Raw genomic sequence first — 57,671 nt, 5'->3', positions numbered from 1 at the left:
ATCCGCTCGCCCTCGTCTGCACCAACGGCAAACGGGACCGCTGCTGCGCCCTCCTCGGCCGGCCCCTCGCGGCCGAACTCGCCACCTCCGGGGTCGGCGGCGTCTGGGAGGTCACCCATCTGGGTGGTCACCGCTTCTCCCCGACGGTGCTGGTACTGCCGTACGGATACGCGTACGGCCGGGCCGAGGCCCACACCCTCAAGGAAGTCCTGCACGGCGCACGGGAGGGGCGGATCGTCCTGGAGGGGTGCCGCGGGAGCTCGGCCTGGGAACGGCCCGGTCAGGCCGCCGAGCTCGCCGTACGCACCAGGACCGGCGAAGACGCCGCGGAGGCACTGAGCGTCGTACGGACGGCCGGCGCGGCCCCGCGCTGGGAGGTGACCGTCGCCCACAGCGACGGACGCCGCTGGCAGGTCGACGTGGCCCAGTCAGCGGGCCTGCCGTCCCGTCCGGAGAGCTGCGGGGCCTCGGTCCTGGGGTCGCCCGCGCGCATGGACGTGGTGGCGGTCCGCGAGGTCAGGGTGACCACGGCCCTCGCGAGCTGACCGGGCCGCCGGGCGCCCTCTCAAGCATTGATCAAGAGATCCACGCCACACCCGTTACGGCAGGTGGGCACGCCCACGTACCTTCTTGGGTATGAGCCCCACTCCCCCCGCACGCCGCCTGCGTCTCGGCCTGCCCCGGCGGGTGTTCTCGCAGGTGCTGCTGATGCAGGTGGCCATCGCCGCGGGAGTCGCGGTCCTCGCGACCGGGCTGTTCCTCGCCCCTCTCGGTGACCAGCTGGACGACCAGGCGATGCGCCGGGCGCTCGCGATCGCGCAGACGACCGCGCAGCAGCCCGAACTCGTGCGGGACCTGAGGGACACCCCGCCCTCCCCGGACGGTCCGGTGCAGCGGGAGGCCGAGCGGATCCGGAAGGCCACCCAGGCCGAGTACATCGTGGTGATGGACTGGCGGGGCGTGCGCTGGTCGCACCCCGACCGGAAGCAGATCGGCGGCATCGTCTCCACCGATCCCGGCCGGGCACTGGCCGGCAAGGAGATCATGGAGATCGACAGCGGCACCCTCGGCCGCTCCGCCCGCGGCAAGGTGCCCCTGCGCGACAGCGACGGCAAGGTCGTCGGCGCCGTCTCGGTGGGCATCGCCTACGACAACGTCCGGGCCCGGCTGATCCACGCGATCCCGGGACTGTTCGCGTACGCCGGAGGCGCGCTGGCCGTCGGCGCGCTGGCCGCGTGGGTCATCTCCCGGCGGGTCCACCGGCAGACCAGGGACCTGGCCTTCTCGGACATCGCTGCGCTGCTGTCGGAACGCGAGGCGATGCTGCACGGCATCCGGGAGGGCGTCGTCGCCCTGGACCGCACCGGCCGCATCCGCCTCCTCAACGACGAGGCGCAGCGCCTGCTGAGTATCGGGGACACGGCAGTGGGCCGTTCCCCCGACGAGGCGCTCGGCACGGGCCGCACGGCCGACGTGCTGGCCGGGCGGGTGACCGGTACGGACCTGCTCACCGTCCGCGGTCAGCGGGTGCTGGTCGCCAACCGCATGCCCACCGACGACGGCGGCGCCGTGGCCACGCTGCGCGACCGTACCGAGCTGGAGCAGCTGGGCCGCGAGCTCGACTCCACCCGCGGCCTGATCGACGCACTCCGCGCCCAGGACCACGAACACGCCAACCGGATGCATACGCTGCTGGGGCTGCTCGAGCTGGAGATGTACGACGACGCCGTCGAGTTCGTGGGCGAGGTCGTCGGTGACCACCGGGCCACCGCCGAACAGGTCACCGAACGCATCGAGGACCCGCTGCTCGCCGCCCTGCTGGTCGGCAAGGCGACCGTCGCGGCCGAGCGCGGTGTCGCGCTGTGGGTGTCGGACCGGACCCGGCTGCCCGACCGGCTGATCGATTCCAGGGGGCTCGTCACCGTCGTCGGCAACCTGGTGGACAATGCCCTCGACGCGGTCGCCGGCAAGCCGCACGCGCGCGTGGAGGTCGAACTGCGCGCCGAGGGGCGTACGGCGATCCTCAGGGTGCGCGACACGGGGCCGGGCATCCCGTCGGAACACCGGGAGTTGATCTTCACCGAGGGGTGGTCCACGAAAACGCCGCCGGCGCACCGTGAGCGGGGCATCGGGCTCTCCCTGGTGCGCAGGTTCGCCGAGCGGCAGGGGGGCAGCGCGACCGTCGGCGAGGCGCACGGCGGGGGCGCGGAGTTCACCGTCGTCCTGCCCGAGGCGCTGGCCGGCCCCGGCCAGGAGCCGGCGCCGGCAGCGTTGTCAGCGCCGCAGACCGCCAAGAAGGAGTCGTGATGATCGAGGTCCTGGTCGTGGATGACGACACCAGGGTCGCGCGGGTGAACGCCGCCTACGTCGAGAAGGTGCCGGGCTTCCATGTCGTCGGCGAGGCCCACAGCGCCGCGGAGGCGCTGCGCCGGCTGGAGACGCTGCCCCGGCTGGACCTGGTGCTCATGGACCACTACCTCCCCGACGAGACGGGGCTCGCGGTCGTCCAGGAGATGCGGCGGCGCGGCCACCAGGCCGACGTGATCATGGTGACGGCGGCCCGGGACGTGTCGACCGTGCAGGCGGCCATGCGACAGGGCGCGCTGCAGTACCTGGTCAAGCCGTTCGCCTTCGCCGGCCTGCGCGCCAAGCTGGAGGCCTACGCGGAGCTGCGCCGCACCCTCGACGGCGGCGGGGAGGCGGAGCAGGCTGAGGTGGACCGCATTTTCGGGGCTCTCTCGACACCGTCGGAACCCGACCTGCCCAAAGGCCACTCCCCCACCACCGCGGAACTCGTCCGCCAGGCCCTGATGCACGCCGACGGGCCTCTGTCCGCCCAGGAGATCGCCGAGCGGACCGGGGTGAGCCGCCAGACCGCCCAGCGCTACCTGAAGCTGCTGGAGCGCACGGGCCGGGCCAGGCTGACCCTCAAGTACGGCGACGCGGGCCGCCCGGAACACCGCTACGTGTGGGCGACCCGCGGCTAGGAGACGGGAGCCCTACGCCGCCCCCGCCCCGGTGAGCGACCGCACCTCGGTCTCCGCGTGCCTGGCCTCGTCCGGGACCTCCGCCGAGGTGACCGTGCCCAGCCAGCCGGCGAGGAAGCCCAGCGGGATCGAGACGATGCCCGGGTTCTGCAGCGGAAAGTACTGGAGGTCGACGCCCGGGAACAGCGACTCCGGGCTTCCCGAGACCACCGGGGAGAGCACCACGAGCACCACGGCCGGCACCAGACCGCCGTAGACGGCCCACACCGCGCCACGGGTGGTGAAGTTCCGCCAGAACAAGGAGTACAGCAGCACCGGCAGGTTCGCCGACGCGGCGACGGCGAAGGCGAGGCCCACCAAAAACGCCACGTTGAGATCCCGCGCCAGCAGACCGAGGGCGATCGCCACCACTCCGACCCCGACGGCCGCGACGCGGGCCACGGCCACCTCGCTGCGAGGCTTGCCGCCCCGGCGCCGCAGGGACGCGTACAGGTCGTGGGCGACGGAAGCCGAGGAGGCGAGCGTGATCCCGGCGACCACGGCGAGGATGGTGGCGAAGGCGACGGCGGCGACGATCGCGAAGAGAACCGTGCCCCCGGTGGAACCGGCACCGCCGCCCAGATCGAGCGCCAGCAGCGGAACCGCCGTGTTCCCGGCCGCGTTCGACCCGCGTACCGCCTCCGGGCCGAGGATGGCGGCCGCGCCGAATCCGAGCACGATCGTCATGAGGTAGAAACCGCCGATGAGTCCGACGGCCCAGACGACCGAGCGACGTGCGGCGCGGGCGGTGGGCACGGTGTAGAAGCGGGACAGGATGTGCGGCAGCCCGGCCGTGCCCAGCACCAGGGCCAGTCCCAGGCTGATGAAGTCGAAGCGGGCCGTCCAGTCCCCGCCGTACTTCAGCCCGGGCGCCAGGAAGGCCTCCCCGTGACCACTGCGCTCGGCCGCCGTGAGCAGGAGCCGGTCCAGATCGCCGTGGAAGCGCACCAGCACGAGCGCCGTCAGCACGACGGTGCCGCTGAGCAGCAGGAACGCCTTGACGATCTGGATCCATGTCGTCGCCCGCATCCCGCCCAGCGACACGTAGACCACCATGAGCGCGCCGACACCGATCACGGTCCAGTCCCGCGCCGCCTCGCTCGTGCCTCCGAGCAGCAGCGCCACCAGGCTGCCCGCGCCGACCATCTGCGCCACCAGGTACAGCACGGACACGGTGACCGATGAGGTCCCCGCCGCGATCCGTACCGGCCGCTCCCGCATCCGCGCCGCCACGACGTCCGCCATCGTGAACCGGCCGCAGTTGCGCACCAGTTCGGCCACCAGGAACAGCACCACCAGCCAGGCCACGAGAAAACCGACGACATACAGCAGTCCGTCGTAACCGAACAGCGCGATGAGCCCGGTGACTCCGAGGAAGGACGCGGCCGACATGTAGTCGCCCGCGATGGCAAAACCATTCTCCATGGGCGAGAAGAGCCGTCCGCCCGCGTAGAACTCCTCCGCCGATCCGCGTCGGTTGCTGCTCACCCAGGTCGTGATCCCCAGTGTGACCGCGACGAACGCGCTGAACAGCAGCAGCGCCAGCGCCTGGTGTTCGCCGGTCATGAGGCACCGCCGTTCACGCCGCGCGCCAGCTCCTGTGTGTCCCAGCGCAGTTCGAGCGCCGCCCGGTCCCTGCGCAACCGCGCGTGCCGCGCGTACGCCCAGGTGAGCAGGAACGTGGTCGCGAACTGCCCGAGCCCCGCCGCCATCCCCACGTTCACCGCTCCCGCCACGGGACGCGCCATCAGCCCCGGCGCGGTCGTGGCGGTCACGACGTAAACCACGTACCAGGCGAAGAAGGCCACGAAGGCCGGTACCACGAACCGCCGGTACCTCCGCCGCACCTCCTGAAAGGCCACGCTCCTCTGCACCTCGACATACGCATCGGCCGCCGCGCCCCCGCTCTCGGCCTCCCGGCGCGCCGCCGGAATAACCGCCGGTGCTGGCTCCCCGGCACCGGCCGACTCCCCCCAGCCGGAGGCGAGTGCGTCGTACCAGGGATCGTCGTACCTCAGGTGTCCGGCGTCCTCGGTCGGCTCCTGGGCATGACCGCCGAGTCGCTCGGCCGTACTCTCCTGACCGGCCCCGGCTGTGCGGGGACGGCCCTTGCTCTGCTGCATGCCCAAGGATGGACAGAACGGGACCATCCCCGACTCTTCTTCCCGCCGCTCTTCACCCCATCAGGTGACTCAACCCGCCGGCGGCCGCACCAGACCCTTTCCATAGGCGTAACGCACCGCCTGTGCACGGTCCTTGAGTCCTGTCTTGGTGAAGAGGTTGTTGATGTGGGTCTTCACGGTCGCGGTGGAGACGTGCAGTCTGCGGGCGATCTCCTTGTTGCTGAGCCCGTCGGCGATGAGCAGCAGCACCTCCGTCTCCCGCGCGGTGAGCCCGTCCGGCACCTCCGGGGGCGCCGCCGGTCTCGTCTCACCCTCCGTCAGTCGCTCGAGCAGCCGCCTCTGGATGCTCGGCGCGAGCCCCGCTTCTCCCGACAGCACGCTGTGCACGGCCCGCACGATCTCGTCCCCACCCGCGTCCTTCGTGAGGTAACCGCGCGCTCCAGCCGCCAGCGCCGGGAACAACGACTCGTCGTCGGCATACGTCGTGAGCACCACGACCTGGGTCCCGGGATGCTCTGCACGGATCCTCCGGGTCGCCTCCACTCCGTCGCAGCGGGGCATGCGCAGGTCCATCAGCACCACGTCCGGGGCGACTTCGGCGACCACTCGCACCGCCTCGTCCCCGTCTCCCGCGGCACCGACCACCTCGATACCTGGCAGCAGGCCGAGCAGCATCACGATGCCCTCCCGCACCACGGTCTGGTCGTCCGCGACCACCACCCGAGCGGGCTTCCGCTCGGACTCCTCCGTCATACCGGCACCTTCAACGTCACCACGAACCCTTCCACGCCCGGCCCCGCTTCGAGCGAACCGCCCAGCAACTCGGCCCGCTCCCGCATGCCCAGCAGACCGTACCCGGCTCCCGTGCCCGTCAGATCGCCCGGCGGACCGCCCGAGTCGCGCACGTCCAGGGTCACTTCATGCGGGCGGTAGTCGAGGCACAGGCGTACTTTGGCGCCGGGGGCATGCTTACGGGCATTCGTCAGGGCCTCCTGGGCGGCTCTGCGCACGGTCTGCGAAGCCTCGGCCGGCAACACCCTGCGTTCACCCGTGATGGTGATCTCGGCACCGTCGGCCGTACCCACCAGGTGGTTCAGGAAGTCCTCCAGCGGGGTCAGTTCGCCCCGCAGGGCGGAGAGCGCCTGCCGTGTCTCGGCAAGTCCGCTCCGCGCCATCTGCCGTGCCGCGACCACTCGTTCCAGAACCTGCTCCCGCTCCGCTTCGCGCTCGATCAGAAGCCGGGCCGCCTCCAGGTGCACGAGCTGGGCCGAGAGGCTGTGCGCCAGAACGTCGTGGATCTCCCGTGCTATGCGGGCCCGCTCCGCGAGCGCCGCCGTCTCCGCCTCGGCCACGCGCGCCGCCCGCTCCTGTGCGAGCAGCCGCTGGGCGCTGCCACGGGCTTCGGCGTCGAGGCGCAGCGTGTAACCCGCCAGGGCCAGACCGATGCCGGTGGCCACGGACGTCAGTACGTCCTCGTTGCTGACGGCCCCGAACGAACCGAGTGCCACGCCCGCGGCGGCGAGAGCCACTGCCGGGGGCAGCCGCTCCAGTGCCGAGACGGCGCAGCCGCACCACAGGACCGGGGCGGCCACCTCGAATCCCGACAACTGTGCCGTGAGGGCGACACCTTGAAGCAGCGCGAGGGCCGCCAGCGACGGCCACAGCCGGTGTTGGAGCGTCGACCGGAAGAACAACCAGGCGAGCAGCGCGGCGAGCAGCACTCCCCCGGCTCCGGCGGCCGCATTCCAGCCTCCCACCCTGCTGTCGGTGAAAGCACCCCACAGCAGCAGGCTCAGCACCAGGGCCCTCACCGTCCAGGCCAGCAGGCACCGGGCGCGTGAGAGCCCCGCGTGACTGAGGGCCTCCCGGGAGGGCCAGCGGGTCCAGGCGTTCTCCTTCACACGCGCTCCCTCGCCGCAGGCCGCATCGTGGTGTCACCGTACGCCGTACTCGCGCTCCCGGCCGGGCGCAGCAACTGACCGCGCCAGGCCAGGATTCCGGCCCTGACAAGCAGGGTGACGGCAAGCCCCAGCAGCAGTGCGGAGCTGTCCTGGTGGACGCCCGTCGCGGCGCCGAGCGCGAAGAGACCGGCGCGCAGACCGATACCGACGGCCCAGACGAGGAGGCTCACCGCGCTGCTCTTGCTCCACACGGTGCCGTCGGGCTCCGCCCATATCCGGGTGGTCCAGGCCCAGCCGGCCCCGGTGGCCAGACCGACCAGCAGCTCCGCGGCGAGCAGCAGCACTGATGCCGTGTGGTGACGGGGATCGAGTATGCCTGGCTCGCGCAGCGCGACGACGGCCAGGATCACGGGCAGGAGCCACCAGCGGCGCTCGCCGTCGATCCGGCTCGCCCGGAACTGCCGGGTGATCACCAAGACGGCAACGACCACGATCACCAACGCGTCGACGAGCCCGGACATCACAGCCTCCGTGAGCGGGAAGGGAGAGGCCGGCCGCGGGTGCCGCCGACGCCTTCGACACTACGGAAATCGCCAGGTCACGGGATCGGAGCCCGGGTGGATGGTGGGTGGATCCGCCCTCGGGCGGCTCTCCACCCAGGGGTGGAGAGCCGGGTCCGGTCATGGCCGGGACAGTAGGTACCTGCCGGTCCCGGCCCCGGTCCTCGGTCTCCGTCCCGGCCCAGGTCTCCGCCCAAGTCCTGCTCAGAACCGGGCTGCGACAGCTCCGGCCCACGGTCAGCTCCGGATGGCGCCGACAAGTGGGCCAGTACCCGTCCAGTCCCGCTCCGCCCGGCCGAAGCCGCACGCAGCGGCTACGCGTCGATCCGCGACCGGTCCAACGTAGCCGCCGAGTTGGAGATGAACTCCTTGCGCGGCGCCACGTCGTTGCCCATCAGCAGGTCGAAGACCTGCTCGGCGGCTTCGAGGTCGGAGAGGTTGATCCGGCGCAGGGTGCGGTGGCGCGGGTCCATGGTCGTCTCGGCCAGCTGGTCGGCGTCCATCTCACCGAGACCCTTGTACCGCTGGATCGAGTCCTTGTAGCGGATGCCCTTGCTCTGGAACTCCATCAGCTTGTCGCGCAGTTCGCGGTCCGAGTACGTGTAGACGTACTTGTCCTGGCCCTTCTTGGGCTGGACGATCTCGATGCGGTGCAGCGGCGGCACCGCCGCGAAGACCCGGCCGGCCTCGACCATGGGCCGCATGTAGCGGTGGAACAGGGTCAGGAGCAGCGTACGGATGTGCGAGCCGTCGACGTCGGCGTCGGTCATCATGATGATCTTGCCGTAGCGGGCCGTGTCGATGTCGAACGTCCGGCCCGACCCGGCTCCTATGACCTGGATGATCGCGCCGCACTCGGCGTTCTTGAGCATGTCCGTCACGGACGACTTCTGGACGTTGAGGATCTTGCCGCGGATCGGCAGCAGCGCCTGGAACTCGGAGTTCCGGGCGAGCTTCGCCGTACCGAGCGCGGAGTCGCCCTCGACGATGAACAGCTCGCTGCGGTCGACGTCGTCGCTGCGGCAGTCGGCGAGCTTCGCCGGCAGCGAGGAGGACTCCAGAGCCGTCTTGCGGCGCTGCGCGTCCTTGTGCTGGCGGGCGGCGATGCGCGTACGGGCCGCGGCGACCGCCTTCTCCAGCACGACACGGGCCTGCTGGGCGGCGTCCCGCTTCGTGGACGTCAGGAACGCCTTGAGTTCCTTGCTGATCACGTTGTTCACGATGCGACGGGCCGCCGAGGTCCCGAGGACCTCCTTGGTCTGGCCCTCGAACTGGGGCTCGGCGAGACGCACGGTGACGACCGCGGTCAGGCCCTCCAGGGCGTCGTCCTTGACGATGTCGTCCTCGGCGACGCGCAGCAGCTTCTTGGAGCGCAGCACCTCGTTCATCGTGTTGGCGACGGCCTGCTCGAAGCCCGCGACGTGGGTGCCGCCCTTGGGGGTGGCGATGATGTTCACGAACGACCTCAGCGTCGTGTCGTATCCCGTGCCCCAGCGCATCGCGACGTCGACATCGAGCTCACGGGTGACCTGGGTGGGGGTCATCTGGCCGTGCTCGTCCAGGACCGGGACGGTCTCCCTGAAGGTGCCCTGGCCGGAGAACCGGAGGACATCGCAGACCGGCTTGTCGCTCGCCAGGTACTCGCAGAACTCGCTGATGCCGCCGTCGAAGCGGAAGGACTCCTCACCCTTGCTGCCGCCCTCGCCCAGGCCGTACTCGTCGCGGACGACGATGGTCAGGCCGGGCACCAGGAACGCGGTCTGGCGGGCGCGCTGGTGCAACGTCTCCAGGGAGAGCTTGGCGTCCTTGAGGAAGATCTGGCGGTCGGCCCAGTACCGCACGCGCGTGCCGGTGCGGGTCTTGGGGATCTTCTTGGCCTTGCGCAGGCCGCCGGGCTCGAACTTGGCGTCCGGGCCGCTCGCGGAGAAGGCTCCGGGGACACCACGCCGGAAGCTGATCGCGTGCGTGTGACCACCGCGGTCCACCTCGACGTCCAGACGGGCGGACAGGGCGTTCACCACGGAGGCGCCGACACCGTGCAGGCCGCCGGAGGCGGCGTAGGAGCCGCCGCCGAACTTGCCGCCGGCGTGCAGCTTGGTCATGACGACCTCGACACCGGAGAGGCCGGTCTTGGGCTCGACGTCGACCGGGATACCGCGGCCGTTGTCCCGGACCTCGACGGAGCCGTCGTCCTGAAGGATGACCTCGATGTGGTCACAGTAGCCGCCGAGGGCCTCGTCGACGGAGTTGTCGATGATCTCCCAGAGGCAGTGCATCAGGCCTCGGCTGTCGGTCGAGCCGATGTACATGCCCGGACGCTTGCGCACGGCCTCGAGCCCCTCGAGGACGAGCAGGTGCCGCGCGGTGTAGTTGGAACCGTCCCGGTCTGCTCCTGCCAGCAGAGCTGTGGACGGCACGGACGTCTCGGCGGTCACGCGGTTCGCTCCTCGCTGAATTTCGAATGGGGCCCTCATGGGTAAGGGCGCGGCATCAGTCACCGGTGAGAGGGTACCGAGGCCTGGTAGAGCCGTTGTAACGCCACCCTCGTCGAGAACTCAGACTAGTCCACACTCGCATGCTTGTTCGATCCCTCGATGGAGTGAAGCACACATCACGTTCCCTTCCAGGCATGAACCATTTAGGCTCCGGGCACGTCCTCATGAACAACCGGCAACCCAGCCGGGAGGACTGACCACCGATACGCCGCGAAGCCCCGTAAGACACATAGACACGCAATACGGCACATTCGCCGCCAACCGGCAGCAGACAGCCACCTCGGAAAGATTTTTCGAGGAAAAGCCACGAGCGGGAACGTTTTGGGGCTGGTTGGATGTTGACCCTGGTACGACAGCTCGTCGAGCTAGAGAAGAGGCGACGTGACTACTGTTCTGACCCCCGCGAGCCCGTTGACGGCCGCCGATCGCTGCGACCGCTGCGGCGCCCAGGCATACCTGCGCGTCGTCCTGCTCAGCGGCGGAGAACTGCTCTTCTGCGCCCACCACGGCCGCAAGTTCGAGCCAGAACTCAAGAAGATCGCCGCTGAGATACAGGACGAGACGGAGCGGCTGACGTCCGCTCCCGCGACTGCCTCCGAAGAAGAGCGCTGACACCTCGCGTCCGACGACGAGCCAGCCCGGCACAGGCCGGTGAACGGGCGGCTGCCTCTCCTCCGAGAGGCAGCCGCCCGTCCTCGTCCCCCAGAAGCCTGCTCAGACTCCGCTGGACTGTCTCCGCTCTCATCCCCTCATCCAGCCGAGCGTGCGGATGATGTCGGACACCCGCACATAGACGCCCGGATTGCCGGCTCGCCCGCAGCCGATGCCCCAGGACACGAGTCCGATCAGCCGCCCCTGGGCCACCAGCGGGCCCCCGCTGTCGCCCTGGCAGGCGTCCCGGCCTCCGGCCACCTCCCCGGCGCACAGCATGCTCCCGGCGTCGTAGGTACCGTCGGCACCTCCCGGATACGCGTCCTCACAGAGAGCATCGGGCAGCACCCGGACGCGTGCCGCCCGCAAACTGTTCGAATACTCGCCGACGCCTGAGATGTCACCCCATCCGTACACCGTCGCACCCCCGCCCACCGTGTACGCCGGGTCACCGTCGGCCGCCATGGCGATGGCCGAGCCGGCTGGGAGCGGTGCGGCCAAGGTGATCACGGCGAAGTCGCCGACACTGCTGACCCCGTCATAAGCGGGGTTGACCCAGATCTCCCGCACGGCGGCCTCCACGCCGTCCCGGCCGGAGAGCAGGTTGGTGCGCCCGGCTATGACTCTGAGGTCGCGTACGCGCTCCGGCGGTCCGCCCAGGACCTCCTCGCTGAGGCAGTGGGCCGCGGTGAGCACGGTGCTGTGACCGACCGCCACGCCTCCGCAGAACTGCCCGGCCCGCGTACCCCCGAACCGGTCACGGCTGGACAGGGCCACCGTCCACGGGCTGTCCGACGCCTCGACGGGGAAACCTCCTATGACCACGCTGTCGGCGACCACAGGGGCGGTGAAGCCCGCTGACAGGGCGGTTACCGCAGCTGCCAGGACCAGCGGCCGGGCCAGGACCCGGACAAGGCGACGACGCATACGCACTCCTCACTCCGTGGTGTCGGCTTGACACCCAGAGTGATTCACCCCGCGACACCTCGCACCCGCGGGAAGGCAGGTACGACGAAGGCCCGGCCCCCTCGGGGACCGGGCCTTCCATGTCGTACGGCTCGACTAGTCGAGGTAGTCGCGCAGCACCTGCGAACGCGACGGGTGACGCAGCTTCGACATGGTCTTGGACTCGATCTGGCGGATCCGCTCACGCGTGACGCCGTACACCTTGCCGATCTCGTCGAGGGTCTTCGGCTGACCGTCGGTGAGACCGAACCGCATCGAGACCACGCCGGCCTCGCGCTCGGACAGCGTGTCCAGGACGGAGTGCAGCTGCTCCTGGAGGAGCGTGAAGCTGACCGCGTCGGCGGGGACGACCGCCTCGGAGTCCTCGATGAGGTCACCGAACTCGCTGTCGCCGTCCTCGCCCAGCGGGGTGTGCAGCGAGATGGGCTCACGACCGTACTTCTGGACCTCGATGACCTTCTCCGGGGTCATGTCGAGCTCCTTGGCCAGCTCCTCCGGGGTGGGCTCGCGGCCCAGGTCCTGGAGCATCTGGCGCTGCACGCGGGCGAGCTTGTTGATGACCTCGACCATGTGCACCGGGATACGGATGGTGCGGGCCTGGTCGGCCATGGCGCGGGTGATGGCCTGACGGATCCACCAGGTGGCGTACGTGGAGAACTTGTAGCCCTTGGTGTAGTCGAACTTCTCGACCGCGCGGATCAGACCGAGGTTGCCTTCCTGGATGAGGTCCAGGAAGAGCATGCCGCGGCCGGTGTAGCGCTTGGCCAGGGAGACCACCAGACGGAGGTTGGCCTCCAGGAGGTGGTTCTTGGCTCGGCGGCCGTCCTCGGCGATGATCTCCAGCTCACGCTTGAGCTTCGGCGCCAGCTTGTCGGAGTTGGCCAGCTTGTCCTCGGCGAACAGACCCGCCTCGATGCGCTTTGCGAGCTCGACCTCCTGCTCGGCGTTGAGCAGGGGGACCTTGCCGATCTGCTTGAGGTAGTCCTTGACCGGGTCTGCGGTGGCACCGGCCGCGGCGACCTGCTGGGCGGGCGCGTCGTCCTCGTCCTCGTCGGACAGCACGAACCCGGCGTTCTCGGTGCCCTCGGGCTCCTCGCCGGCCTTGCCGGGAGGCGCGGCCTCCTCGAGCACTTCCTCTTCGAGAAGCTCGACGTCGTCCTTCTTGGCGCTGGTCTTCTTGGCCGCGACCTTCTTGGCAGGCGCCTTCTTCACGGCCGCCTTCTTGGCGGTCGTCTTCTTGGCGGCTGCCTTCTTGGCGGGCGCCTCCTCCTCGACCGCGGACTCGGCGGCGGGGGCCGCCGGCGTGGCGGTCGCGGTGGGCTTCCTGGTGGTCACCGCCTTCGCCGCGACCGACTTCGTGGCGGTGCGCTTGGCGGGACTCTTCGCTGCGACGCTCTTTCGGGTGCGCTTGGGTTCTGCGGCACTGACCATCAGCGTCACACCCTCTTCCTCGAGGATCTGGTTGAGGCTGCGCAGTACGTTCTTCCACTGAGTGGCCGGAATCTGGTCAGCTTCGAAGGCCCGACGCACGTCATCGCCGGCGATCTGCCCCTCAGCCTTTCCCCGCTCAATGAGCGCCATGACAGAGACGGACTCGGCGATCTCCGGCGGGAGCGTACGGGATGTGCTGGCCGACACGAACAACCTCTCGGAACGTTGGAAAACGGCTTCCGGCCCCGTCCATAGTGGACAGGAGCCGACCGCCGGCTTGGGAATGGGCCGACGGCGCGGGCGGGGGCCGGGAAGATGCACAGCGCCGTGAACGGCGTCCGTATTCCCTCCGCGGCTGTCACCTCTTAGGTCATCGCGTTGACCCCACGAGCGTTACGCCCAATTCGCGTGGCCCGAGTCACACCCCGTAAGCGAATAAAGACGGTCAGATGCGGGCAGACGAGGTCACAGCGTGTTGTGACCTGATCGCTCCAGCAGAATCGGGGCCCTTCGCGCCGTCGGACCCTGCGGGATCGCGAGGATCCCGCAGGGTCCGACGGGAGGCGGTTCACCGACCGGGCACTGCCACAGGAGGGGGGTGGCACACCCGGCCGCGCCGCCCGTGGAACGCGGTCAGTGCTCGCGCGGGGCGGGCACTACGCGGTCCACCTCGGGGTGGAGTGTGAGGAGTTGCCGCATGGCCGCCTCGGCCGCGGCGCCGTCACTGGCGGCGAGGGCCTCGCAGATGCGGCCGTGATGCGCCAGCGACGTCTCGTTGGGCCGCTCACAGCCCGTGACGGGACCACCCGAGACCTGGAGGGCCGCCGACACGATGCCGGAGAGGTGCTCCAGCATGCGGTTGCCGGCGATCTGGATGAGCAGCGAGTGGAACTCGGAGTCCGCGCGGGAGAAGGTGAGCGCATCACCCTGGGCCATCGCGTGCCCCATGATCTCGACCATGTCCGTCAGGCGCTGCTGGACGTCCTCGCGCCCGTGCCCGGCGGCGAGGCGGGCGGCGAGGGGCTCGATCGTCCACCGCAGCTCGCTCAGCTCGCGGCGCTGATCGTCGCGCTGCGGCCCGAAGGCGCGCCACTCGATGATGTCCGGGTCGAGGAGGTTCCAGTCACTGACGGGGCGCACGCGCGTGCCGACGTTCGGGCGGGCGCTCACCAGGCCCTTGGCCTCCAGGACGCGGAGCGACTCGCGGACGACGGTGCGCGAGACCTCGAAGCGCTGGCCGATCTCCTCGGGCACCAGCGGACGGTCCGCACCCAGGTCGCCGGAGACGATCATCTGACCCAGCTGCTGTACGAGTTGGCCGTGCAGCCCGCGTCCGCGGCTGCCCGCGGCGCGCCGGCCCACACGGCCCAGCTCGGGATCCGCGCCGTCCCAGGCAGGGGCCCCGACGCGGTCGACGGCGGGCGCCTCGGCGTAGGGGTAGCGGTCGAGTTCGCCCGGGCTCGCGAGGCCGGAGTCAGCGGAGCGGGCGGCGGTCATCATGGTGTGCGCAAGGGTACTCACGCATCCTTTGTCGGCGCCGTCTCCAACTCCCTTGAGGTCTTTGGTGAAAAGCACACGAAAGGGTGATCGCTCACAGCGTCGCAATTGACGCCTTATCGGAAAGAAATGGGCGTTCTGCGGGGAGTTGTGGGCATGGCCGGACGAAGCGTTACGGACAGTTGTCACGGAAACCTGCTGTGTACGGTGGTGAGCAGGTACGCGCAGAGCAGAGCGGTCAGCGACAACGTCAGTGCGCCACCGACGGGTTGGGAGATCGCCCCGAGAGCGGCCTCCAGGTAGCGCTCTCCCCCGAAGGGCCACCGCAGCAGCAGGACCTCTCGCAGGCGCAGGGGAAGTCCCGCCGCCGTCCGCGCGGACGTCCCCGCCTGAAGCTTGTGCACCACGGGCACGACGAGGAGTGGCACGGCTGCCACCGCCGCGAGTCCGGCCGAGGTGGACCGGAAGACACCCGCGGCCAGGACACCCGCCCAGGCGCAGCCGACCACGAGCCCCACCCAACTCGTACTCAGCGAGGGCCAGTCGGCGGGAACCTGGACGAGCTCCCGTCCGTAGAGGAGATAGAGCACCTCGGCGTCGCAGCCGACCGTCAGGACGGCAAGCGCCAGCGCGGTGACCGAGGCGACGAGCAGTTTGGCGGCCAGCAGCCCCAGCCGGCGGGGCACGGTGCCGCGATCCGCCGCCAGGGCGGGGTGGCGGAACTCGTCGCCGAAGGCCAGAGCGCCGAGCAGCCCCGCACCGAGCGCCGCGGGCGGCAGGGGCAGCTCCCGGGGCCATGCGGCGAGCAGGCGCGGTTGCGGGGTGTGCCCGATGCGTGCGAACACGACGGCGGTCACGGCGGACACGAGCAGCACGACGGCCCCCGTGAGGAAACCGGTGCCGATTCCGGCCGCACGTCGGATCTCGTAGCGGAGAGGACGAAGGGGGCTGGGGGCGGGGCGGACGGAGATGGGGGGCGGCAGAGGGGGCAGCGCGTCCAGCCCGCGGGCCGGGCTCGCCGCGTGGCTGTTGGCCGGGGCCGAGTGGGCTGGCGCGGCCGAGGCCGCCTGAGGATCCACGTCGGCGCTGCCCGCCTGGCCGACTGCGGGGGCATCCGGGCCCCCGTGCGCCATGGCAGCGAGCTGCGCGTGGCCGCCAGAGGGCAATGGCGCTTCGGCCGGCGGCTCGGGTGCGTCCGCGGTGGAGGGCTGCTCTCCTACGGGGGGTGGCGCGTCCGCGGCGGGGGGCTGCCTCCCTACCGAGAGCTCGGACGCGTCATCGGCGGGGCGCGTCCTGTCGACGGAGAGCCCGGGCGCCTCAGCGGCTGGACGCGGCCCGTCGACGGACAGCTCGGGCGCGTGATCGGTGGGGTGCTGCTCGGCTGCGGCCGGCTCAGACGGGTCGGCAGGGAGCCGTAGCTCGTCAGGGGCCGGATCAGAGGTGACGGCAGTGAGCTGCAGCTTGACCGTCGGCCACGGCTCGGCGGTGGGCACCATGGCGGCCGGGGCCGCCTCATCGGAAGCGTCGAGGGGTGATGTCGGCGTGTCGTGGGAGCCAGGGCGTGTGGCGATTGGCCAGTGCGCGTCGACGGTGTGCGCCGGCTCGGCGTCGACACGGGGCTCACTGTCGGCGGACGTCCGCACGGCACCGGTCTCGTGCCAGGAGTCCGCAGCCCGGCCCGCATTCACACGACCCCGGTCACGACCGCCGTGCGGCCCGTCCTCCCGAACGGTGCCCGCGCCGGGGCCCATGTCTCCGATCTCGTCGGCGAGTCGGTGGACGACGATGCCGTGGCGGAACGCTGTTTCACCGACGTCCGCACAGCTGCTGCCGTACACGGAGAGGCGGTTGCCGTCCTCGTGTACGACCTCCACGGAGCGCTGCGTGGTGCGGGCCTGCTTGGCCAGGAGCGCCCCCAGGCGGGCCGCGTGCGGGCTGCGTACGGCGACCCTGGGACGCAGGCGGGTCCGCGAGAATTGCGCGGCCTCCTGGTCGGCCACGAGCCTGCCCCGCTCCAGCGTGATGACGCGGTCGGCCGCACGTGCGGCCTCCTTGGGGTCGGCCGTGGTGAACAGGACCGTGCCGCCCTGAGCGGCGTGTGAGCGCAGCATGCCGTGCAGCCAGTGGCTCTCACGGCTGGAGAGCCGGTCGGCGGGGGCGTCGAGGACCAGGGTGTGCGGGTCGGCCAGGAGCGCACAGGCCAGGCCGAGGCGGCGGTCCATGCCGCGCGACAGGGTGCCGAGCCGTTCGTCGCGCAGACTTCCGAGCCCGACCGCCTCGAGGACTTCGTCGGCACGCCGGCCCGAAACCCCCGCGGCGGCGCACAGCATGCGCAGATGACCTCGGACCGTGCGGGCCGGATGCCCCGGCACCTCGCCCAGCAGCACACCGACCTCGCGCGAGGGATGGGCCATGCGATGCAGGGGGCGGCCCCGGAAGTAGGTGACGCCACGGCCCTGTTGCAGTTCGAGCATGAGTCTGAGAACCGTCGTCTTGCCGGCGCCCGGTGCTCCGAGCAGCGCGGTGACGCGGCCCGCCCGCGCCTCGAAGGAGACGTCGTCGGCTGCGGGCGGCAGCTCCTTGCGGGGGTTGCTGGTCAATCCGAACGCCTGGATCACTCGCAGCAAGATAGCGCGTTATGTCCGTTTTTTCGGGCAGCGCAAGGCCTTCCGTGACTACAGCGACAGCCCGCGCCCCTCCACAGGGGGTCACCTCCGGGCCAAACCTCAGACCTCGGGACGCAGCATCGGCGGGTTGAGCAGAGTGGCACCCCCGGCCCGGAAGAGCTGGGCGGGGCGACCGCCCTGGCGGGTGGTCGTCCCACCGGTGGGCACGAGGAAGCCCGGGGTGCCCGTGACCTTGCGGTGGAAGTTGCGAGGGTCGAGCGCGACACCCCACACCGCCTCGTAGACACGGCGCAGCTCCCCGACGGTGAACTCGGGCGGGCAGAAAGCCGTGGCCAGCGACGAGTACTCGATCTTGGACCGAGCGCGTTCCACACCGTCCGACAGGATCTGCGCGTGGTCGAAGGCGAGCGGCGCGACCGGCTCGGCATCCCGCCCGTAGCCGCCCTGCTGCAGCAGCTCCTCGACCGGAGCCCAGCGCGCGTTGCTGGCGTCGCCGCCCGCTCTGGGCGCGGGCAGGTCGGGGGCGAGGGCGAGATGGGCGACACTGACGACCCGCATTCTGGGGTCGCGCTTGGGGTCGCCGTAGGTGGCGAGCTGTTCCAGATGAGCCCCGTTGTCCTGGGCGGGTACGGAGGGATCATGGACCCGCAGCCCGGTCTCCTCGGCCAGTTCGCGCGCCGCGGCCTGCGCCAGGTCCTCGTCGGCCCGCACGAAGCCACCGGGGAGCGCCCAGCGCCCCTGGAAGGGCGGTTCACCCCTGCGTACCGCCAGCGCGCACAGGGCATGGCGGCGCACGGTCAGCACGACCAGGTCCACGGTGACGGCAAAGGGCGGAAAGGCTGACGGGTCGTAGGGCATGCGGCGATCATAGTCGTCTGCCTGACGATAAACACTCCCTTCGCCCCGCGCATCGGCCACTGATCCACTTCGGTCCGGTATGGGCTCCCCCGACTGTTCCCGATGGCCGACAGCCGCACGTCGTTCCAGTTCACACCCCCAGTTGCAGGCCGTCGGCGGCCTCCTCGACCATGGCGAGGCCGAGTCGGCTGACCCGCACGGAGAACGGGGCTCCCGCCACCCGCAGCCCTGTCAGACCGATCTCACCCAGGGGCGCGCTGCGCACGGGGCGCAGGGTGACCGTCCCTGCCGGGGCGTCGGGGCGAATGCCCGCGAGTGTGGTCAGCAGCAGGACTCCGGCAGCCGCCGGTGCTGCCGCCGGGCGGCAGGCGGCCGGGTGCGGGAGGGGAGCACTCCCCTCCGTGCGCTGTTCACCGGCATACATCTCGGGCAGCCGGTAGGCGAAAGTTTCGGCCGCCCCGAGTACGCCGCGCAGCAGCGAGTTCGCTTCCTTCTCATAGCCGGCGACGGCCAGACCCGCGACGGCGACGGCCGTCTCCTGGACCCGTACGGCCCCGGCGCGGTGGCCGAACGGGTTGAATCCCGGTTCTTTCGCGCCCAGCCCGCGCAGGCCCCAGCCCGAGTCCATGACAGGGCTGCCGAGCAGCCGGGCGAGTTTCTCGGTCTGCACGTTGTCGAGCAGTCCGGGCGCCGGCGCTCCCTCGCCCAGCAGGCCGGTGTCGAGGAGGTGGACGGCGGCCGCGCCCAGGTGGGGCACGGGCCTGCCGTCCGGGGCCCGGCCCGCGGCGGGCCGGCCGCCCCCGCGGTCCTCGACCCAGAAGTCCTTCCGGAACGCGGTCCGTAAGGTCTGCGCCCACTGCCGCAGTGCCGTCCCTCCCGCGCGGCCACATGCGTCGAGCAGGTCGGCGCCGAGCAGCGCGGCTCGGTGGGCATGGGCCTGTATCTCGCACCGCACGGGAACGCCGGGGTACGGGTCACGCAGGTACGTGTCCTCGCCCACAGTGGTGCGCAGCCAGGTCAGGCAACGCTCGGCGGCGGGCAGCAGTTCCTCCGTCTCCTGCTCGGTCAGACCCCAGCGGCGAGCCTCGGCGAGCAGTGCCGGGAAGAGCAGCGTGGCTTCCGTGCCGGTGCACTGCGGCGGGAGGTGCGGCCCGGCGTCCCGTCTCGGGCCGGGGATCATCCCGCATTGCGGTCCCGGGCCGGTGAGTTGTGTCCGGGCGAGGGTCCGCAGGGTCCCTGCTGCCAGGCCCGTACCGAGCGGCAGTGCCATCCGGGCGGCCACGAGAGCGTCGACGGGTGCCAGGCCACAGCGCCAGGGCGCGCCCGCCGCGAGGTGGGTGTCGGCGGGGTTCGCGGAGTCACGCATCAGGAGTGCCTGGAGGTCCTCGATGCTCGTCCGCAGGAGTGCGGAGACTCTGAGGTCGTCGCCTTCCGCGTGTGCGGCGGCGAGTGGGCTGGTCGCCGCACGGCCGACGGCCCGGAGGGGACCGGCGCCGTCCGGGCGCGCCCGCAGTTCGACGCTTCTGCTGCCGCCGGGCGGCAGGTCGAACTCCCATCGCAGCAGACCGGACGAGGCCAAGGCGTCCGAGGGTGGCGGTTCGGCCGTCAAGGACGCGCTGCCGGCCGCACAGGACCAGCGCAGACCGGAGGCGTGGACGCTGGCGGGCAGTTCGGGTCCCGTGTTGCCCGAGGCGATTGATCCGAGGTCGGCCAGGTCCGTACCCAGGGACACTTCGACCGGCAGGCGCAGCGGGCGCGGCGCCGCGCTGTGCAGGGTGATCCGCTCCGTGCCGTCCGCGTACCGGTTGCGTTCGACGATCACATCCGGGTCCGGTCCTGCCTGCGGGGACGTGCGCAGCGTCCCCACGAACCTGGCTCGGTCGGACGCGGCCATCCGGGCCTGAACGGCGAGGGGTTCCCGTCCGGCCACGCGGAGCTCGCACCGGGAGAGCAGGCGTCGGCCCGCGCGGTAGAACCCCTCCAGGCCCCGGCCGGTCATCTGCCCAGCCTCCGTCGAGATGGCCAGTCCGGGCAGGGCGACGCAGATCATCACGGAGTGGGCGGGCGGCAGGTCGGCGGACCAGCGCAGTCCGGGGATCGTGGCACCCCTGGGAGGGGCGGGGGACGGAGGCGCCTGTCCGGTGGGGGGTGGGGTCCGGCCTTGAGCAGCCTGTCGGCCCTGAGTCGGAGCCGGGGTGGGCTGCGAGGGCGAGCCGTACTTCGACGTCGAACCGGGACTGCGTGATCGGTCCGTCCAGCGAGCGGACGAACGGCCTGTGCCTGGCGGCGACGGCTGGCACGAGTCCCGGCCCGGAGGTGCTCCGTCACGTGAGGCTCCGGAGGGGAATCCGGACCCGAGACCGTCGACACGCGCCGCCGGCCGTAGCGGCACGTCCTGGTCACCCGCCCCGGCTGGGCCTGCCTCGGACAGTTCGGGGTTCGCCCCGTCGGGCGGCGAAAGTGCACCCGAAGGGCGGCGGTCGTCAGCAGCGGCGACGGAGGGCGGAGTCGGCTGGTGCATGGAGAGGCTTCCTCTGCGCTCTGTGCGCCTCGATCGGGTTCGGCGCCGGGGCCCGAGGGCTCCGACGGAGCAGGGGCGGTGCGGCGCAACGACCCGTTCAGCCGTTCCGCCACTCAGGTGAACGGCGTCACCCTTCGCCGGGTCACGCCCCTGGCCCGCACGCACCTTGCGCGCCGAAGCCCCCGGGCAGACACTCACTCCTCCCCCTCCGGACTGTGACCGGGCTGCACGGCCTCCTGGCCTGCGTCGACGCACGGCATGTCCGCCTTCCGTGCCGTACGCGCCCGAGGCCCGGCTTCCGAGGCACCGGCAGGTCGCGCGGGGCCCGCGGGTCGCGCAGTTCCCAGCGGCGTACGCCGCCGGGGAGCCCGCACGCCCGGGGCACGGTCTCCCGCGGGCGTACGGCCAGGTGTCGCGCCGGTCGCACCGACGGAACGCGTGCGGCGTCGGCGACGGGAGGGCGCCGCCGCGGACGTGGGTGCGGTCGCCGGGGCGCCGTCCGTCAGTCCGACGGAGCCCTCCGCCTGCACGGCCGTTCCGTCCGACTTCTCCACCGGACCATCTGCCCGAGCTTCCAACCCACCGGCCTGACCTTCCAACTCACCGGCCTGAGCCTCCAAGCGTTCGGCGCGAGCTTCCGAGCCGTCGGTTCCGGCCCGCCCCCTCCTCTTGCGCTCCGCCCGCAGGCACCTGCGGATCGACTCCGGGTCGAGACCTTCGTTGCAGGCCTGGTGCAGGAGGCGGGCGAAGAGGTAGTCCGGATCCGCGCCCAGGGCCATGGCGAGCGCTTCCCGGGCCTCCAGTTCGTCACCCGTGGACCATGCGACCCAGCCGGCGAGCGTGAGCGGCGCGGCGGCATGCTCGGCGTAGGGTCCGACGCAGCGGCGGGCCAGCGATCGCCAGAGGCGCAGGGCGCGTCCGGCCTCCTCCCCCTCCATCCACTCGGCCGCGCGGTCACGGGTCCCACGGTCCTGGAGGCCGAGGATCAACCGGGCGGCCTCGTCATGTCCGAGCAGCTCGTCGTCGCGGAGATCCGCCAGAAGCACGCCGGAAACCGGCTGTGCCTCGGCGAAACGGTCCAGGACGTGCTCGGCCAGCTCCAGCGTCTCGTCGGCCACGCCGGCGCGGCCCGTGTCGTCCAGGATCCTCGGGACCAGCGCCATGCTGGCGGTGTCCAGGGCTGCCTCCTGCGCGAGGGCGGCGGCGTTCTCCCAGGGGAGCAGCCGGGCCCGGAGCTCCCGCAGGGTGCCACGCACCTGAATTCCCGCGTAGGTGGCCGCGGCGGCAAGCACCGAGGTGCCGGGCAGGCCCATGGGGGCTCCCTCGGACGGGCAGCACGCGGCGTTGTCACAGCAGTAGGACCAGTAGCGGCCGTCGGAGATGCACAGTGCCTCGACCACCGTCACGTCCAGGGAACCGCACTCCACGCGCAGCTTCTGGGCCAGCGGCTTCAGTCGCTCCATGACCTGCTGTCCTGTCTGGCCCTTCTCCGGTTCCTGACACAGGAAAGCAACCATCGACTCCGGCCGGGCCCCTCGGCGCTCGCTGCCTTTCACCAGTCCGGTGGCCAGCTGCCGGGCCGCGGACGGCCAGTCGTCCGGGTTGGCTGGGATGCCGAGCCGGGCCCGGCCGCCGAACCGCCCGCGTCCGTCCTTGTCGTGCAGCGCGACCAGGACGATGCTGTCCTCGGGCCGGTACCCGAGCAGATACGGCAGGGCGTCGGCCAGTTCGGCCGGGGTGCGCAGCGTGACCGAGTGGTCGCCCCCGTGACCGTCGTAGGCGGGGTCGGGGACATGCAGCCCGGCCGCGTCGCCGGCTTCGGGCTGCCGCTTCCCCAGCACACCGTCCTCTTGCGCACCGAGCGCCTCGGGCCCGGTGATGTCGCCGTTTTCAGAGGGTCCAGTCGTTTCGCTGTGGTTCGTCATGCGAAGACGATCTCGCGGAATCTGAGGCTCCGCTTGACCCTGTGGATAAGTCCGAGCAGGGACACGTCACACGAGAAAAGTGAGCGGTGCGCCGCTCGCGCTGTCAGTGCCGTCCTGTTGTATGGAACGCATGGAGCACACGAGCAACGCGGATCTCCGGACGGCCGCCGACGCGGTCCTCGCCCGTCTCGTCGGGGACGTCTCGGGCACGGCCCGGCTGCGCGAGGACCAGTGGCGGGCGATCGAGGCACTGGTGGCCGACAGACGCCGTGCCCTGGTCGTCCAGCGCACGGGCTGGGGCAAGTCCGCGGTCTACTTCGTGGCGACCTCGCTGCTGCGGGCGCGCGGCAGCGGTCCGACTGTGATCGTCTCGCCCTTGCTCGCGCTCATGCGGAACCAGGTCGAGGCAGCGGCCCGGGCCGGCATCCACGCCCGGACCATCAACTCCTCGAACACCGAGGAGTGGGACGCCGTCCAGGACGAGATCGCCGCGGGCACGGTCGACGTCCTGCTCGTGAGCCCCGAGCGGCTCAACAACCCGGACTTCCGGGACCAGGTGCTGCCCCGGCTCGCTGCCGCCACCGGCCTGCTGGTGGTGGACGAGGCCCACTGCATCTCCGACTGGGGTCATGACTTCCGGCCGGACTACCGACGGTTGCGCACCATGCTCGCCGACCTTCCACCCGGTGTGCCGGTGCTCGCCACCACCGCCACCGCCAACGCGCGCGTGACGGCCGACGTCGCGGAGCAGCTCGGCACCGGGGGCGGCTCGGACGCCCTCGTGCTGCGTGGCCCGCTGGACCGGGACAGTCTGAGCCTGAGCGTGCTACGGCTGCCGGACGCCGCGCACCGGATGGCCTGGCTCGCCCAGCACCTGGACGAACTACCGGGTTCGGGGATCATCTACACGCTCACCGTGGCCACCGCCGAGGAGGTCACCGCCTTCCTGCGGCAGCGCGGGCACACGGTCGCCTCGTACACGGGCAAGACGGAGAACGCCGATCGCCAGCAGGCCGAGGAGGACCTGCTCGGCAACAAGGTGAAGGCACTGGTCGCCACGTCGGCGCTCGGGATGGGCTTCGACAAACCCGACCTGGGCTTCGTGGTGCACCTCGGCTCGCCCTCCTCCCCCATCGCCTACTACCAGCAGGTGGGTCGCGCGGGACGCGGTGTGGAGCACGCCGAGGTGCTCCTGCTTCCCGGGAAGGAGGACGAGGCGATCTGGGAGTACTTCGCGTCGCTCGCCTTCCCCTCGGAAGACCTGGTGCGCCGTACCCTCGACGTCCTCGCGCACGCGGAGAAGCCCCTGTCGCTCCCCGCGCTGGAGCCCTTGGTGGAGCTGCGCCGCTCCCGCCTGGAGACCATGCTCAAGGTCCTCGACGTCGACGGGGCGGTCAAGCGGGTCAAGGGCGGCTGGATCGCGACCGGGCAGCCGTGGGCCTACGACGCCGAGCGGTACGCGTGGGTGGCGCGTCAGCGCAAGGCCGAGCAGCAGGCGATGCGCGAGTACGCGTCGACGGCGGACTGCCGGATGGAGTTCCTGCAGCGCCAGCTGGACGACGAGGCCGCGAAGCCGTGCGGCCGCTGCGACAACTGCGCGGGACCGCGCTTCGCCGCGGACACCTCCGAGGAGGCCCTCGACGCCGCGCGCGTGGACCTGGGACGGGCGGGCGTCGAGGTGGAGCCTCGACGGATGTGGCCGACGGGGTTGCCGGCGATCGGAGTGGATCTCAAGGGACGTATCCCCGCCGGCGAACAGGCTTCTGCAGGACGCGCGTTGGGGCGTCTGTCGGATATCGGCTGGGGCAACCGGCTGCGCCCGATGCTCGCGCCGCACGCGCCCGACGGAGCCGTTCCGGACGATGTGGCGAAGGCGGTGGTGGGTGTGCTGGCCGACTGGGCCAAGGGGCCCGGCGGCTGGGCCTCGGGTTCTCCGGACGCCCAGCCGCGCCCGGTCGGGGTCGTCACCGTCGCCTCGCGCACCCGTCCCGAGTTGATCCGCTCCCTGGGAGCGCGCATCGCGGAGATCGGCCGGCTGCCGCTGCTGGGCGCCGTCGAGTACACGGGCGACGCGCACCCGGGTTCGCGGAGCAACAGCGCCCAGCGGCTGAAGGCGCTCGACGGGGCGCTGACGGTGCCGCCCGCCGTGGCGTCCGCCCTCGCCGAGGCCCAGGGCCCGGTCCTCCTCGTGGACGACTACACGGAGACCGGCTGGACCCTCGCGGTCGCGGCCCGGATGCTTCGACTCTCCGGGGCGCAGGGGGTGTTGCCGTTGGTGCTGGCCGTGCAAGGCTGACGGCACATCGCGAGCTCGACCACCACATCACGCGGCGACCCGGCGGCGACCATGCGACCGGGCACTTCACCGCTTGCGCACGCCTCTGGACGCCGCGCACCCGGTTGACGTACGAACGTGTCGTGGTCGAACACCCCAGGGGTGTCCTGTCGGCGCACGGGGTAGGGATATTAGCGGCGCATCATCTGATAACGGTCGGCTGTTCCAATTGCTCGTTGCCGCATCCACGTTCGACAGGAAGAATTGAGGTCCGCTCCCCGCACGGCATGTCCGCCACCCCGGCAGGGCTTCGCTGCGGTGCGCGCTCCCAGGAATCCGACCCCGCCCGCAGTGTGGGCGCGTAGCCGAAGGGAGGACCGTGACCTTCGGATTCGCTCCGGCCTCGGCAGCGGCGTCGACATCCGCCGCGTCCGCCAACCGCTTGCTCGAACCCGCGGAGTGGGCCGCCGCCGGGATCCCGCTGCTGCGCAACCCTCGGGAGATCGTCAGCGGACTGCACGCCCGGCACCATCCGCAGCCGGCGACCGCTGTCGTGGCCGTGCTCGATCCCGACGAGCGGCTGCGGGCGAGCGCCTCGTTCGTGCGTCGGCCGGCTCCGGCCGACGGCTGGATGTTCCGCAACGTGCTGCTGGCGCAGTTGCGCCGGGTCATCCCGCACGATCTGCGGCGCCGTACACCGGTGCGCACCGCGGTGCTGCTCTACTGCCGTGAAGGCGACGCCCGTTGGACGGAGGAGGACGGGGCGTGGATGTGGGGGCTGCGTGATGCCTGCACCCTGCACGGGCTGCGCTGTGGGGCCTACATCACGCTGACCCGGGACGGCTGGCAGGTACTGGGCGAGGGCCGCGGCGGACGCCGCCCTCACTCGGCCTCGGAACCGGAGCCGTTCGGTATGTCCGAGGCGCCGCCGCCGCTGCCGCGCACCGGTGGTGCAGCCTCCGAGATACTGCGCCGCGCAGCGGCGGCGCGCTGAGGCCCCGGCCGGGCCCGTCCGCACGGATCGGGGCAGCGGCCCGTCGTACGGCACGCCGCAGCCCCTGCGAACGGCAGTCGCTGCGTACGACCACGGTTCCCGAACCGGGCTGGGCCCGGACGGGAGCCGCCGCATACAGCCGCAGAGTGCGCTCCCCCGACAGAGCGGGGTCTGCGCACGGCCACGGTGACCAGTCCTCGGGGCACGCCGAACCGCCCGCCATGCGGAGCCGCCGGAGCGGCACCTGAAGCCGACCAACCAGCACCCGACCGGACGCTGAGGGTCCGGCTCAGACGCCGGCGCCCAGCACCGCGTTGATCCGCTGCGGATCGCCACAGACGATCAGCAGGGTGGTGGCCCGGGTGTGGGCCAGGGACAGGGCGCTCGCGGCTGCGGCCTCGGACTCGCCGTTGACGGCGACCACAACCACCGGTCGCGACGCGGCACGGGCCGCGACGGTGGCGTCGGTGTAGAAGACGTCGTCCCGGGCGTCATGCTGAGCCCAGTAGGAAGTCTCGCCGAAGGACAGCTCGTGGGTGGCCCACGGGTGCTGTTCGCCGGTCGTGATCACCAGGACGTCGCTGGGGGCGCGACCGGAGTCCAGGAGCAGGTCCACGGCTTCCTCGGCGGCGTCGAGCGCGCCTTCGACGGATGCGGGGATCAGCTGGATCTGCGGGGCGGCCGGAGCAGCGGGGCCCGACGGACCGGGCTTGGCGGCCGTGTCACGCGCCGTGCGCTGTGCCGGCGGCGCCGGCCGCACAGGGCCGGGACGACCGGGACGCGACGGAGCCGCGGGACGGGGGCCGGGTACGGGACGGGGGGTCGGCGCGGTGCGGCCGCTGGCCGGAGTGGCGCGGGGACCCTGGGCACTCTCGTGAATCTGAGGCTCCTCGGGAATGAGAGGCATGAGTTGATATTTATCAAACGTTGGTACGGCCCGCGTCGGCGGGTGGCGCATGTGTGCGAACAAAACCGTCAGAAATCGAAGCCGAGCTGACCCTCGATTTCCGGAACGCTTCCGTCCGTCCAGTTGCGGACCTTCTTGAGGTGCCGCCACTGGGGCAGCGCATCAAGATACGCCCACGACAACCGGTGGTAGGGGGTGGGGCCCCGCTCCGCCAGTGCGGCCTTGTGCACGGGTGAGGGATACCCGGCGTTGTCCGCAAAACCGAAGTCTGCATGGTCGATACCCAGTTCGGCCATCATTTTGTCGCGCTGGACCTTGGCGATCACCGAGGCCGCCGCGACCGCCACGCACGACTGGTCGCCCTTGATCACCGTACGGACCCGCCAGGGCGCACCGAGATAGTCGTGCTTACCGTCGAGGATGACCGCGTCCGGGCGGACCGGCAAGGCCTCCAGAGCACGCCCCGCCGCGAGTCGCAGCGCGGCCGTCATACCCAGCTCGTCTATCTCCTCCGGAGAGGCGTGCCCCAGGGCGAACGACGTCACCCACGTCCGCAGCACCTCGGCGAGTTCGGTGCGCCGCTTGATGGTGAGCAGCTTCGAATCCGTGAGGCCCTCGGGCGGCCGACGCAGTCCGGTGATCGCCGCGCAGACCGTGACTGGTCCGGCCCACGCACCTCGCCCCACCTCGTCGACACCTGCAACGATCTTCGCTCCGGTCGTGGCTCGAAGGGAGCGCTCGACGGTGTGAGTAGGCGGTTCGTACGGCATGGCGCCCCTAGGTTACGCCGCCCGGAACCGCCCGCGACACCCTGGCCCGCCCCAACGGCGCCGGAGCCCTCGCCGACCCCGGTCAGGCGCCGCCCGGCCGCAGCAGCGGAACCATCAACTCGTCGATCATTTCGTCGATTTCATGGTCTTGCCATTCGCAGCCGCACATCTTGTTGCGGTACATCATCATCGCCGGGATGGCATCGAAGACGTATCCGTTCGCAGCGTCCGAACGCACCTCGCCTCGCGTGATCCCACGCCCGATGACCTCTCGCAGCATCTTGATGGTGGGCTCCACGACCCCGTCGAAGATCACTGCATGGAAGCGTTCCGCTTGCGTGGTGTCGCACTCGTGAATCACCGAGCGAAGCGCGAAACCCGGGCGGGAGAACATCGCGTCGCGGGCCCGCCGGCACAGCACCACGAGATCTTCGCGGACACCACCTTCGTCCGGTGTCGCGTCGAAGCGCGGCAGTCCGGCCCGCAGGGCGTCGGCGACGAGGTCCTCCTTGGAGGGCCAACGCCGGTACACCGCGGCCTTTCCGGTCTGGGCGCCGGCGGCGACACCTTCCATCGTCAGGCCGTTCCAGCCGACGGTGCTGAGTTGTTCCAACGCGGCCTCGAGGATCGCGCGTTCGAGCACGGCGCCGCGGCGGCGGGCGGCCGTCTGAGCGGGGGCATCCGCCCAGCTCGGGGTAACCATCTGACTCTCTCCAACGAGCGGCTGAAGCGGGCATTCCGGGGATGAGGGACGCGCCGGGCGGCAGCAAAGGGGGACGTGCCGCACGACGACGCCTTGAGTGAACGCTTGCGTTCACTGTCGGGGACTCACTACCTTTGACGCGACAGTGAACGCAAGCGTTCACTAACGCTTTCGTGGGGGACCCATAGTGACAACCTCTCCATTGCTCCAGGACAAGAAGCCGGGCGCGGCACGCCGGGGCGGGCATCCCGGCATCGCACTCGCAGTCATCGCGGCCTGCCAACTCATGGTGGTACTCGACGCGACGATTGTGAACATCGCACTCCCGCACATTCAAGACGCACTCGAGTTCAGCACCACCGACCTCACCTGGGTCGTCAGCTCCTACACACTCACCTTCGGCGGCCTGCTGCTCCTCGGCGGCCGCGCCGGTGACATCCTCGGCCGTCGCCGGGCCTTCATGACCGGCATCCTGCTCTTCACCTTCGCCTCGCTGCTCGGCGGGCTCGCCCAGGAGCCCTGGCAGTTGCTGGCCGCGCGGGTCCTGCAGGGCGTCGGAGGCGCGATCGCGTCGCCCACCTCGCTGGCCCTCATCACCACCACGTTCCCCGAGGGCCCGGAACGCAACCGGGCCTTCGGCGTCTTCGCCGCGGTCTCCGCGGGGGGCAGCGCCATCGGCCTGCTCGCGGGCGGGATGCTCACCGAGTGGCTCGACTGGCGCTGGGTGCTCTTCGTCAACGTGCCGATCGGCCTGCTGATCGCCGTGCTCGCACCGCTCTACATCGGCGAGTCCGAACGCCACACCGGCCGCTTCGACATAGCGGGCGCGGTCACCTCTACCGCGGGCATGGCGTCTCTCGTCTACGGCTTCATCCGGGCCGCGGACGAGGGCTGGCGGGACAACCTCACCATCGGGTCCTTCGTTGCCGCGGTGGTCCTGCTGCTGGCCTTCGCGCTCATCGAGTCCCGGGCCAAGGAGCCGATCACCCCGCTGCGGATGTTCGCCGACCGGAACCGCTCGGGCACCTACGTGATCATGCTGAGTCTGGCCGCGGCGATGTTCGGCATGTTCTTCTACATCGTGCTGTTCGTGCAGAACGTGCTCGGGTACAGCCCGATCCGGGCGGGCCTCGCCTTCCTGCCCGTGACGGTCGTGATCGCGCTCGGCGCCGGTCTGTCGCAGCGGTTCCTGCCGGTACTGGGACCCAAGCCGTTCATGCTCGTGGGCTCGGCACTCGCGACCATCGGACTCGCCTGGCAGGCACTCATCAGCTCCGACAGCTCGTACGTCGGAGGGGTCCTCGGTCCGATGCTGGTGTTCGGCTTCGGCATGGGGCTGAACTTCGTGACGCTGACCCTCACCGCCGTCTCCGGAGTCGCCCCGCACGAGGCGGGCGCCGCGTCCGGACTGCTCAACACAACCCAGCAGGTGGGCGGTTCCCTGGGCCTGTCCATTCTGACGACGGTCTTCGGCACGGCGACCAAGGACGAGGCGGAGAAGCAGCTTCCGCAGTTCATGGCCGAGGGCTCCGCCGAGCAGAAGGCGGAGTTCGCCGCGACGCACCAGCTGCCGGCCCCATGGGGGCACGAGGTGCTGGCCCAGGGCATCTCGGCGGCGTTCGTCCCGGCGGCGGCGATGGCCGCACTCGCCCTGGTCACCGCCTGGGTGGTGATCAGGGTCCGCAAGAGCGACCTGGAGGCACTCGCCGGCTCGGCCGGGCCGGGACTCGGCTGACGATTGGACACCGCGAGCCGGCCCTGGCGGCTCGTCGGCGGGCACCACGCAGGCCTGCCGACGGCTGCCGGGCCGGTCCGCGACCGGCCGCGGGTGGTCGGACCTAGCCCGGGGGACGGACGGTGAGGGCAGCGGTCCGGCCACCCGCGCGCGTTCCGTGTGATGCGCGAACGCGCGCCACCAGCCGATCAGTACAGCGAGCAGGACCTCCATGGCCACCACCTCCGCACGCTCACCAGCAGAACTCCATCGTGTGCGGACTCATGGCGCGCACAGCGGATGTCACGACAACGAGCCGTCGGTCACGGAGAGTTCCCGATGGGTACGGAGAGTTTCCAGGGCGCACGGGAACTCCCGTGCACCGGCGAGTCAGGACCGCTGGACCGACACAGGCACCCAGTCCGGCAGCGACTCCGTCCGCCGCACCCACTCGGCAGGGGGCGCCCCCGCCTTCCCCGAGGCGATCACGCCGCCCACGATGGCGCAGGTGGTGTCGACGTCCCCGCCGACCTGGGCGGTCGTCCAGAAACCCTGCTCGTAGTCACCGAGGTTCCGCGCGGCCGACCAGAGGGCGAAGGGCACGGTGTCGTGGGCGGTCGTCCGCCGCCCGCACCCCAGTACGGCAGCGACGGTGGCCGCGTCGCCGTAGTCGAGCATGTCCCTGGCCCGTCGCAGTCCCGCGCCGACCGCGCTCTTCGGCACCAGATCGATGACTCCGTCGAGGAGTGCCTCGGCGCCGGGAGGCCCGCCTGGGGCGGCGGCGAACGCGGCGGCCGCTGCGACGGCCATGGCGCCGACGACGGCCTCGCGGTGCTGGTGGGTGGTGTAGGCGGAGATCTCCGCCTGGTGGATCGCCTGCTCCGGGTCGTCCGCGTACCAGGCGCCCAGCGGGGCGATCCGCATCGCCGCGCCGTTGCCCCAGGACCCCTGCCCGTTGAAGAGGGCGGCGGCGAGCTCGCGCCAGTCGCCGCCCTCCCGGACGAGACGCAGCAGACGATTGACCGCGGGACCGTAGCCCCGGTCGAAGTCGTGGTGTTCCGCGAAGGAGCGGGCCAGGGCGTCCTGGTCGATGCGGTGGTGGGTGGCCAGGACGGCGACGACGGACCCTGCCATCTCGGTGTCGTCGGTCCACTGCCAGGGCCCGGACGGCACCTCGCGACGCTTCAGCAGCGGGTAGTTCACGGGGACGAAGTACTGGGAGCCCAAGGCGTCCCCGACGGACAGTCCGCGCAGGCAGGCCAGGGCGCGGTCCAGGCGCCCGACGGAGGGGGAGTCAGCGGTCATCGCCCTGCCACTCTATCCGGAGATCCCGTACGGTTCGGGATCTCGCCAGCGGTCGAACGGCCGGTCGAGGGTGTACTTGCCGTCGTCTCCCAGAACGAGCATCCGCACCTCGCCGTTCCCGGGGTTGGACAGCGACTCGAACTCCGCGACCGTCCAGTGGAACCACCGCATGCAGAACAGCCGCATGGCCAGCCCGTGCGTCACGATGAGGACGTTCGGCGGGTGGTCGGGGTCCTCGAAACTGCGGAACAGGCTTTCCAGGAAGCCGCCGACCCGGTCGTAGACGTCGGCGCCGGACTCGCCCTGGGCGAAGCGATAGAAGAAGTGGCCGTACGCGTCACGGTAGGTCTTCTGGAGGCGGACGTCGTCCCGGTCCTGCCAGTTGCCCCAGTCCTGCTCGCGCAGCCGGGGCTCCTCGCGCACGCGTATGAGGCCGGAGTCCAGGTGGAAGGCCCGCAGCGTCTCGTGCGTGCGGCGGTACGGAGAGACGTACACGCTGACGCGTTCACCGCCGAACAGTGCGCGCAACTGCTCGCCCGTCGCCTCCGCCTGCCGTCGGCCCCGCTCGGTCAACGCGAGGGCGTGGTCGGGTTCACGCTCGTACACGGAGTCATCAACATTGCCCGTTGACTCGCCGTGCCGGACAAGGACGATGCGCCGTGGTCGTGCCATGCCGAAACCCTAGATCGGGTGAGGGCTCGTCGAGCACTCGTATCGCACCCATACAGCGTAGGTCACACAGATCCCGCACCACAGGTCACACCGGTCGCACGCTGATCCCGCCGGAATCCGCCCCACCAGACCCCTCGGCATCACACCGTCCAGCTCGGCTCCATGTCCACGACAGCGCCGGTGAGCGCCGCCACGTCCGCCTCCGTCTGGGCTCTCAGGGCAAGCCGTTCCACGCGTTCGGTGCGGTACTTGCCGTGCTCGGCGGCCGATCGCCACATCGACAGCACCAGGTACTCGCATCCCGGCGCCTCACCGAAGAGCCCGCGCACCATCCCGGGTGAGCCGGCCATCGCCGGGTTCCACACCTTCTCCTGCATCAGCACGAAGTGCTCGGCCCGCTCCTCGTGGACGCGGCACAGCGCCACGCGCAGCAGGTCGGCGTCCGTGAAGCGCGGTTCGAAGCCGGTCTTCACGTCGAAGCGGTAGTCGAAGAGCCTGACCTGGGCGTCCTTGAAGGTGCCCGACTGTGCCGACGCGAGCCGGTCGTGGGACCGCGCCATGAAGGAGTCGTAGAAGGCACGGCTCTCCCAGAACGCGAAGATGTGCGCCACGTCCTGCCGCCCCCGGCTCCAGCCACCCCCCTGCCCCCGAAACCCCGGCTCCCCCAGAAGCCCCGCCCACTTCCGCTGCCCCCGCTCGAACCCGCGGCGGTCCACCACGGTGCAGCGAATCCACTTGACCAGCACCGCGCCATGGTAAGGCCAGGGAGCGTGGCGTCGGTCACTCTCGGCTGGACCGCTCTTCGGCATGCGCACACGCACGCGTGGCAGGATGGACAAACAGTCGTGCGCGCCAGGCAGTTGGGGCGAACGGACGCTCGGTACGGGGAAGGGGACTGCAGTGGACGGGATCAACAAGGGGCTTCGCAAGGTCGAGATCGCGATGCGGTGGGATCCCAGTCCGGCGGGGCAGCCGTCCACCGATCTGGACCTCGTGGCGGCGACCTATACGGCGGACGATCCGTACGGTGACCCCACCTATGTGGTGCACTTCGACAGCCGCTCCCCCGACGGCACCATTTATCTCAACCGGGACAGCAAGGACGGCCAGGGCTTCGGCTACGACGAGGTCATGACGCTGGAACTCGATCGGCTCGACACCCGGTACGCGCGCGTGGTGGTCGGTGTCGTCATCCAGCAGCGCCCGGCGGAACGCACCTTCGTCAGCGTGTCCAACCCCGGCCTGCGCATCCGCGAGGGGTACACGGTCCTGGCGGAGGACGACTTCGGCGGTGTCCTCGGGGCCACCGCCGCGACGGTGGCGGAGTTCGTCCGGGACGGCTCCGGCCCGTGGGAGTTCCGCCCCGGCCTCCGCGGCTTCGAGGGCGATCCGGTGTCCTTCACCAGGACGATGGGCGCGGCACACCGGCCATGAGCCCTCGGCGATGAACGAAACCCCGCACGGCAGGAGGGGCACCACCCGAAGGCGGTGCCCCTCTGTCATCGGCTCAGGTGACCGGCGTCAGCTGCAGCCGCTCGTCGAGCCGCAGCCCTCGCAGATGTAGCAGGAACCGGCGCGCTGCATCTTCGTACCGCAGGAGAAGCACAGCGGGGCGTCGGCCTGGATGCCCAGCTGCATCTCGACCAGTTCGGCACTGGTGTGGGCCTGCTGCGGGGCGGCCTTGGCCGCCTCGTCGTCCTGAGGCCTGGTGAGGGCCTTCAGCTCCTGGGCCCGGGGCGCCGACTGGGCCAGGCCCTCGACGTCGACCTCGTCCTCGGACGGCTCGTACGAACCGGTCTCCAGGTGGCGCTGGCGCTCCTCTGCGGAGTGGATGCCGAGTGCGGAGCGCGTCTCGAAGGGCAGGAAGTCCAGCGCCAGGCGGCGGAAGATGTAGTCAACGATCGACTGCGCCATCCGCACGTCCGGGTCGTCCGTCATGCCGGCCGGCTCGAAGCGCATGTTGGTGAACTTCGAGACGTACGTCTCCAGGGGGACGCCGTACTGGAGGCCGACGGAGACCGCGATGGAGAAGGCGTCCATCATGCCCGCGAGGGTCGAACCCTGCTTGGACATCTTCAGGAAGACCTCACCCAGGCCGTCGTCCGGGTAGGAGTTGGCCGTCATGTAGCCCTCGGCACCGCCGACGGTGAAGGACGTGGTGATGCCGGGACGTCCCTTCGGGAGGCGCTTGCGGACCGGGCGGTACTCGACGACCTTCTCGACCTTGGTCTCGACGACCGCGGGCTCCTCGGCCTTCTCCTCCTCCTTCTTCTTGGCGGAGAGCGGCTGGCCGACCTTGCAGTTGTCGCGGTAGATCGCGAGCGCCTTGACGCCCAGCTTCCAGGCCTCGAAGTAGATCTCCTCGACCTCCTCCACGGTCGCCGACTCCGGCATGTTGACCGTCTTGGAGATGGCGCCGGAGATCCACGGCTGGATCGCGGCCATCATGCGGACGTGACCCATCGGGGAGATGGCCCGCTCGCCCATGGCGCAGTCGAACACCTCGTAGTGCTCGGGCTTGAGGCTCGGGGCGTCGATCACATTGCCGTGCTCGGCGATGTGGGCGACGATCGCCTCGATCTGCTCTTCCAGGTAGCCCAGGCGGCGCAGGGCCTGCGGGACGGTGCCGTTGACGATCTGCATGGAGCCGCCGCCGACCAGCTTCTTGAACTTGACCAGGGCGAGGTCGGGCTCGACACCGGTGGTGTCGCAGGACATCGCGAGGCCGATGGTGCCGGTGGGCGCGAGCACGGACGCCTGGGAGTTACGGAAACCGTTCTTCTCACCGAGACGCACCACGTCCTGCCAGGCCTCGCTGGCGGCGGCCCAGACCGGGGTGTCCAGGTCGTCCATGCGGACGGCCTTGTCGTTGGCGTCGAAGTGCTGCTTCATGACGCGCTTGTGGGCGTCGGCGTTGCGGGCGTAGCCGTCGTACGGGCCGACGACCGCGGCGAGCTCGGAGGAGCGGCGGTAGGCCGTACCGGTCATCAGGGAGGTGATGGCGCCGGCGAGGGCGCGGCCGCCGTCGGAGTCGTAGGCGTGGCCGGTGGCCATCAGCAGGGCGCCCAGGTTGGCGTAGCCGATGCCCAGCTGGCGGAAGGCGCGGGTGTTCTCGCCGATCTTCTGGGTCGGGAAGTCGGCGAAGCAGATCGAGATGTCCATCGCGGTGATGACCAGCTCGACGACCTTCTGGAAGCGCTCGGCCTCGAAGGACTGGTTGCCCTTGCCGTCGTCCTTGAGGAACTTCATCAGGTTGAGCGAGGCGAGGTTGCAGGACGTGTTGTCCAGGTGCATGTACTCGCTGCACGGGTTCGACGCGGTGATCCGGCCGGACTCGGGGCAGGTGTGCCAGCCGTTGATCGTGTCGTCGTACTGGATGCCGGGGTCGGCGCAGGCCCAGGCGGCCTCGGCGATCTTGCGGAAGAGCGCCTTGGCGTCGACCTCCTCGATGACCTCGCCGGTCATCCGGCCGCGCAGCCCGAACTGGCCGCCCTGCTCGACCGCCTTCATGAACTCGTCGTTCACACGGACCGAGTTGTTGGCGTTCTGGTACTGGACGGACGTGATGTCGTCGCCGCCCAGGTCCATGTCGTAGCCCGCGTCGCGCAGGACGCGGATCTTCTCTTCTTCCTTGACCTTGGTCTCGATGAAGTCCTCGATGTCCGGGTGGTCCACATCGAGGACGACCATCTTGGCGGCACGGCGGGTGGCGCCACCGGACTTGATCGTTCCTGCGGAGGCGTCGGCACCGCGCATGAAGGAGACCGGGCCGGAGGCGTTGCCGCCCGAGGACAGCAGCTCCTTGGAGGAACGGATCCGGGAGAGGTTCAGGCCGGCGCCGGAGCCGCCCTTGAAGATCATGCCCTCTTCCTTGTACCAGTCGAGGATCGACTCCATGGAGTCGTCGACGGACAGGATGAAACAGGCGGAGACCTGCTGGGGCTGGGCCGTGCCGACGTTGAACCAGACAGGGCTGTTGAAGCTGAAGACCTGGTGCAGGAGGGCGTACGCCAGCTCGTGCTCGAAGATCTCGGCGTCGGCGGGCGAGGCGAAGTACTTGTGGTCCTCCCCGGCCTTCCGGTACGTCTTCACGATGCGGTCGATCAGCTGCTTGAGGCTGGTCTCGCGCTGCGGGGTGCCGACGGCACCGCGGAAGTACTTGCTGGTGACGATGTTGACCGCGTTCACCGACCAGAAGTCGGGGAACTCCACGCCGCGCTGCTCGAAGTTGACCGAGCCGTCGCGCCAGTTGGTCATGACGACGTCACGGCTCTCCCACGCCACCTCGTCGTAGGGGTGGACCCCAGGGGTGGTGTGGATGCGCTCGATACGCAGGCCCTTGCTCGCCTTGGTGCCCTTGGCGCGGGAACTCCGTGCCGGACCGCTCGCCGTCTCTGTCATGCCGCCTCCCTGTACGGGCGAAAACGCCCTGAAGTGCCCCGTTGTTCCCGTGGCACGGTGTTCTGTCTGGTGTTGCGGGCATCCACTCACACAGCCCGCAACAGGTCTTCACATCGCCGCCGCCCGGCCGGGCCCGGAGCTGGCTTCCGGGTCCGGCCCGCCGGTCAGTCGGCGGCGCCTGCGGGTTCGGGGACCTGTGTGGTCCCTCCGGGCCCGCGGTCGTCTTCCTGGCTCCCCGCCCCCGCGTCCTCGCGGCCGCCGTCGTCCACCTCGGGGTGTCCCGTCTCTTCCCTGAGTTCCGCGATGGCCGCCTCGAAGTCCTCGAGCGAGTCGAACGCCCGATAGACGGAGGCGAACCGCAGGTAGGCGACGAGATCGAGCTCCTGCAACGGGCCGAGTATGGCCAGCCCCACGTCATGGGTGGTCAGCTCGGCGCTTCCGGTGGCTCGCACCGCCTCCTCGACCCGCTGGCCGAGCTGGGCGAGCGCGTCCTCGGTGACGGGCCGTCCCTGGCATGCCTTGCGCACACCGTTGATGATCTTGGTGCGGCTGAAGGGTTCGGTGACTCCGGACCGCTTGACCACCATGAGCGAACACGTCTCCACGGTCGTGAAACGACGGGAGCAGTCCGGACACTGGCGGCGCCTGCGGATCGACGTGCCGTCGTCGGTCGTACGGCTGTCGACCACGCGGCTGTCGGGGTGCCTGCAGAAGGGGCAGTGCATGAACTCCCAACCCTCCTCACAGCAGACTCAATAGCCTCGCGAGACTTCTTGCGCCCCACGAAGCAGCCCCAAGCATAGGCGATGACCATGAGCGCGGAGACCCGGGGGACCACAACTTGTGGGCTGCTGCTGCAATCCAACCACTAGATGTGGGGATTGGCTCATACATCCACGCCGTACCCGCGCGTCGCGTGCGTCAGCGCAGGTGAACGCGGGCGGCCGGGTCGCACCGGCCTCGCACGGCCGCAGGCGCACCTCCGATCCGCACCCCCCCGACCCACTGATCGCACCCGTTCGGCGCACAGCCGTATCGCTGCGGCACATGCGGAGATACCGTGGGCACCGCAAGGAGGGGGCGTGGGACTCCCGCGCAGATGCGGGCCGCTCCCGAGGCGAGGGAATGCCGGATGGCAGACTGGGGCAACAGTCCACGAGGCGATCACCCCGGCGGTGAAGAGTACAGCAATGAGCCCTTTTGCCCGTCCGATGGCGCGGTAGCTAATACACCCGGACACATGATCGCGTCAGTCGAATCGCGATTTTTCACTCGAACGTGTGTTTGGCGCAACCTTTCGAAAGCAACTACCGTTGTCCAGCAGGGAGACCATCGAGAGGGGCCGACGTGACCACCACCGCAGACAGCGCCACCATCACTGCCCAGGACCGCTCCCAGGGCCGACTGGAGCCGGTGCATGCGATGAACGAAGCCACGAACCCGGAGGGTCAAAAGCGCTCCCTGCCGGGCCGACCTCCCGGCATCCGGGCGGACAGCTCCGGACTCACCGACCGCCAGCGCCGTGTGATCGAGGTGATCAGGGACTCCGTGCAGCGGCGTGGCTACCCGCCGTCCATGCGGGAGATCGGCCAGGCCGTCGGACTCTCCAGCACCTCCTCCGTCGCACACCAGCTGATGGCACTGGAGCGCAAGGGCTTCCTGCGTCGCGACCCGCACCGTCCGCGCGCGTACGAGGTGCGCGGTTCCGACCAGGCCGCCTCGGTACAGCCCACGGACACCGCGGGCAAGCCGGCCGCTTCGTACGTCCCGCTGGTCGGACGTATCGCCGCCGGTGGCCCCATCCTCGCCGAGGAGTCCGTCGAGGACGTCTTCCCCCTCCCCCGCCAGCTCGTCGGTGACGGTGAGCTGTTCGTCCTGAAGGTCGTCGGCGACTCGATGATCGAGGCCGCGATCTGCGACGGCGACTGGGTCACGGTCCGCCGCCAGCCGGTCGCCGAGAACGGCGACATCGTGGCCGCCATGCTCGACGGCGAAGCCACGGTCAAGCGCTTCAAGCGCGAGGACGGCCATGTCTGGCTCCTGCCGCACAACGCGGCCTACGAGCCGATCCCCGGCGACGACGCGACCATCCTCGGCAAGGTGGTGGCCGTACTGCGCCGCGTCTGACGCCACGCGCCGCGTCGGGTGGGCTTCACCGGCCCACCCTCTGACCGGGCCCCGGAACCTCTGCGCCGGTTCCGGGGCCCTGCGCTGTCCAGGCCCGGCATGCTTCATCTGTGACGTGCATGCGCTTGGTCCCTGACGTGGGAGGCGGCCTGTGCTCGAGCTGCCGCAGGCCGCCCCGGGACTCATTCGGCTTCCGTCTGCTTCGCCATCGCGTCGATCGCAGCCAGCGACTTCCGCACCTGATTACGGTCCGTCGTGTACCAGAAATCGGGCAGTGACGCCTGCAGATAGCTGCCGTACCGGGCGGTCGCCAGACGCTGGTCCAGGACGGCGACGACACCGCGGTCGCCCGACGCCCGTACGAGACGGCCGGCGCCCTGGGCCATGAGGAGCGCGGCATGAGTGGCGGCGACCGCCATGAATCCGTTGCCCCCCGCCTCCTCCACGGCCTTCTGCCGGGCACTCATCAGAGGGTCGTCCGGGCGCGGGAACGGGATCTTGTCCATGACCACCAGCTGGCAGCTGGGTCCGGGGACGTCCACGCCCTGCCACAGCGACAAGGTGCCGAAGAGGCAGGTCCGGGGGTCGGCCGCGAAGTTCTTGATGAGCTCACCGAGCGTCTCCTCACCCTGGAGGAGGATCGGGAACTCCGGGATCCGGGACCGCAGCTCCTCGGCCGCCAGCTGGGCCCCCCGCATCGAGGAGAACAGGCCCAGGGTGCGCCCGCCCGCCGCCTGGATCAGTTCCGTCAGTTCGTCGAGCATGTCGGCGCGGTCGCCGTCCCGCGCGGGCCGCGCCAAATGCTTGGCGACGTACAGGATGCCCTGCTTGCGGTAGTCGAACGGCGAGCCGACGTCGATGCCCTTCCACTGCGGGAGGTCGTCGCCCTCGGAGCCCTCGGGGGCGAGGCCGAGGGAGGCGCCGACGCCGTTGAAGTCGCCGCCCAGCTTCAGCGTCGCCGACGTCAGCACCACGGAACGGTCCGCGAAAAGCTTCTCCCGCAGCAGCCCCGAGACGGACATCGGGGCGACACGCAGGGAGGCACCGAAGCGGTCGTGACGCTCGTACCAGACCACGTCCCACTCGGAGCCGTTCGTGATCCGTTCCGCCACGTCGTGCACGTTCTCCACGGAGGCCAGGGCCTGCTTGCGGACGGCGTCCTCGTCCTGGACGGACTTGTCGCGGGTCGTGCCGATCGCGGAGATGACCGTGCGGCACGCGTCGCGGAGCGCCATGAGCGCGTAACCCAGATCCTCGGGAATCTCCTCCAGTCGCCCCGGCAGCGCCAGCTCCATCAGCCGCTCGAAGCCCTCCGCGGCGGTCTGGAGCTGGTCAGCGGCCTTCTCGTTGACGAGTTTCGCGGCCCGGCGCACCGCACGATTGACCTGGCCGGGAGTGAGCTCGCCGGTCGCGACTCCGGTGACCCGCGAGACCAGTTCGTGCGCCTCGTCGACGATCAGCACCTCGTGCTGCGGAAGGACCGGGGCGCCTTCGATGGCGTCGATCGCGAGCAGCGCGTGGTTGGTGACGACGACCTCGGAGAGCTTGGCCCGCTCACGGGCCATCTCGGCGAAGCACTCCGCCCCGTAGGCGCACTTCGAGGCACCCAGGCACTCCCTCGAGGACACCGACACCTGCGCCCAGGCCCGGTCCGAGATACCGGGCGTGAGGTCGTCACGGTCGCCGGTCTCGGTCTCATCCGCCCAGTCACGCACTCGCAGCAGGTCCTGGCCCAGCTTGCTGGTGGGCGCGGCCGCCTCGAACTGGTCGAAGAGGCCCTCCTCCTCGTCCTGCGGAACACCCTCGTGCAGGCGGTGCAGACACAAGTAGTTCGACCGGCCCTTGAGCATCGCGAACTCCGGGCGGCGACGCAGCAGCGGGTGCAGCGACTCGACCGTTCTCGGCAGGTCGCGTTCCACCAGCTGGCGCTGCAGGGCCAGGGTGGCGGTCGCGACGACCACACGCTCCCCGTGCGCGAGAGCCGGCACCAGGTAGCCCAGCGACTTGCCGGTGCCGGTGCCGGCCTGGACCAGCAGGTGGGAGCCGTCGTCGATCGCCTCCGCGACGGCTTCGGCCATGGTCACCTGACCGGGGCGCTCCGTACCGCCGACGGCAGTGACGGCAGCATGCAGGAGTTCGGGGAGTGAGGGCTTCGTCATAGCGCGACCACCCTACGACCCGGCACTGACAAACGGGTGATCAAGGAGGGGACGGGGGGCGGGATCAAGGTCTGGGCTCCTCGACGGGCTTCGGACGGCGGGAACTCCGGCGGGGCGACCCGCGTTCAATGAGTGACGGCGCCGTGACACAGGGCTACAACACATGCCGGAGGGACCGGTCTCGGACCATGAGGGCGGCGCGCTTGGCGGGCAGGTCGACCTCGGCGGAGAACCGGAAACCGGCGGTCAGGAAGGCTGCGATGGAGGGGGTGTTGCGCATGTCGGGTTCCGCGATGACGCGTGCGCAGGAGGGTCGCCGCGCGAGAACGAGATCGGCCACGGCTCGCAGGAGCAGACCGCCGAGACCGCGCCCTCGGTCGGGGACCGCGCCGACAAGGAGGTGCAGTCCCGTGTCATGAGGCCGGGCCGGGTAGTGGCGGGCCAGCGGATCCAGGTCCGCCCGGTAGATCTCCCAGTAGCTCATCGGGGTTCCGTCGAGCGCGCCGATGCACGGAACGCTGCGTCCGTCGCCGTCGAGCTGGGTTCGCAGATGCTCCTCGGCCACCTTCGGTGGTCCGGACAGCTCCCAGAACACCGCGGCGGCGGGGTCGTTCATCCAGCGGCTGACGAGCGGAAGGTCGCGTTCGATCCGGACGGGGACGAGGTGGAAGACACCCGCGGACGTGTCGACGGGCCCCCAGCCGGCGACGCGGTCGAGGAGGTCGTCCTCGGTGGGGAGGAAGGGGAGAGCCGAGGGGACGAAGGTGTCAGGGTTCGCGGTGAGGGAGAGGGAAGGCTCAGGCACCTCGTGGCTCGGCCGTCGTGCTCCGTAGCCGTCGGCCTCGTCCTCCGCGATGAGGGCGATGAGCTCGTCCGGAAGGTGCAGGTCCATGGTGTCCTCGCCCTGCCCGTCCGCACCGGAGTCGGCAAGAGGAGCGGGCTCGGCGTCGGAACCGGAATCGACGTCGGGACCCGCACCGAGGTCTGCACCGGAACCGATGTCGGCACCGGAGCCGATGTCGGCACCGGGACCGGCGTCGGTACCCGAATCGGCATCGGGACCAGCGTCCGGGATGACGTCGCCAGTGACGGGGACAGCGGGACCAGTACCGGTGGTCGGGTCGGCAGGAGGCACCCAAACGCTCCTCTCAGGAAAGCGGGTGAGGCGGATCCTCGGGGATGAAGGAGGTCGGTTGTGGTCGGACGTCGGGCAGGGCGGATGATCAGGAATGCAGGGGGTTGGCGATGGTGACGTAGACGGACTGGGTGTCGACGGGGCCGACGAGTTCGTCGAGGCCGTGCAGTCGGGTCAGCAGGTTGGCCTTGCAGCGCAGGACGGGTGAGTCGAGCAGCAGAGCGGGCAAGGAGGTGCGCAGCCGGGCCGCACCGCAGGCGGCGCTTCCGAGGAAGCGGCGGAAGGCGGCCAGCAGCAGCCGCTCGTCGGCCAGTCGCTGGGAGCCGAACGCGCCGATGAGACCGAGCACGTTGTTGAGCCCGAGGTAGTAGGCGAAGCGCTCGTCGGTCACCTCGTCGCTGACGAACGTGTCGCTCCGCTTCCCGATGCCGGGCAGCCGCGCGTCGAGGTCCGCGCGTCGGGACTCGCGGAAGTAGTAGCCCTGGTTGTCGCGGTAGCGTCCGCCCGCGGGCCAGCCGTCGGCGTCCAACAGGATCAGGGTGTTCTGCTGGTGTGCCTCCAGGGCGATGCCGGCCTCGCTGTCCAGCCACAGGACGGGACGCACGACGCGCTCCAGGTAGCGCAGGAACCACTCGACGGCGACGGCCCCGAGGGGCCGGCCGGTCCGGCGGGCGAGCCGGGTGACGAGCTCGGCGAGCCGGGACCGCATGACCGGGCCATGGGTCCCGGGGTGGTGGTCGGGTGTGCTTCCGGACCGGATCCGGGGGCGCGGGCGCGGCGAGACGAGTCCGGCGAGGCAGGACACATCGTCCGAGGCGGTGAACGGGTTGTGGCGGATCACCACGTCCAGTCCGGCCGAGGGGGTGCCGTCGGAGGCGTCGACGGCGAGCCAGGCCGGGTCGCGAACGATGTCGAAGCCCGGGTGCGCGGCCCGCCACTGCTGCGTGAGCCCGCTGCGGAGCAGGCGGTGGACCTCGACGCCCCGGTGCAGTTCCTTACGGAGGTTCTCACGACGGGAGTTGGTGATGCGCAGGCCCAGCGACAGTTTGAGCATCGCGGGGGCGCCGGTCCGGTAGACGGTCCGTACGGAGGAGGTGGGGTGCCAGGGACAGCCATGGCTGCCGAGGTCGCGGAGCAGTCCGCTGTCCAGCAGTGCCGCGGCCTCCGGACGGTGCCGGATCTCGCGCGCCTGCCAAGGGTGCAGGGGCAGGAGGGCGTATCCGTCCGGGAGTGGGAGTGCGGTTCCGGCCAGGCGGGCGGTGAGCCGGGGCGCGGCGACACGGCGGCCGCGTTCGGTCCAGGCGGAGTCGGTGGCGAGGACGGAGGGGGCGACAGCCATCCAGTGCAGGGGGAAGGATCCGCGTGACTCGGGCGAGTACAGGGGTGCTTCGGACTCGGTGAGGCCCTCGCGGCTCTTCGGGGTCGGGTGCAGGGGGTGGCCAAGGACGAGTGCCTGTTCCGCGGTCAGGAAGAGGTCGGGGCCGTCGACGGGGTGTTCGCGGCGGTCTCGGACGAAGTCGGTGACGCGGCGGAGGGAGTCGGCCACACCCGCGACCAGCCCGACGCCGGGGTCGGACGCGCCGCTGATGCCGGAGGCACCGGAGGCCTCCCTGGCGAACAGGGCGGCGACCGTGACGGCGTCCGCCGGTGGTGCGTGTTCGGGGGCGTCGGCCAGGCGGGGAGGGCCGAAGCGGTGCCAGCCCGTGGGGGACCAGTAGTGGACCGGCACGAGCAGGGCCGTGCCGGTGGCGGGGAGGGAGATGCGGAGGACGCCGTCGCGGGGGGCGGGTTGGCCGGTCTCGCGTACCCAGCAGCGCAGCAGGGTCTCCACGGCTGCTGTCTGGGCGGTGGCGTGCGGGTCGGGGTGGGCCAAGGGGTCTGTGGAAGGGCCGTCGTCCTGCGCCCGGTCGTCCCGCACCTCGGTGTGCCGCGCCCCAGGCCGCTGCCGCGGAACCACCGGGTTGGCCGATGTCCCCTCGGTCAGGGAGTCGGTGTGGCCTCGTCCAGGCGTCGTGGCTCGGTCGTCGGGCTCGGGCGTGGCGTTCACGTCGGGTTCCTTCTCGGGTGGTTCCGGGTCGTAGGGGAGCGGACCGCGAGCCGGGGAGAGTTCCCCTCGGGGCGTTGCAGGAGAGCGAGGGTTCGTGGTGTGGCCGCACTTGGCGTGCTCGGACTCCCGTGGCATCGGGACTCACGGCGCGTACGGGGCGGCTGCCGGGACGCCACGGCGCCTGGCCACGGCCCCGACGGCGTCGGCCAGGCGGTCCAGTACGGCGGCTGCCTGTTCGTCGCTGATCGTCAGGGGCGGCAGCAGTCGTACGACGCTCGCGTGGGGGCCGCCGAGTCCGACGACGATCCCGCGTCGCAGGCACTCCCGCTGGACCGCGGCCGCCAGTCCGGATGCGGCGGTAAGGGGCGGATCCGCGTGGTCCGGCATCACCGACGGCCCCGCGTCGTCATCCACCAACTCCACCCCGATCATCAGCCCCGAGCCCCGGACATCGCCCACGCACGCGAACTCGTCCACCAGCCCCTGGAGTCGGCTCAGCATCCGCGTCCCGAGATCAGCCGCGCGCTGGGCGAGGTGGTTCTCGCGGACGTGGGCGAGGGTCGCCGTTCCGGCGGCCATGGCGAGTTGGTTGCCCTGGAAGGTGTCGGCGTCGGTGCCCGATGTCCCGGCGTCGAGGTCGTCGCGGTAGACCACGACCGCCAGCGGCAGGCTGCCTCCGATGGCTTTCGAAAGGACCATGACGTCGGGGGTCACTCCGCTGTGCTCCACCGCCCAGAAGGCGCCGGTCCGGCCGACGCCCGTCTGGATCTCGTCGGCGATCAGCGGAACGGACCGGTCGGCCGTGAGCTGCCGCACGCGCCGCACCCATGCGTCGGGGACCGGGATCACCCCGCCCTCGCCCTGGACGGGCTCGACGATCATCCCGGCGGGGAGGGGCACGCCCGGCCCGGGGCCGTCGAGGAGGGATTCGGTCCAGTGGGCGGCGAGGTCGGCGCCGCGCTCGCCCACGGTGTCGAACCGCCAGCGGTAGTCCTGCGGGGAGGGCGGGTGCGCGACCCGTGCGTCAGGGGCGGGCACGGGCCCCTCGAGGGGGCCGGTGGTCCTCCCGTGGCCGGTAGCGGTGAACGCGATGAGACCGGTCCGCCCGGTCGCCGCACGGACGAGGTCGCAAGCGCTCTGAAGCGCGTCACTGCCGGCCGCTCCGCAGAACCGCACACGGGCCTGGTCGGCGAGTCCGGGGGGCAGGGTGCGGAACAGCTCGGTGACGAAGGCGTCTTTGACGGGGGTGGCCAGGTCGAGCACGTTCAAGGGTGCGCCGGAGTCGAGGACCTTGCGGATGGCTTCCAGGACGACCGGGTGGTTGTGGCCGAGCGCGAGGGCGCCGGCGCCGGAGAGGCAGTCCAGGTAGCGGCGGCCGTCCGCGCCCTCGATGGTCAGCCCGCGGGCCCGCACCGGCACGATCGGCAGGGCCCTGGCATAGGTGCGGGCCGCGGGCTCCCGCGCGGACTGGCGGCGCAGGATCCCTTCGTGCGTGGTGCGCGCGCCGGTTGCCGTGCGGTCGGCGGCACCATCGGGGAGGGTTTTCCCCGGCACGACCCCCACAGCGGCCTCCTCGGAAGCGCGTCCCCCCTGGGTCCGATCCGCCACGACTTCCCTGACCTCCCACTGGGCACGGGCACAGAGGACCGCACACGGACAGCAGGCCCCTCACCCCTACCAACCCGGGTCAGCTCACCGGGTTACGGGTTGCTTCAAGATCCTTGCCGTGACGGAACTGTTGCGGATCCGTCGGCCCTCCCCCACAGCCACCGCATAGTGTGTGGTGCCGTTCCCGGACGCCGCGCGGTCGGCCCGGACTTCCCGTCAGTCAGCGGAAGACGGGGCCGACGCACTGGTTCGTCCACACTCGTTCCACCTCAGGGGGAGTCAGATCATGCGATCCATACGGACGTCGTCCACCGCCGGCCGAGGGGGGAGGGCGCGCCGCAGGATCTCCCCCGTGCCGGCCGCCGTGGCTCTCGCCTCGGTACTCGCGCTGACCACCACCGCCTGCGAGTCGGGGGACGCCGCTGCGGGCGGTGAGGCCTCCGCGTCCGCGAGCGCCTCCGACGACGGCAAGCTGAGGATCCCGGCCGACATCAGGGACCGGCTTCGCGAGCACGGCATCGACATCGACAAGTGGAAGAACGGCGCCTGGAAGAACTGGGACCGGGACGACTGGCTGCGCGAGGCCAACGAGTACATCAACCCCATCATCGAGGGACTCTGGAACCCGGACCGCATGCGGGACGCCGAGGAGCCCGACCAGGGCGTGGACGACAGCGACCTCTCCGGTGACCAGGGCGTGACCGACCCCACGCCCGCGCCGGTCGAGGCCCAGGCCGTGCCGCCGTCGTACCACGCCAACGTCCCCACCGCCGGGAAGGTCTTCTTCGACTCCCCCGAGGGCTCGGCCGTCTGCTCGGCGACCGTGGTGAAGGACCCGGCTCACCCGGGCAAGTCCAACCTGGTCTGGACGGCGGGCCACTGCGTGCACGCGGGCAAGAAGGGCGGCTGGTACCGCAACATCGCGTTCGTGCCGTCGTACAACGACGACGGCAAGCCGGTCGCCGAGCTGGAGAACGTCACCAGGGAGGACGTCGCCCCCTACGGTGTCTGGTGGGGTGACTGGGCGCAGACCTCGGACCAGTGGATCGAGCAGGGCGGTTCGACGGGCGGGGACGGCGCTCCGTACGACTTCGCGGTGATCCATGTGACGCCGGAGAAGGGCAGCGGCGGCAAGTCGCTGGAGGAGACGGTCGGTTCGGCGCTGCCGGTCGACTTCGGCGCGCCTGCCGTACCGAAGGCGAAGAGCGTCACCGCGATCGGCTACCCGGCCGCGCCGCCGTACGACGGGCAGAAGCTGTTCCGGTGCCAGGACCAGCCGGGACGGCTGTCGCTGACCGCGTCGGATCCGACGATGTACCGCATCGGCTGCACCATGACCGGTGGTTCCTCGGGAGGCGGCTGGGTGGCGACCGGCTCGGACGGCAAGCCCGCGCTGGTGTCCAACACCTCGATCGGCCCGGTGAAGTCGGGCTGGCTGGCCGGACCGCGCCTGGGCGAGGTCGCCGAGGGCGTCTACGACTCGGTCAGCAAGAAGTTCGCGGGCCGGTGACGACCGGCTGAGCACCGTCGGCGGCGGGGCGGGACCACCCGTGGACTCACGGAAACCTTCACCGCCCCGCCCCGGTACGCCCCCAACTCCCCGGGCATAGTGGGGAATCGCACCGGGAGGCCCCGGCAGCCCCTGCGTGACATGCACACGCAGCACCACATTCGTACGTACCAACGGGGGTCAACGCACCATGCGTTCCACACGTATGCCCGCGGCACCGAAGCGCGGGCGGCGCGGCGTTCTCGCCGCCACCGGGCTCGTCGCCGCCCTGGCGCTCACCGCGACCGCCTGTGACGGTTCCTCGGACTCGGCTAGCGACAAGCCCGACGCCACCACCTCGCAGGCCGCGGACGGCGACGGCAAGGTCGAGATCCCGGCCGATCTCGCCGGCAAGCTCAAGGAGCACGGGATCGACGTCGACCAGTGGAAGGACGGCGGCTGGAAGAACTGGGACAGGGACAAGTGGCTCCGTGACGCCAAGGACTTCGTCAACCCGGTGATCGCGGGCCTCTGGAAGCCGGAGCGGATGAAGTCCGCGAAGGAGGCGAACAAGACGGTCACGACGAAGGACGCGTCGGCCGGCCAGGGCCTCAGCGATCCGGACCCGGCACCCGTCAAGGCGCAGGCCGAGAAGACGCCCTACCACGAGAACGCGGCACCGGTCGGCAAGGTCTTCTTCGACTCCCCCGACGGTCCGGCCGTCTGTTCCGGCACGGTGATCAAGGACGTCAACCACCCGGGCAAGTCCAACCTGGTGTGGACTGCGGGCCACTGCGTGCACGCCGGTGGCGACGGCGGCTGGTACCGCAACATCATGTTCGTCCCGGCCTACAACGACCTAGGCAAGTCCGAGGCGGAGCTGGGCAACGCGAACCCGGCGGAGATCGCCCCGTACGGCAACTGGTGGGCGGACTGGGCCTCGACCTCCAACCAGTGGATCAAGGGCGGCTCGGAGACCGGCGGCGACGGGGCCGCGTACGACTACTCCGTGCTGCACGTGAAGCCCGAGCAGGGTGCCAAGTCGCTGGAGGAGACGGTCGGCGCCGCACTGGACGTGGACTTCTCCGCGCCGTCCGCGGCCGAGGCCGCCAAGATGGGCGCCTGGGGCTACCCGGCGGCGCCGCCCTACAACGGCCTGAAGATGTTCAAGTGCGTCGACGTCCCCGGCCGGCTCTCGCTCAGCCCGAGCCTGCCGACGATGTACCGCATCGGCTGTGACATGACCGGCGGTTCGTCCGGCGGCGGCTGGTTCCGGGTGCGGGGCGGCAAGTCCGTGCTGGTCTCCAACACCTCGATCGGCCCGGCCGACAACACCTGGCTGGCGGGCCCGCAGCTGGGCCCGGAGGCCGAGGCGCTCTACCAGAACATGAGCAAGACGTACGGCGGTCGCTGACCGCACGACACCACGAAGGCCCGCCCCCGTACTGCTCGGGGGCGGGCCTTCGCACAGGTCAGGCGAGTGGTGCCGGAACGTACGGCGTGAGCTCCGCCGCCAGTTCCTCGTGCACCCGCACCTTGAGCAGGGTGCCCTCCGGGGTGTGCTCCTCGGAGATCACCTCGCCCTCGTCATGGGCACGGGCGACCAGCTTGCCGTGCGTGTACGGCACGAGAGCCTCGACCTCGACGGACGGGCGCGGCAGCTCGTTGTCGATGAGTGCGAGCAGCTGGTCGATGTTCCGGCCGGTGCGGGCCGAGACGGCGATCGACCGCTTCTCCACGCGCATCAGGCGCTGCAGTGTCAGCGGATCCGCCAGGTCGGCCTTGTTGATCACGACGATCTCGGGTACGCCGGTGGCGCCGACGTCCCGGATCACCTCGCGCACGGCGGCCAGCTGCTCCTCCGGGTTCGGGTGCGATCCGTCCACCACGTGCAGGATCAGATCGGACTCGCCGACCTCCTCCATCGTGGAGCGGAACGCCTCGACCAGGTGGTGGGGCAGGTGGCGGACGAAGCCCACCGTGTCGGCCAGCGTGTACAGCCGTCCGCTCGGGGTCTCGGCCCGGCGCACGGTCGGGTCGAGGGTCGCGAACAGGGCGTTCTCGACCAGCACGCCCGCGCCCGTGAGGCGGTTGAGCAGCGAGGACTTGCCGGCGTTGGTGTAGCCCGCGATGGCGACCGAGGGCACCTTGTGGCGCTTGCGCTCCTGGCGCTTGATCTCGCGGCCGGTCTTCATCTCCGCGATCTCCCGGCGCATCTTCGCCATCTTCTCGCGGATCCGCCGCCGGTCCGTCTCGATCTTGGTCTCACCGGGACCACGGGTGGCGAGGCCGCCGCCCTTGCCGCCGCCCATCTGCCGGGACAGCGACTGGCCCCAGCCCCGGAGCCTCGGCAGCATGTACTGCATCTGCGCGAGCGCGACCTGCGCCTTGCCCTCTCGGGACTTGGCGTGCTGGGCGAAGATGTCCAGGATCAGGGCCGTACGGTCGATGACCTTGACCTTGACGACGTCCTCGAGGTGGATCAGCTGGCCCGGGCTCAGCTCACCGTCGCAGATGACGGTGTCCGCGCCCGTCTCGAGGACGATGTCCCGCAGCTCCTCGGCCTTGCCGGAGCCGATGTACGTCGCCGCGTCGGGCTTGTCGCGGCGCTGGATCACACCGTCGAGCACGAGCGCGCCCGCCGTTTCCGCGAGGGCGGCGAGCTCCGCGAGGGAGTTGTCCGCGTCCTGCACGGTTCCCGTGGTCCAGACGCCGACGAGCACGACCCGCTCCAGGCGGAGCTGGCGGTACTCGACCTCGGTGACGTCCTCGAGCTCGGTGGAGAGGCCGGCCACACGGCGCAGGGCCGCGCGGTCGGAGCGGTCGAACTGGTCGCCGTCCCGCTCTCCGTCGATCTCGTGGCTCCAGGCGACGTCCTCTTCCATCAGGGCATCGGCCCGAAGACCCTCGGGGTGGCTGTGCGCGAAGCGCTTGGTGTCCTGGGAAGGGGAAGAAGAGGAGGTCATTGGATCCTTACGTAGCTGGGAAACCGTTTGCCGCGGCTGAGCGCTGCAGCGGACCTGCCGGAGCGGGTCCGTCAATCTCCACAACGCAGGAGCTCGCCGGGAGATTCCCGGCGCTCCGTGCCGCGCCGACCCGTCGATAGTCGCACGGCACGGGGCGTCTCGTCACCGTGTTATCGGGCGGCCGCCCGCTCGGAGGCAGAGGGCTTCCAGTCCGGGTGCCCCGGCATCGGCGGGGTCTTCTCGCCGTACAGCCAGGCCTGGAAGAAGCCGTCCAGGTCGCGCCCGGAGATCTCGGCGGCGAGCCGGATGTAGTCCTGCGTCGAGGCCGTGCCGTCCTGGTGACGGGCGACCCAGGAGCGTTGCAGGCGGTCGAAGGCCGGGGCGCCGATCTCCTGACGCAGGGCGTACAGGACGAGCGCGGCGCCGTCGTACACGTTGTGCCGGAAGATGCCGACCTTGTTGCCGGGCTCGGGTGCCTTGGGGGCGGCGGGGGGTCCGCCGGCCGTGCGCCAGCCGTCGGAGGCGCCGTACGCGTCCTTCATGCGGGCCCGCATCGTCTTGCCGCCCCGCTCCTGGGCGTACATCGCCTCGTACCAGGTGGCGTAGCCCTCGTTGAGCCACAGGTCGGACCAGGTGCGGGGGCTGACGCTGTCGCCGAACCACTGGTGGGCCAGCTCATGGACCATGATCGACTCGACGTACCAGGCCGGGTGGGCGGTCTCGGTGAAGAGCTCCCGCTCGAAGAGGGAGAGCGTCTGGGTCTCGAGTTCGAAGCCGGTGGAGACGTCGGCCGCGAGCACGCCGTACGTCTCGAAGGGGTAGCGGCCGAGCTTGCTCTCCATCCAGGCGATCTGGCCGGGGGTCTTCGCCAGCCAGGGCTCGACCGCCTTGCGGTGCCGGGTCGGTACGACGTCGCGCAGCGGCAGGCCGTGCGGGCCGGTGCGGTGCAGCACCGTGGAGCGGCCGATGGAGACCTGGGCGAGCTCGGTCGCCATGGGGTGCCGGGTGCGGTACGTCCATGTGGTCGATCCGCCGGACCTGCCCACACCGTCGGGCAGGCCGCCCGCCACGACCGTGTGGCCCTCGGGTGCGGTGACCCGGATGGTGTACATCGCCTTGTCGGAGGGATGGTCGTTGCAGGGGAACACCAGGTGCGCGGCGTCGGCCTGGTTGGCCATGGCGAGGCCGTCGGCGGTGCGCACCCAGCCGCCCTCGCGTCCCTTGGGCGGCCTGGGGTCACTGGTGTGGCGCACGGTGATCCGCATCCGGTTGCCGCCCGGCACGGTGGCCCCGGGGGTGATCACCAGGTCCTCACCGGCGGTGCTGAAGGTCGCGGGGTCGCCGTCGATCTCGACCGACCGGACCGTGCCGTGGGCGAAGTCGAGGTTGACGCGGTCCAGGTCGGCGGTGGTCCGGGCGTCGATGGTGGTGACGGCCTGCAGCGGTTCGCTGTTGCTGCCGGAGTAGGTGAAGGAGAGGTCGTACGAGGCCACGTCGTAGCCGGGGTTGCCCAGGTACGGGAAGAGCCGGTCGCCGATGCCGAGCGGTGCGACGGGGGCGCTCGCGGCGAGGAGGCAGACGGAGACGGCCGAGGCCAGCAGCGCCGCCGCAGCTCTCCGGGAGCGGGCGCGGGGGGCGTGGGTGTGGGGGGTGAGAAGCATGCCCCACGGCTATCAGCGCGCCGGAGCGCGACGAGGACGACACGCGTCCGGCCCACCCGAACCGGGGACCGGGGTCTGGGCCGGTGGCAGCCTTCGTGTGCCCGGGTCCGGCCCGGCTCAGCCGCCCTGGGTCTGCGGCTGGGCCCGGCTCACGTCGTACACCCCGGCCACGTTGCGCATCGCGCGCATGAGCGTGGGCAGGTGGCCCGAGTCCGGGAGCTGCACGGTGTAGGTGTGGCGGACCTGCTGCTGGGCCGGGGGTTCGACCGTGGCGGAGACGATCTCGGCGCCTTCGAGGGCCATGGCCTCGGTGAGGTCCGCGAGCAGATGGGGGCGGACGAACGATTCGGCGACCAGCGTGACCCGGCACTCGGTGGCCTCGCCCCAGCGCACGCCGACCTCCGCACGCCCCCCGTCCTTCATACGGGCCACCGCCGCGCACTCGACGCGGTGCACGGTGACCGCTCCGCCGCGAACGGCGAAACCGGTGATCTCGTCGGGCGGTACGGGTGTGCAGCATCGGGCGAGCCGGACGGTCGCGCCCGGCCGGTCGGTGAGGACGTGGCCAGGGACCGGTCCGTCCTGGTCGGGGGTGTCGGCGGTGGCGGGGCGGGGGGCCGGCGCGCGGTCATCGCCCTGCCGGTCCTCCCGGGGCTCGGTCCGCTGGGCCTCGGCCTGCGCGGGGTGGGCGGCCAGCCACCGCTGGATGGCGATCCGGGCCGCGGGGGTGTGCGCGTGCTCCAGCCATTCCCGGGAGGGCTCGGACGCCGGGTCCTGGCCCATGAGGAGCTGGACGGTGTCGCCGTCCTTCAGGACGGTGCTCAGCGTCGCCAGGCGGCCGTTGACGCGGGCGCCGATGCAGGCGTGCGCGTCCTCGCCGTACTGCGCGTACGCGGCGTCCACGCAGGTCGCGCCCTCGGGCAGGCCGAGTGTGCCCCCGTCGGGCCGGAACACGGTGATCTCGCGGTCCTGGGCGAGGTCCTCGCGCAGGGTCGACCAGAAGTGGTCCGGGTCGGGTGCCGCCTCCTGCCAGTCGAGGAGCCGGGAGAGCCAGCCGGGCCGGGTGGGGTCGACACGTTCGCCGTCGGCCGGGTCGTCGGGGGCGGGAGCGTACGGGTTGCCGAGCGCGACGACTCCGGCCTCGGCGACCTTGTGCATCTGGTGCGTGCGGATCAGGACCTCGACGACCTGTCCGTCCTCACGCGCCACGGCCGTGTGCAGCGACTGGTACAGGTTGAACTTCGGTACGGCGATGAAGTCCTTGAACTCCGAGACCACCGGTTTCATACAGGTGTGCAGTTCACCCAGGACGGCGTAGCAGTCGGCGTCCTCGTTCACCAGGACCAGCACGCGGCCGAAGTCGGAGCCGCGGAGCCGGCCGCGTTTGCGGGAGACGCGGTGCACCGAGACGAAGTGGCGGGGCCGGATGAGGACTTCCGCCGGGATGTCCGCCTCGCGCAGCACACCGCGCACCTCGTCGGCCACCTCGGCGAGCGGGTCGTCCGCGCGGGCCGCGTTGCGGACGATCAGCTCCCTGGTGTGCGCGTACTCCTCGGGGTGCAGGATCGCGAAGACCAGGTCTTCCAGTTCGGTCTTGAGCGCCTGGACGCCGAGCCGTTCGGCGAGCGGGATGAGCACGTCACGTGTCACCTTGGCGATGCGTTCCTGTTTCTCGGGGCGCATGACGCCGAGGGTGCGCATGTTGTGCAGCCGGTCGGCGAGTTTGATCGACATGACGCGTACGTCGTTGCCGGTGGCGACGAGCATCTTGCGGAAGGTCTCGGGCTCGGCCGCGGCGCCGTAGTCGACCTTCTCCAGTTTGGTGACGCCGTCGACGAGGTAGCGGACCTCCTCACCGAACTGCTCGCGTACCTGGTCGAGCGTCACGTCCGTGTCCTCGACGGTGTCGTGGAGCAGGGACGCGGTCAACGTGGTGGTCTCGGCGCCGAGTTCGGCGAGGATCAGGGTCACGGCGAGCGGGTGCGTGATGTACGGCTCGCCGCTCTTGCGCATCTGGCCGCGGTGCGAGGACTCGGCCAGGACGTAGGCGCGGCGCAGGGGTTCGAGGTCCGCGTCGGGGTGATGGGCGCGGTGTGCCTCGACGACGTGGCTGATGGCGTCGGGCAGCCGGTCGCGGGCGGCCGGGCCGAGCAGCGCGGCGCGGCCGAGGCGGCGCAGGTCGATCCGGGGGCGGGCCTTTCTGCGCGGGGCTGTCGGCGTCACCGCTCCTGACACCGCGCCCGGCATCGGGCCTGGGGTCACGGAATTCGTGGCCTCCGCACTCATGGGCACCTCCGGCTGCTGGACCGGCGGACGGGTGCCCCAGGGCGGACACGGCTCACGGGGCGGCTTCGGTCCCCCGTCCGGGCCGGTGCTTGATGCTACCGAGCCCACCACGCGCGGCTGACCGCCTCTCGCCGAGCGTGAAACTGATCACCCATTCGAGCGATGAATGTGAGGTTTGCACCCTGGTACATCACGACAACAGCAATCAACTTTCCGCCAAATGGCCGGTTACCAACGCTGATTCGGGTCGAGCGGCCAACGGCGCGCGACTGTTTCAGGCCGGATGCGGCCGGCTCACGGGGCCGTGGTGGCTTCCAGCCACGCCGCGTCGATCTCGCCCTCGGCGACGATCACCGCCGGGCCCGTCATCTCGATCTGCCCGTCGGGCCGCTCGGTGATCACCAGGGTCCCGCCGGGGACGTCGACGGTGTACGTCGCCGGCGTGCCGGTGACCGCCGGGTCGGCTCCGTCGCGGCGGGCGGTGGCCACGGCGACCGCGCACGCGCCCGTACCGCACGAGCGGGTCTCGCCGGAACCCCGCTCGTGCACACGCATCGCGACGTGCCCGGGGCCGCGGTCGACCACGAACTCGACGTTCACACCGTCCGGGTATGCGGCGGCCGGACTGAAGGGCGGCGGGGCGTACAGGTCGCCGGCGTGCGTCAGGTCGTCCACGAACGCCACCGCGTGCGGGTTCCCCATGTTCACGTTCCGCGCGGGCCAGCTGCGCTCTCCGACGCTCACCGTGACGTCACCCTCGGGGAGCAGGGCCCTGCCCATGCCGACGGTGATGTCACCCTCCTTGGCGATGTGCACGGTCTTCACTCCTCCGCGGGTGGCGATCGCCAGGTCCCCTTCGGTGACCTGTCCGGCGCGCTGGAGGTAGCGCGCGAACACCCGCACGCCGTTGCCGCACATCTCGGCGATCGAGCCGTCGCCGTTGCGGTAGTCCATGAACCACTCGGCCTCGGCCGCCATGCCCTTCGCCTCGGGGTGGGCAGCGGATCGCACGACGTGCAGCAGCCCGTCACCGCCGATGCCCGCGCGGCGGTCGCACAGGACGGCGACGGCGGCCGGGGGCAGGTCGAGGGTGTTCTCGGGGTCCGGGACGATCACGAAGTCGTTCTCGGTGCCGTGACCCTTGAGGAAGGGGATCCGCGTGCTCATGTCTCGATCGTACGGGGCACCGCGCGGGGAGGGCCGAACGAGGCCGGACCGTCAGCGGGTGCAGGCACGGTCGTGGCTTGTCGCGCCGTTCCCCGCGCCCGGAAGGAGGCGCCCTGCTCTAGCGGAGCCTGGCTACGCGCCACACCGCCAGGACGACCACTGCGGCCACCATCACGGCATAGGCGAGGACGACCCGCCAGTCGGGCTTGCGACCTGAGCCCTTGGCCGGCAGGCCCGGCCACGTGTAACCCACACGGCGGGCCGCCATCATGCCCCAGCCGGCCGCGCACGAGCAGATCAGCAGGCCGAGCATCGCGATGACGGCCCCGCTGTCGCCGAAGTCGAAGGCCAGCGGGAACGCGAACATCAGGGAGCCGAGTGCCGCGAGGCCCACGATGGGAGCGAGCTGCCAGATGCGCAGCCGGCGCTGCGGGCGCAGCTCGACCTCGACCTCGTCGGCGAACATCTCGCCGGGCTCGGGGCCGTCGTCGGTCACACCCTGCGTCTCGTCGGGCCCGTCGGAGCTGAGGCGGTCCGTCTCCAGCTCCGGCCCGTCCCGGTGCTCGGGTCCGTCCCGGAGTTCCGGCTCATCCCGCTCGGCGGTGATGTGATCGGTGCTTCGTGCGGTGTCGCGAGGGCCGGCCTCCATCGCCACGCGCCCTCCCAACTAGGACTCAACTCGGTCGATCGAAGCTCGATGATGGCACGCCGCCGAAGGCCCGGATGACGGCCTGGGCGTCCCGATGCCATGACGTGATCAGGCTGTAACCGGTCGTTCGACCAAAGACAGCGCGAGCTGCGGAAGTTCTGCGCGGTCGGCCGCGGCCCCACTCAACCAGTGCACCCGCGGATCGCGCCTGAACCATGAATCCTGACGGCGCGCGAAGCGCTTGGTGGCACGCACGGTCTCGGTCCGTGCCTCCTCGAGGGTGCACTCCCCGGCGAGCGCCGCGAGCACCTGCTGGTAGCCGAGCGCACGCGAGGCCGTACGCCCTTCACGCAACCCCTGCGCCTCCAGTGCGCGTACCTCGTCCACGAGACCGGCGTCCCACATCCGGTCGACCCGGTGGGCGATGCGCTCGTCCAGCTCGGGCCGGGCCACGTCGACGCCGATCTGGAGCGTGTCGTACACCGAGTCGTGGCCGGGGAGGTTCGCGGTGAAAGGCCTGCCGGTGATCTCGATCACCTCCAGGGCACGGACGACCCGCCGGCCGTTGCTGGGCAGGATCGCCCGCGCGGCCTGGGGGTCGGCGGCGGCCAGCCGGGCGTGCAGGGCGCCCGAGCCGCGCAGCGTGAGTTCCTCCTCCAGGCGGGCCCGGACCGCCGGGTCGGTGCCGGGGAACTCCAGGTTGTCCACGGCCCCGCGCACGTACAGTCCGGAGCCGCCGACCAGGATCGGCCAGCGGCCCTCGGCCAGCAGCGTCTCGATCCGCTCCCGGGCCAGGCGCTGGTACTCGGCGACGGACGCCGTGACGGTCACGTCCCAGACGTCCAGGAGGTGATGCGGGACGCCGCCGCGCTCTTCGGGCGTCAGCTTGGCGGTTCCGATGTCCATCCCTCGGTAGAGCTGCATGGAGTCGGCGTTGACGACCTCGCCGCCGAGACGCTGAGCCAGAAAAACGCCCAGATCGGACTTTCCGGCCGCAGTTGGTCCGACGACGGCGATGACGCGGGGGGCGGGGAGTGCACTGCTCACCGCCCCAGTCTCGCAAACCTCACACCCCGCTCTCGAACGAGTTACGTGACGCCACAGCCGCGGGGTCGTTGCCCGTTCGAGGTCCTGCCGCCGGATCACAGAGGCGGTGGCCCGGACCGTGCAAACGGACGCACCGGGCGACGCGGGATTTCGCCCGCACGAGTAACGTATGGAGTGGATATGGGCGTTTTTGCACGACTTCTCCGGCGGTCGAAGGCCACGGAGGAGGCGCCTGCCGTCGAGGCTCAGGCCGACGCGGCCGAGGCCGGCTCCGAGGCGGACAAGGCGGCGGAGGCGGTAGAGGCCGCGACGGAGAAGGGGCCTGACGGGGCAGCGGAGCCGGCCGAGCCGGCGGCCGAGGTCACCGAGACCGAGAGCGTCGACATCCCCAAGCAGCAGTCCACCGACAAGGCGGCCGACAACGAGGCCGGTGAGAGCGCCCGTACGTGACCGCCCCGCGCGAGGGAAGGTGAACCATGGGTCTCCTGCACAACGTGAAGGCCAAGCTGGGCCCGGCCAAGGGAAAGGTCTCGGACCTCGCGCAGCGGCACGAGGACAAGATCCACCACGGCCTCGACAAGGCCGCCGAGGCCGTCGACAAGAGGACCAAGGGCAAGTACAGCGACAGGATCCATTCGGGCACGGGCAAGGCCAAGGACGCCATGGGCCGACTCGCGCACCAGGACGACGGCGGACCGGAAGCGGGCGGGGCGACACCGCCGCCGGGCACGGGCGGCGCGACACCGGACGCGGGTGGCACGGCACCGGCGCCGGAGGCGAGCCGCACGGCGCCGCCGTCGAACGCGGGCCGTTCCGCGCCGCCGTCGGACGCTGCCGGCAGCACGCCGCCGGACGACGCCCCACCGCCCACTTCCTGAAGCGCGCACCGGCACCCATCCCGGCGCCCACGTCGGCGCACCGAAGGGCACATCGGCGGACGACCGTGGCAGTTCCACTACGCGTTCGCCAACACGTGCAGCCGGGAGGAGTCCGACGCGGCGTACGACC

At 70.9% G+C, this 57,671-nt stretch carries 44 protein-coding genes (1 of these 44 running past the window's edge); 13 read left to right on the top strand and 31 right to left on the bottom strand.

What is annotated here, in order from left to right; all coding sequences use genetic code 11:
• The 3 genes from ABZ016_RS36380 to ABZ016_RS36370 all read left to right on the top strand — a co-directional run.
• On the top strand, positions 1 to 545 hold the 3' portion of the coding sequence (locus ABZ016_RS36380; protein ID WP_356921002.1) for a sucrase ferredoxin. Its footprint begins 400 nt before the window's first position; only the last 545 of its 945 coding nucleotides appear in the window; the start codon falls outside the window, past its left edge; it ends in the stop codon at positions 543 to 545.
• 91 nt (positions 546 to 636) lie between these two features.
• Positions 637 to 2,307 carry a sensor histidine kinase gene (locus ABZ016_RS36375; protein WP_356921001.1) on the top strand — a complete coding sequence of 557 codons (1,671 nt, stop codon included), beginning with the start codon at positions 637 to 639 and terminating at the stop codon, positions 2,305 to 2,307.
• Positions 2,307 to 2,987, top strand: coding sequence for a response regulator (locus ABZ016_RS36370; protein WP_356921000.1), 681 nt, complete (start codon positions 2,307 to 2,309; stop codon positions 2,985 to 2,987). The genes ABZ016_RS36375 and ABZ016_RS36370 overlap by 1 nt, the downstream gene beginning before the upstream one ends.
• Before the next feature lie 12 nt (positions 2,988 to 2,999).
• Here ABZ016_RS36370 and ABZ016_RS36365 read toward each other — a convergent pair whose 3' ends face one another.
• From ABZ016_RS36365 to ABZ016_RS36340, 6 genes are all read right to left on the bottom strand, one after another.
• Positions 3,000 to 4,592, bottom strand: coding sequence for a cation acetate symporter (locus ABZ016_RS36365; protein ID WP_356920999.1), 1,593 nt, complete (start codon positions 4,590 to 4,592; stop codon positions 3,000 to 3,002).
• A complete protein-coding gene (locus ABZ016_RS36360; protein WP_356920998.1) occupies positions 4,589 to 5,149 on the bottom strand; it encodes a DUF485 domain-containing protein in 561 nt (186 codons plus the stop codon). Before ABZ016_RS36360 ends, ABZ016_RS36365 begins: the two co-directional genes overlap by 4 nt.
• A 69-nt stretch (positions 5,150 to 5,218) precedes the next feature.
• Entirely contained in the window at positions 5,219 to 5,902 is a 684-nt protein-coding gene (locus tag ABZ016_RS36355) for a response regulator transcription factor (protein ID WP_356920997.1), read from the bottom strand.
• Positions 5,899 to 7,050: a histidine kinase gene (locus ABZ016_RS36350; protein WP_356920996.1), complete on the bottom strand. Its 1,152-nt coding sequence runs from the start codon at positions 7,048 to 7,050 to the stop codon at positions 5,899 to 5,901. Before ABZ016_RS36350 ends, ABZ016_RS36355 begins: the two co-directional genes overlap by 4 nt.
• Positions 7,047 to 7,571: a DUF1453 domain-containing protein gene (locus tag ABZ016_RS36345; protein ID WP_356920995.1), complete on the bottom strand. Its 525-nt coding sequence runs from the start codon at positions 7,569 to 7,571 to the stop codon at positions 7,047 to 7,049. Before ABZ016_RS36345 ends, ABZ016_RS36350 begins: the two co-directional genes overlap by 4 nt.
• 353 nt (positions 7,572 to 7,924) lie before the next feature.
• A complete protein-coding gene (locus tag ABZ016_RS36340; RefSeq protein WP_356920994.1) occupies positions 7,925 to 10,045 on the bottom strand; it encodes a DNA topoisomerase IV subunit B in 2,121 nt (706 codons plus the stop codon).
• A gap of 441 nt (positions 10,046 to 10,486) precedes the next feature.
• On the opposite strand from ABZ016_RS36340, the gene ABZ016_RS36335 reads away from it, so the two are divergent.
• Positions 10,487 to 10,717: a hypothetical protein gene (locus ABZ016_RS36335; RefSeq protein ID WP_003993464.1), complete on the top strand. Its 231-nt coding sequence runs from the start codon at positions 10,487 to 10,489 to the stop codon at positions 10,715 to 10,717.
• Positions 10,718 to 10,846: 129 nt separating this feature from the next.
• Here ABZ016_RS36335 and ABZ016_RS36330 read toward each other — a convergent pair whose 3' ends face one another.
• From ABZ016_RS36330 to ABZ016_RS36300, 7 genes are all read right to left on the bottom strand, one after another.
• Positions 10,847 to 11,683: a serine protease gene (locus ABZ016_RS36330; RefSeq protein WP_356920993.1), complete on the bottom strand. Its 837-nt coding sequence runs from the start codon at positions 11,681 to 11,683 to the stop codon at positions 10,847 to 10,849.
• 135 nt (positions 11,684 to 11,818) lie between these two features.
• Entirely contained in the window at positions 11,819 to 13,360 is a 1,542-nt protein-coding gene (locus tag ABZ016_RS36325; protein ID WP_356920992.1) for an RNA polymerase sigma factor, read from the bottom strand.
• 426 nt (positions 13,361 to 13,786) lie between these two features.
• Positions 13,787 to 14,674: an FCD domain-containing protein gene (locus tag ABZ016_RS36320; RefSeq protein WP_356920991.1), complete on the bottom strand. Its 888-nt coding sequence runs from the start codon at positions 14,672 to 14,674 to the stop codon at positions 13,787 to 13,789.
• Between the two features lie 161 nt (positions 14,675 to 14,835).
• The gene (locus ABZ016_RS36315) at positions 14,836 to 17,268 is read right to left on the bottom strand and encodes an ABC transporter ATP-binding protein (protein WP_356920990.1); all 2,433 of its coding nucleotides are present in this window, start codon (positions 17,266 to 17,268) and stop codon (positions 14,836 to 14,838) included.
• A 108-nt stretch (positions 17,269 to 17,376) separates the two neighbouring features.
• Positions 17,377 to 18,135, bottom strand: a complete 759-nt coding sequence (locus ABZ016_RS36310) for an NUDIX hydrolase (protein WP_184989227.1) — start codon at positions 18,133 to 18,135, stop codon at positions 17,377 to 17,379.
• A gap of 130 nt (positions 18,136 to 18,265) precedes the next feature.
• Positions 18,266 to 20,185: a glycogen debranching N-terminal domain-containing protein gene (locus tag ABZ016_RS36305; RefSeq protein ID WP_356920989.1), complete on the bottom strand. Its 1,920-nt coding sequence runs from the start codon at positions 20,183 to 20,185 to the stop codon at positions 18,266 to 18,268.
• Positions 20,186 to 20,850: 665 nt separating this feature from the next.
• Entirely contained in the window at positions 20,851 to 22,581 is a 1,731-nt protein-coding gene (locus tag ABZ016_RS36300; RefSeq protein ID WP_356920988.1) for a DUF4192 domain-containing protein, read from the bottom strand.
• Between the two features lie 130 nt (positions 22,582 to 22,711).
• Here ABZ016_RS36300 and ABZ016_RS36295 point away from each other — a divergent pair, with 130 nt between their 5' ends.
• Together ABZ016_RS36295 and ABZ016_RS36290 are read left to right on the top strand one after the other, a co-directional pair.
• Complete coding sequence (locus ABZ016_RS36295) at positions 22,712 to 24,877, top strand: RecQ family ATP-dependent DNA helicase (RefSeq protein ID WP_356920987.1); 2,166 nt, start codon at positions 22,712 to 22,714, stop codon at positions 24,875 to 24,877.
• A 358-nt stretch (positions 24,878 to 25,235) separates the two neighbouring features.
• Positions 25,236 to 25,850 carry a hypothetical protein gene (locus tag ABZ016_RS36290; RefSeq protein WP_356920986.1) on the top strand — a complete coding sequence of 205 codons (615 nt, stop codon included), beginning with the start codon at positions 25,236 to 25,238 and terminating at the stop codon, positions 25,848 to 25,850.
• 289 nt (positions 25,851 to 26,139) lie between these two features.
• Here ABZ016_RS36290 and ABZ016_RS36285 read toward each other — a convergent pair whose 3' ends face one another.
• From ABZ016_RS36285 to ABZ016_RS36275, 3 genes are all read right to left on the bottom strand, one after another.
• Positions 26,140 to 26,757: a hypothetical protein gene (locus tag ABZ016_RS36285; RefSeq protein ID WP_356920985.1), complete on the bottom strand. Its 618-nt coding sequence runs from the start codon at positions 26,755 to 26,757 to the stop codon at positions 26,140 to 26,142.
• 68 nt (positions 26,758 to 26,825) lie between these two features.
• Positions 26,826 to 27,527, bottom strand: coding sequence for a ribonuclease HII (locus tag ABZ016_RS36280; RefSeq protein ID WP_356920984.1), 702 nt, complete (start codon positions 27,525 to 27,527; stop codon positions 26,826 to 26,828).
• Between the two features lie 82 nt (positions 27,528 to 27,609).
• The gene (locus ABZ016_RS36275) at positions 27,610 to 28,230 is read right to left on the bottom strand and encodes a TetR/AcrR family transcriptional regulator (RefSeq protein WP_356920983.1); all 621 of its coding nucleotides are present in this window, start codon (positions 28,228 to 28,230) and stop codon (positions 27,610 to 27,612) included.
• 187 nt (positions 28,231 to 28,417) lie between these two features.
• Between ABZ016_RS36275 and ABZ016_RS36270 the strand changes: the two genes are divergently transcribed.
• On the top strand, positions 28,418 to 29,965 hold the full coding sequence (locus ABZ016_RS36270; protein ID WP_356920982.1) for an MFS transporter: 1,548 nt from the start codon (positions 28,418 to 28,420) through the stop codon (positions 29,963 to 29,965).
• A 369-nt stretch (positions 29,966 to 30,334) separates the two neighbouring features.
• On the opposite strand, the gene ABZ016_RS36265 is transcribed toward ABZ016_RS36270, so the two are convergent.
• The 3 genes from ABZ016_RS36265 to ABZ016_RS36255 form a co-directional block, all read right to left on the bottom strand.
• Positions 30,335 to 31,249, bottom strand: a complete 915-nt coding sequence (locus tag ABZ016_RS36265) for an ADP-ribosylglycohydrolase family protein (protein ID WP_356920981.1) — start codon at positions 31,247 to 31,249, stop codon at positions 30,335 to 30,337.
• A 12-nt stretch (positions 31,250 to 31,261) separates the two neighbouring features.
• A complete protein-coding gene (locus tag ABZ016_RS36260) occupies positions 31,262 to 31,921 on the bottom strand; it encodes a histidine phosphatase family protein (RefSeq protein ID WP_356920980.1) in 660 nt (219 codons plus the stop codon).
• A gap of 140 nt (positions 31,922 to 32,061) precedes the next feature.
• Positions 32,062 to 32,667, bottom strand: a complete 606-nt coding sequence (locus ABZ016_RS36255; RefSeq protein WP_356920979.1) for a YdbC family protein — start codon at positions 32,665 to 32,667, stop codon at positions 32,062 to 32,064.
• Positions 32,668 to 32,821: 154 nt separating this feature from the next.
• Here ABZ016_RS36255 and ABZ016_RS36250 point away from each other — a divergent pair, with 154 nt between their 5' ends.
• Positions 32,822 to 33,355 carry a TerD family protein gene (locus ABZ016_RS36250; protein WP_356920978.1) on the top strand — a complete coding sequence of 178 codons (534 nt, stop codon included), beginning with the start codon at positions 32,822 to 32,824 and terminating at the stop codon, positions 33,353 to 33,355.
• An 87-nt stretch (positions 33,356 to 33,442) separates the two neighbouring features.
• On the opposite strand, the gene ABZ016_RS36245 is transcribed toward ABZ016_RS36250, so the two are convergent.
• Positions 33,443 to 36,322 (bottom strand): vitamin B12-dependent ribonucleotide reductase, encoded by a 2,880-nt coding sequence (locus ABZ016_RS36245; RefSeq protein WP_356920977.1) that lies wholly within the window; start codon positions 36,320 to 36,322, stop codon positions 33,443 to 33,445.
• Positions 36,323 to 36,486: 164 nt separating this feature from the next.
• Positions 36,487 to 37,047, bottom strand: coding sequence for a transcriptional regulator NrdR (gene nrdR, locus ABZ016_RS36240; protein ID WP_356920976.1), 561 nt, complete (start codon positions 37,045 to 37,047; stop codon positions 36,487 to 36,489).
• A 622-nt stretch (positions 37,048 to 37,669) separates the two neighbouring features.
• On the opposite strand from nrdR, the gene lexA reads away from it, so the two are divergent.
• Positions 37,670 to 38,449: a transcriptional repressor LexA gene (gene lexA, locus ABZ016_RS36235; protein WP_356920975.1), complete on the top strand. Its 780-nt coding sequence runs from the start codon at positions 37,670 to 37,672 to the stop codon at positions 38,447 to 38,449.
• A 182-nt stretch (positions 38,450 to 38,631) separates the two neighbouring features.
• Here the strand turns inward: lexA and ABZ016_RS36230 are convergent, their stop codons facing one another.
• The 4 genes from ABZ016_RS36230 to ABZ016_RS36215 form a co-directional block, all read right to left on the bottom strand.
• Complete coding sequence (locus ABZ016_RS36230) at positions 38,632 to 40,608, bottom strand: ATP-dependent DNA helicase (RefSeq protein WP_356920974.1); 1,977 nt, start codon at positions 40,606 to 40,608, stop codon at positions 38,632 to 38,634.
• 154 nt (positions 40,609 to 40,762) lie between these two features.
• Positions 40,763 to 41,500 (bottom strand): GNAT family N-acetyltransferase, encoded by a 738-nt coding sequence (locus tag ABZ016_RS36225; protein ID WP_356921023.1) that lies wholly within the window; start codon positions 41,498 to 41,500, stop codon positions 40,763 to 40,765.
• Positions 41,501 to 41,831: 331 nt separating this feature from the next.
• Entirely contained in the window at positions 41,832 to 43,661 is a 1,830-nt protein-coding gene (locus ABZ016_RS36220) for an IucA/IucC family protein (protein WP_356921022.1), read from the bottom strand.
• Positions 43,662 to 43,931: 270 nt separating this feature from the next.
• The gene (locus ABZ016_RS36215) at positions 43,932 to 45,353 is read right to left on the bottom strand and encodes an aminotransferase class III-fold pyridoxal phosphate-dependent enzyme (RefSeq protein WP_356920973.1); all 1,422 of its coding nucleotides are present in this window, start codon (positions 45,351 to 45,353) and stop codon (positions 43,932 to 43,934) included.
• A 331-nt stretch (positions 45,354 to 45,684) separates the two neighbouring features.
• On the opposite strand from ABZ016_RS36215, the gene ABZ016_RS36210 reads away from it, so the two are divergent.
• Positions 45,685 to 46,908, top strand: coding sequence for a hypothetical protein (locus tag ABZ016_RS36210; protein ID WP_356920972.1), 1,224 nt, complete (start codon positions 45,685 to 45,687; stop codon positions 46,906 to 46,908).
• 205 nt (positions 46,909 to 47,113) lie between these two features.
• Positions 47,114 to 48,301, top strand: coding sequence for a hypothetical protein (locus tag ABZ016_RS36205; protein ID WP_356920971.1), 1,188 nt, complete (start codon positions 47,114 to 47,116; stop codon positions 48,299 to 48,301).
• Positions 48,302 to 48,359: 58 nt separating this feature from the next.
• On the opposite strand, the gene hflX is transcribed toward ABZ016_RS36205, so the two are convergent.
• From hflX to miaA, 6 genes are all read right to left on the bottom strand, one after another.
• Complete coding sequence (gene hflX, locus ABZ016_RS36200; RefSeq protein ID WP_356920970.1) at positions 48,360 to 49,853, bottom strand: GTPase HflX; 1,494 nt, start codon at positions 49,851 to 49,853, stop codon at positions 48,360 to 48,362.
• Positions 49,854 to 50,023: 170 nt separating this feature from the next.
• A complete protein-coding gene (locus ABZ016_RS36195; RefSeq protein WP_356920969.1) occupies positions 50,024 to 51,514 on the bottom strand; it encodes a M1 family metallopeptidase in 1,491 nt (496 codons plus the stop codon).
• Between the two features lie 117 nt (positions 51,515 to 51,631).
• A complete protein-coding gene (locus ABZ016_RS36190) occupies positions 51,632 to 53,800 on the bottom strand; it encodes an HD domain-containing protein (protein WP_356920968.1) in 2,169 nt (722 codons plus the stop codon).
• 294 nt (positions 53,801 to 54,094) lie between these two features.
• The gene (dapF, locus tag ABZ016_RS36185) at positions 54,095 to 54,967 is read right to left on the bottom strand and encodes a diaminopimelate epimerase (RefSeq protein ID WP_356920967.1); all 873 of its coding nucleotides are present in this window, start codon (positions 54,965 to 54,967) and stop codon (positions 54,095 to 54,097) included.
• A gap of 118 nt (positions 54,968 to 55,085) precedes the next feature.
• Entirely contained in the window at positions 55,086 to 55,616 is a 531-nt protein-coding gene (locus ABZ016_RS36180; RefSeq protein WP_356921021.1) for a hypothetical protein, read from the bottom strand.
• Between the two features lie 108 nt (positions 55,617 to 55,724).
• Positions 55,725 to 56,663 (bottom strand): tRNA (adenosine(37)-N6)-dimethylallyltransferase MiaA, encoded by a 939-nt coding sequence (gene miaA / locus ABZ016_RS36175; RefSeq protein ID WP_356920966.1) that lies wholly within the window; start codon positions 56,661 to 56,663, stop codon positions 55,725 to 55,727.
• Positions 56,664 to 56,843: 180 nt separating this feature from the next.
• Here miaA and ABZ016_RS36170 point away from each other — a divergent pair, with 180 nt between their 5' ends.
• Entirely contained in the window at positions 56,844 to 57,113 is a 270-nt protein-coding gene (locus ABZ016_RS36170) for a hypothetical protein (protein ID WP_356920965.1), read from the top strand.
• Between the two features lie 26 nt (positions 57,114 to 57,139).
• On the top strand, positions 57,140 to 57,541 hold the full coding sequence (locus tag ABZ016_RS36165; RefSeq protein ID WP_356920964.1) for an Rv0909 family putative TA system antitoxin: 402 nt from the start codon (positions 57,140 to 57,142) through the stop codon (positions 57,539 to 57,541).
• Positions 57,542 to 57,671: the final 130 nt, after the last annotated feature.

This window comes from Streptomyces sp. NPDC006372 (assembly GCF_040612515.1).
In the GTDB taxonomy this organism is placed as follows: Bacteria; Actinomycetota; Actinomycetes; order Streptomycetales; family Streptomycetaceae; genus Streptomyces.
This window is presented reverse-complemented; position numbering and strand designations above follow the sequence as displayed.

Coding starts and splice junctions, on each gene's coding strand:
- ABZ016_RS36375 (WP_356921001.1), top strand. CDS start 637: ATGAGCCCCACTCCCCCCGCACGCCGCCTGCGTCTCGGCCTGCCCCGG.
- ABZ016_RS36370 (WP_356921000.1), top strand. CDS start 2,307: ATGATCGAGGTCCTGGTCGTGGATGACGACACCAGGGTCGCGCGGGTG.
- ABZ016_RS36365 (WP_356920999.1), bottom strand. CDS start 4,592: ATGACCGGCGAACACCAGGCGCTGGCGCTGCTGCTGTTCAGCGCGTTC.
- ABZ016_RS36360 (WP_356920998.1), bottom strand. CDS start 5,149: ATGCAGCAGAGCAAGGGCCGTCCCCGCACAGCCGGGGCCGGTCAGGAG.
- ABZ016_RS36355 (WP_356920997.1), bottom strand. CDS start 5,902: ATGACGGAGGAGTCCGAGCGGAAGCCCGCTCGGGTGGTGGTCGCGGAC.
- ABZ016_RS36345 (WP_356920995.1), bottom strand. CDS start 7,571: ATGTCCGGGCTCGTCGACGCGTTGGTGATCGTGGTCGTTGCCGTCTTG.
- ABZ016_RS36330 (WP_356920993.1), bottom strand. CDS start 11,683: ATGCGTCGTCGCCTTGTCCGGGTCCTGGCCCGGCCGCTGGTCCTGGCA.
- ABZ016_RS36310 (WP_184989227.1), bottom strand. CDS start 18,135: ATGCCCTACGACCCGTCAGCCTTTCCGCCCTTTGCCGTCACCGTGGAC.
- ABZ016_RS36305 (WP_356920989.1), bottom strand. CDS start 20,185: ATGATCTGCGTCGCCCTGCCCGGACTGGCCATCTCGACGGAGGCTGGG.
- ABZ016_RS36300 (WP_356920988.1), bottom strand. CDS start 22,581: ATGACGAACCACAGCGAAACGACTGGACCCTCTGAAAACGGCGACATC.
- ABZ016_RS36295 (WP_356920987.1), top strand. CDS start 22,712: ATGGAGCACACGAGCAACGCGGATCTCCGGACGGCCGCCGACGCGGTC.
- ABZ016_RS36285 (WP_356920985.1), bottom strand. CDS start 26,757: ATGCCTCTCATTCCCGAGGAGCCTCAGATTCACGAGAGTGCCCAGGGT.
- ABZ016_RS36280 (WP_356920984.1), bottom strand. CDS start 27,527: ATGCCGTACGAACCGCCTACTCACACCGTCGAGCGCTCCCTTCGAGCC.
- ABZ016_RS36275 (WP_356920983.1), bottom strand. CDS start 28,230: ATGGTTACCCCGAGCTGGGCGGATGCCCCCGCTCAGACGGCCGCCCGC.
- ABZ016_RS36265 (WP_356920981.1), bottom strand. CDS start 31,249: ATGACCGCTGACTCCCCCTCCGTCGGGCGCCTGGACCGCGCCCTGGCC.
- ABZ016_RS36260 (WP_356920980.1), bottom strand. CDS start 31,921: ATGGCACGACCACGGCGCATCGTCCTTGTCCGGCACGGCGAGTCAACG.
- ABZ016_RS36245 (WP_356920977.1), bottom strand. CDS start 36,322: ATGACAGAGACGGCGAGCGGTCCGGCACGGAGTTCCCGCGCCAAGGGC.
- nrdR (WP_356920976.1), bottom strand. CDS start 37,047: ATGCACTGCCCCTTCTGCAGGCACCCCGACAGCCGCGTGGTCGACAGC.
- ABZ016_RS36230 (WP_356920974.1), bottom strand. CDS start 40,608: ATGACGAAGCCCTCACTCCCCGAACTCCTGCATGCTGCCGTCACTGCC.
- ABZ016_RS36225 (WP_356921023.1), bottom strand. CDS start 41,500: ATGGACCTGCACCTTCCGGACGAGCTCATCGCCCTCATCGCGGAGGAC.
- ABZ016_RS36210 (WP_356920972.1), top strand. CDS start 45,685: ATGCGATCCATACGGACGTCGTCCACCGCCGGCCGAGGGGGGAGGGCG.
- ABZ016_RS36205 (WP_356920971.1), top strand. CDS start 47,114: ATGCCCGCGGCACCGAAGCGCGGGCGGCGCGGCGTTCTCGCCGCCACC.
- hflX (WP_356920970.1), bottom strand. CDS start 49,853: ATGACCTCCTCTTCTTCCCCTTCCCAGGACACCAAGCGCTTCGCGCAC.
- ABZ016_RS36195 (WP_356920969.1), bottom strand. CDS start 51,514: ATGCTTCTCACCCCCCACACCCACGCCCCCCGCGCCCGCTCCCGGAGA.
- ABZ016_RS36190 (WP_356920968.1), bottom strand. CDS start 53,800: ATGAGTGCGGAGGCCACGAATTCCGTGACCCCAGGCCCGATGCCGGGC.
- dapF (WP_356920967.1), bottom strand. CDS start 54,967: ATGAGCACGCGGATCCCCTTCCTCAAGGGTCACGGCACCGAGAACGAC.
- ABZ016_RS36180 (WP_356921021.1), bottom strand. CDS start 55,616: ATGGAGGCCGGCCCTCGCGACACCGCACGAAGCACCGATCACATCACC.
- ABZ016_RS36170 (WP_356920965.1), top strand. CDS start 56,844: ATGGGCGTTTTTGCACGACTTCTCCGGCGGTCGAAGGCCACGGAGGAG.
- ABZ016_RS36165 (WP_356920964.1), top strand. CDS start 57,140: ATGGGTCTCCTGCACAACGTGAAGGCCAAGCTGGGCCCGGCCAAGGGA.